Source organism: Paenibacillus amylolyticus (assembly GCF_003719335.1).
In the GTDB taxonomy this organism is placed as follows: Bacteria; Bacillota; Bacilli; order Paenibacillales; family Paenibacillaceae; genus Paenibacillus; species Paenibacillus amylolyticus_D.
Window position 1 is genome coordinate 346,028 of record NZ_RIAS01000002.1, and the last position, 57,671, is coordinate 403,698.

Here is a 57,671-nt window from a genome sequence, read left to right on the forward strand (position 1 = left end):
CAAGAAGTTACATACAGTATATCTCAAGTGTTCTGAAAAAAATAGGTTTTTTTGTGATCATTTGTGAGAAAAATGATGACATTTTGGATTTTATAGCATAAAAAGTTGTAATTTGGGTTCAGACTAAGAAGGAAGAGAATATCGAGACAGGAAAGGTGGATAAACAATGAAAATAAATTGGAAATCTTGGCTGGCAACCAGCGCAGCTGTTATCGTTATCGCTGTTGCACCAAGCCAAATCGCTTTAGCTGATCCCGTTTCTCCTGCTGAGCAGCAAGATAAAAACCTGACTGAATCTGTCGGAGGAAACAAAAAGCCTTGTATGCATGCAGGACATGGTCTGTTTATGATCGGTGAAACATCCGATTTGCTCGGAATTGGACTCCGTGATTTGAAGCAGCAGATGCAGCTTGGCAAGACCTTGGCTCAGATTGCGAAGGAACGCAAAGGACTCAGCGAGGAACAGTTACTGCAAAAACTAAAGCCCACGCTGTCAGAGCGCTTGGATCTGGCTGTGAAAGAAGGCTGTCTAACCAAGGAACAAGCTGCAACAGCGAAAGCCAACATGGATGTGAAGTTAAAAAAGGTAGTGAATACCCCGCTTACCGAATTACGGCGTGAGTTTACGCACCATGGGAATCATTCCATGGTAGATAAAGGAGCGATAGCGAAATTTATCGGGATTTCACCTGAACAATTGCAAGAACAACTGCATGCGGGCAAGTCTTTGGTTGAAATTGCGCAAGCGAAGGGCATAAGTGAAACGCAGTTGGTAAATCAGTTAAAAGAACAATTAACAGGTGATCTGCAAAGGTTTGTTCATCAAAAGCACCATGGTCACTCCGTTCCAGTTCATCCAGGACACGTGCCCGGTCGATCCACCTCAACCGAAGTGAAATGATTTACTTCATAGAACAAGATGACTAGTGTACTGAGCATAATGAGCAAGAATAGAGCGTCCTCCGCAAGGGAGAACGCTCTATTCTTGCTTGCATTACACTTCTGAGGGTCTAAGGCCCTTGAGTTTCAATATCACATCGTAAAACGAGTTCAACGATTGTTGCCATGTTAATTGGTCCGCCTTTTAACTTTTAATTCTTGGAAGCTGATCCAAGGGGCGGATTTTGATTCCGGGTGCGTCTTCCAGAACCCGCTAATGAATTGCTAAAAGAAGTAACTTGCCGAGCCTTGCTGCGTGTTAATCCAACCGAGAGGCGGGAGCCTGGCAGTTTGGATAATGTCCAGCTAATGCCAAGAGCTGTCACAACGGTGACCACGAATGAGATTATCGCTACGGGCAGATGCCACCCGCTAAGGTGTAGCGGTCTGGTGACATATGCAATAGCATAAATCACCAAGGCATGAACGAGATAACCACCGAAGGAATAGCGCCCAATCCAGGCGAGCAGACGCTGAAACCATAGGTTTTTACCATTCAGCAGAACAAGGAAACCGTAGAGCATAAGCATCTGAGCCATAATACTGATGAACGTAGTGGGTTTTAGATACGTAGAGATATTGAGGTTCATCGTATTTTCCGACCCGCGCAGTACATCGTAACCCATCCAGATATACATCGCGACAAAGACCGTAGCCATGCAAGGGAGCGCCTTCAACGTCCAATTTCTCCAGCTTTCCACCGTCCAGGCACATACCGCGCCAAGTAAAAAGTAGAACCAGTACAACAACCATGAATATGAACGATATTCCAGCATGCTAGACCAAGGATCTGGCCACGATTGTGTCCAGTCAGCCATATCATAATAGGACCATTTCATAAGCCAGAGATAGAGTATGGCTGCAACGAGTATGATTGTTAACGTCACCTGTTTCGAGGTAAAACGCTTGAGGTTATCGAGCCGTTTACGAACAGCGTGAGCCCCCGCGAGAAATAAAGGAAACAGAATATAAAACTGGAACACCATCAGCACAAACCAAAGGTGATAACCCGTCTGCGGTATAAATAACTCATGTACAAAGCTCCCCAGATCCGGCATACCGGAAGTCCAGAACGTTGGGGTAAATACACGTACAGCTAACCAGTAGACGAACGTCCATATGAAGAAAGGCATATAAATATCACCAAATCGCTTCCTGATGAAGCGGGGATAATCAGGCTTGATATGGCGGTGATGATAGAATAACAACACACCCGACAGAAATACAAAGGTCGGTGTACCAAACCTTGTCAGATGATAAATCATGGTCAGCATCACCGAATCAGGCTGCTCAATGTCCGGCCGATAGATGTATTCAGCAATGTTATGCTGCATGACGATGGCCAAGAAAGCTAATCCGCGAAGTTCGGTCCATTCGGCTATTTTCGGCTTTTTCATGTACATTCCTCCCTTATGTAGCCAGGGTCATCATATAAGACTACCCTCCAAACATTAAGGGTGCATTAAATGGTGAAAAAAGGAACCGAAAAAAGACGGCTTAAGCCGTCTTTTTACTAATTGATTATGTGATAGTCACTCGTTAGCTTCCCCAGTTACTGAGCCAGCGGAAGAAGACTGCTTATCTTCCTCAAATAACTTTTGAATGTAAGCTTGAAGCTTGGGCACATTCACACCTAATACCTGAGCAGACCCAGCCCGCTCATTGGTAAGCAGCTTGTTCGGCGGAATCTGCTGCTGATCAATCTCGTTCACACGGATATCAAAGCCAAGTGAAGCGAGCTTCAACATCTGGGTTGGGCTCAAATCCGTCTTGATATAAGGAGCAATGGCTTCCAGCATCTCCGGGATTTTAAAGAGCGAAGTGGTGCTCTGCATCTTCTTGGCAAGCTCGGTCATAAAGATGCGCTGCCGCTGTGTGCGCGTGAAGTCGGAGGTCGCATCATGCCGGAAACGAACATACTGGAGGGCGGTCCTGCCATCCATATGTTGCAGCCCTTTTTTCAAATCAATATCATACATGTGTTTATCCGCTTTGCTCGTGTAGTACATATCTTTTTCCACATCAATATCAATGCCATCCAGCGCATCAACGAGAGCCATGAAGCCTGTAAAGTCCGTGTAGACATAATGCTGAATCGGTATACCGAGCAGACTGCTGACCGTCTGTTTGGTTAATTCGGCTCCTCCATAGGAAAAGGCAGCGTTAAGACGGCTTTTGCCATGGCCTGGGATGTCAACGTAGGTGTCGCGAAGTACGGAGAACAGGTGGGCTTTCTTCGAAACAGGATCAATCGAAGCGACCATCACCGAGTCTGAACGTCCTGCGTCGTCCCCTCTCGAGTCACCGCCAATCAATAAGATATTGACTCTCTCCTTGCCGTCCCATTTCGGAATGACTACGTTGGCTGTTTCGGAGCTTTCCGTGTGGTTTGAATCAAGGTTCGAACCGGGTGAATCGCTGGGTGCGGCGGTCGAAATGCTATTAGCAAAATGAACGATTGAATATCCGTAGTAGACAATGACTCCTGTTACAACAAGTGCCAAGGTCAGGGCTGTACCCCATAACCATTTTTTAAACATAATCTCACCTTTCTTATGTAGAACTGATAGATCCCCCAAACTAGTTTAACAAAAAGAAAGTAAAATGTCCTCTTTGATTCCGAATATACGTTTTAAATCAATATTGTTTTACGAATAGTTTGTTAGTTGTGGTTGGGACACTCATTAAGGAGTTTCGTCGCTTTCTTGGAAAATTCGCGGCCTTTCACAATGGTAGATATCTGTTTCTGAGAGTTATATATAAAATTATGTTCTGTCAGATATATGAGGCTCATTGTTAAGAGAAATTTTCTTAAAACTAAGATTTCATATATTCACTCGAAGAATATCTATGTCGATATATTATATAGATGTACTAGTTTATTGGAGGAAGTTGGAGGAGTGGGAACATGGGAAAAGGAAAAATGCGGGGGAACGCATTAGGGAAAGTAAAATTTTCGATTCGTAGTAAATTATTAACTGGCTTCATGATTGTGTTGGCTTTGCTTATCTTTGTTAGCGTGTACACACTAACACAAGTGTTTACAATGGCTGACAAATCAAGACAAATTGATAAGACTTGGATGCCAACTGTAACCTTGCTTGGAATTATGAACGGTGATGTGTCGGATGTGGAGAGATTGGGACTAGCCATCATTGTAGAACAGAATCCAAGTGAAACGGAGAAACTGAATGAAGCTTTAAAAGTATTGCTTGCTAAAATTGAAGACGAGCGCAAACAATTGCTTACTTTAATCAAAGGAAATGCAGAAGCTGAGAAACTGTATGAACAGTTTTCAACGAGTTATGATTCCTATTTGCAAAAAATGCCAGAATTCATTGAGTATGGTCTGAAAAATGATTATGCTACATCCAGCACGCTACATACAGCAGCCTATCCAATGTGGTATACAGCCAACGATCTGATTACTCAGTTAATTAATCTTGGCAATAGCGGAGCAAAAGAAATTTCTGCCGGATCTGTCAAGCTTGCCGAGAATGCGTTTAACATTATTTTAGGTGTAGCAATCGTTGCAACATTGTTATCCTTACTCATTGCGCTATTCATCGCAAGTATGATCTCACGTCCGGTTAAAAAGATGAGTGAAGCCGCAGCAGCGATTGCTGAAGGGGACCTGACGGGTGAGGCGATTACATTGAAGAACCGGGATGAGCTGGGTGTTCTGGCAGCTTCCTTCAATACAATGAGTCAAAATCTGCGTTCGATGATTCAATCCGTATCCGAAACATCCGAGCAAGTCGCGGCTTCATCCGAAGAACTTCTTGCGAGTGCAGAGCAAAACGCAAAAGCTTCGGAGCAAATTACCGAAACGGTGGAAGAATTGTCTGTAGGAACATCAAATCAAGTTGATATCGTGAAGCGTTCTTCGCAGGCGATGAATGAGATGGCATTAGGCTCCGAACAGATTGCCGAACTGGCTCAAAGTGTATCCGTATCTGCTGTGGACGCAGCGAATCAGTCGTCGGAAGGGAACAAAATTATCCAGCAAGCTGTGGATCAGATGGGATCGGTTCGTAACTCCATCGCTTCATTGAGAGAATTGGTCACCGGACTGGGCGAACGTTCTGCCGAGATTGGTACGATCACCGAAGTGATCAATAACATCGCCCGGCAAACCAATTTGCTTGCTTTGAATGCAGCGATTGAAGCCGCAAGAGCAGGGGAGCATGGCAGAGGTTTTGCTGTCGTTGCGGGAGAGGTGCGCAAGCTGGCGGAAGAATCCTCCGCTTCTGCACAGCAGATCACACAGATTGTACAACTGATTCAGCAGGATACGGATCATGCTGTACAGGCTGTGAAAGTAAATAGTAATGAAACAGAAGCCGGCATTGAATTGGTTGCTGCAGCTGGTCAAGCCTTCGAACAAATTTCGGACGCTGCCAACAAAGTAGCTGGTGAAATTCAAGAAGTATCTGCCGGTTCTGAGGAGATGTCAGCTAGTACAAATGAGGTTGTAAGTTACGTGGGTCAAATCTCCAATATTGCTTCGGAAGCTGCGGGTTCTGTACACAACGTATCTGCTGCAACCGAAGAGCAACTGGCTTCCATGGAAGAGATTGCTTCCTCCGCTGGGTTGTTATCCAAAATGGCGGAGGAATTGCAAGGACAAGTGAACAAATTTAAAGTATAGATTGCAAAAGCAGATCGCCAAAAAGCTGTTTCTCCCGGACATATCCGGTGAAGAAACAGCTTTTTTGTCATATCACGCTGCTCAAGTCACAACAATGTTATTTCAGAAGTCACCAATGTTGATATTTCAAGACAAACAAAAGGCTATAATGGTAATTAATGGTGGAAATTGCATTGAGTTACCACCATAGAGAGGAGCGAGGTCACCCAGAATATGTGCAAGTAATCACCTGGAACTTTCGAGAAAAGGAGATGAATAGGATTTATGAAAGGGCGCTGGTGGAGACGCGTTGCGATGGTAACGTTATCGGCAGGACTTCTCGCAGGGAGCTTTTCTATGAATACAGGATTACGTCAGGCGGATGCGGCCGCCGGAGATCATAACTATGCCGAAGCACTACAGAAGGCCATTTACTTCTATGAAGCGCAACGCTCAGGCCCGTTGCCTGCCAACAACCGGGTTGAATGGCGAGGTGACTCGGGAATGCAGGATGGGGCCGATGTCGGTGTGGATCTGACCGGCGGCTGGTATGATGCTGGAGATCATGTGAAATTTGGTTTTCCAATGGCTGCCTCGGCAACCATGCTGGCTTGGTCCGTCGTCGAGTATAGTGATGGCTATGAGCAAGCCGGACAACTGGAGGAAATCAAGGACAATATAAGGTGGGCAACCGACTATTTTATGAAAGCGCATACCAAACCAAACGAATTATGGGGACAAGTCGGAGGTGGCAACACGGATCATGCTTGGTGGGGGCCTGCAGAGGTGATGCAGATGAACCGGCCTTCGTTCAAGATCGATGCTTCCTGTCCGGGAAGTGATCTGGCGGCAGAAACGGCGGCTGCACTGGCAGCGGCGTCCATCGTATTTGCAGATGATGATCCAACCTACTCGGCGAAGATGCTTCAGCATGCGAAAGAACTGTACAACTTTGCAGATACATATCGGGGGAAATACACCGATTGTATTACTGATGCTGCTGCATTTTATAATTCGTGGACGGGATATGAAGATGAGCTTGCATGGGGAGGAGCATGGCTTTATTTAGCTACTAATGATAACGCTTACTTGTCCAAGGCGATGGCAGCTGCAGATCGGTGGTCTACAAGCGGAGGTTCCGCGAACTGGCCCTATACCTGGACACAGGGCTGGGATAGTAAACATTACGGTGCCCAGATTCTGCTTGCCCGAATCACCTCCAGTTTGAACATGCCGGAGGCAACAAAGTTCATCCAATCAACCGAGCGCAATCTTGATTACTGGACGGTTGGCACGAATGGAGGGCGTGTGACTTACACCCCAGGCGGATTGGCGTGGCTGGATCAGTGGGGTTCACTCCGATATACGGCAAATGCAGCATTCATTGCATTCGTGTACTCCGATTGGGTTAGTGACCCTGTGAAAAAATCCAGATATCAAAATTTTGCGACTTCACAGATGAATTACATTTTAGGAGATAATCCTCGTCAGAGCAGTTATGTTGTGGGATATGGAAAAAATCCGCCACAGCATCCGCATCATCGTACCGCTCATAGCTCATGGATGAACAACGAAGATATTCCGGCGAATCACCGTCATATTTTATACGGCGCCATGGTAGGAGGACCAAATGCGTCGGATCAATATACGGACGATATCTCGGACTATGTGAGTAATGAGGTGGCGACGGATTATAATGCTGGCTTCACAGGTGCGCTCGCAAAGATGAATCTGCTGTATGGACAGAATCATCAGCCTCTGGCGAATTTCCCTGCTCCTGAAGTCAAAGGTGAGGAGTACTTTGTAGAAGCTGCTGTGCGGTCATCAGGCTCCAATTATACGGAAATCCGCGCATTGCTTAACAACCGCTCCGGCTGGCCTGCACGAATGGGAGATCAGCTTTCCTTCAAATATTTCCTCGATTTGAGTGAAGTATATGCTGCGGGACGCACCGTATCCGATGTTCAGGTCACAGTATCTTCTAATGAAGGTGCAACCGTTTCTCAACCTGTCGTCGTGGATGCCGCCAAGCGGATCTATGCCATTACAGCAGACTTCAGTAATACCAAAATTTATCCAGGCGGAGAGGGGAATTACCGCAAGGAAGTTCAGTTCCGCATTACAGGACCGCAAGGGGCATGGAATCCAGCGAACGATCCTTCATACCAGAACCTGACGACAGGTACTCCGGTAAAAAGTGTATACATCCCCGTATATGACGCTGGAGTGAAGGTATATGGGCAGGAGCCGGGTGTTACACCTGTGACCGTGCCAGCCGCACCCTCTGGAGTGCAAGCTTTGCCTGGCAACAATCAGGTGACGCTGAACTGGGCTGCCTCTGCCGGGGCTGTATCGTACACGGTGAAGCGTGCCGAGGTTAGCGGAGGCCCGTACACAACCGTTGCAACGGGTGTTAATGGGGTGACTTACACCAACACGGGATTGACGAATGGCAAGACGTATTATTATGTGGTGACCGCTGTTAATGCAGGCGGGGAATCGCCAGCTTCTGTTCAAGTGATGGGAACGCCGCAGGCAGTTTCATCTGTGCCAGGGACGCTTACCTTAAGCGGAACAGCTGGCAATAATCAAAATGTGTTGTCATGGACAGCGGCATCGGGGGCTGCGAGTTACAAGGTACAACGTGCTAATGCGAATGGTACGTATGCGGATGTAGCGACCGGGTTGACGGTGATGACCTACACTGACACGACAGCGCTTAATGGAACTTCGTATAATTACCGGGTTGTTGCCGTAAACGCAAGTGGGCAATCGTTATCTAACGTGGTTGTACTGACACCTTCAGGGCCGCCTGTGTCAACAGGTACGCTGGAAGTGCAGTATCGAAGCGGAGGTTCCGGGAATTCGAGCAATGCGGTAACCCCTCAGTTTAATGTGAAGAACACAGGCACACAGCCTATTGATCTGAGTACGGTAAAAATCCGCTACTACTTTACCAAAGATGGCACAGAAGATCTGACCTTCTGGTGTGATTACGCCGTGGTGGGTACGGCTAACGTACAAGGGAAGTTCGTGACCGTGAATCCGGCAAAAGGAACGGCGGATACGTATCTGGAGATCAGTTTTACCTCTGGAGCGGGAAGTTTGGCAGCCGGAGCAGAAACGGGTGTGATTCAGGGACGTTTTTCAAAAAACAACTGGAGTAACTTCGATCAGAGCAATGATTACTCCTATGACGGTTCCAAGACTGCTTTTGCTGCATGGAACAAAGTGACCGCGTATCAAGGCAGTACCCAGGTATGGGGGCTGGAGCCGTAAATCAAAACTTTGACAGAAGAGGCCAAAGAACAGCATGGGCAGACCAGCAGCATTGATATTGAATTTCCACTATTCCAGGGAGGTATATATTCATGTTGAAAACAGCTGCAAAAAAGAGTTTAACTGCCATGCTGGCAGGAACCGTCATGCTGACGGGATACACGGGACTGTGGGCAGGTCCTGAAACGGCACATGCTGCCGATCAGGCGATTGAAATTCAGGCCGATGGAGTGAATGAAGCTCGCTTCTTGCAATTATATGGTCAATTAAAAGACCCGGCGAACGGATACTTTTCTCCAGAAGGTATTCCTTATCATTCCATTGAAACGTTGCTGAGTGAAGCGCCGGATTATGGACATATGTCTACGTCAGAGGCTTACAGCTACTGGCTGTGGCTGGAGACGATGTACGGTCACTACACGGGAGATTGGAGCAAACTGGAAGCAGCCTGGGATAACATGGAGAAGTACATTATTCCGGTGAATGAAGGGGACGGCAAGGAAGAGCAGCCAACGATGAGCTTCTATAATCCGAACAGTCCTGCAACATATGCAGCCGAAAAACCATTCCCTGACCAGTATCCTTCCAATCTGAATGGTCAGTATGCGGCAGGTAAGGACCCACTGGATGCCGAGCTCAAGGCAACTTATGGCAATAATCAGACGTATCTGATGCACTGGCTAATCGACGTGGATGACTGGTATGGATACGGTAATCTGCTGAATCCTTCTCATACGACAACGTATGTGAATACGTTCCAGCGCGGGGAGCAGGAGTCCGTGTGGGAGGCTGTTCCTCATCCATCCCAGGATGATAAATCATTCGGTAAAGCAGGCGAAGGTTTCATGAGTCTGTTTACGAAGGAAAATCAGGCTCCATCGGCACAGTGGCGTTATACCAATGCAACGGATGCGGATGCGCGTGCAGTACAGGTATTGTATTGGGCGAAAGAAATGGGCTACAACAATACGGAGTATCTCGATAAAGCGAAGAAGATGGGTGACTATCTGCGGTATGGTATGTATGATAAGTATTTCCAGAAAGTTGGAAGTGCGAAGAGCGGTACGCCAACGCCAGGTACAGGCAAAGACTCCAACATGTATCTCATGGCGTGGTATACGTCATGGGGCGGTGGATTGGGCCAAGGCGGTGACTGGGCATGGCGTATTGGGGCAAGTCACACGCACCAGGCCTATCAAAACCCGGTTGCAGCATATGCCCTGTCTGATCCGGCAGGCGGCTTGATTCCAGAATCCCCTACAGCCAAAGCGGACTGGAACGCGACGTTAAAACGTCAGCTCGAATTCTACACCTGGCTGCAATCCCATGAAGGAGCAGTCGGCGGCGGGGCAACGAACAGTATCGGTGGTTCGTATGCGGCTTATCCGGCAGGTGTCAGCACGTTCTATGATATGGCTTATCAGGAAGCGCCAGTATATCGTGACCCGGATTCCAACACATGGTTCGGATTCCAGGCATGGCCGCTGGAGCGTGTGGCGGAGATGTACTATATCCTGGCAGAGAGCGGTGACCTAACTTCTGAGAACTTCCAAATGGCTAAGAAGGTCATTACGAAATGGGTAGACTGGACCAAAGATTATGTGTTTGCTGGCGAGCGCCCTGTAACGGATGCTCAAGGCTACTATTTGAATGCTGCCGGACAGCGCATTCTCGGTGGAACTAATGTTCAGGTAGCAACTACTCCGGCTCCAGGCGAGTTCTGGATTCCAGGTGGTCAGGAGTGGCAAGGACAACCGGATAAATGGAATGGATTCAGCACCTATACGAATAATCCAAACTTCCATGCCATTACCAAAGATCCAGTACAGGATACAGGGGTACTGGGAAGTTATATCAAGGCGCTAACGTTCTTCGCGGCTGGAACGGAGGCAGAGAACGGTACGCTGAGTGTGAAAGGTCAGGAAGCCAAAGAATTGGCTCAGACGTTGCTCGATACAGCTTGGGATTACAATGACGGTGTAGGTATCGTGACAGAGGAAGAGCGTAAAGATTACTTCCGTTACTTCGCGAAAGAGATTTATATCCCGGCGAACTGGTCTGGTACGTTCGGTCAAGGTAATACCATCCCAGGCACAGCAGGTGTACCTTCCGATCCGGCAAAAGGCGGAAATGGCGTGTACATCGGATACTCCGATCTGCGTCCTGCGATCAAGCAAGATCCGGCTTGGGCTTATCTGGATAACAAGTACAAAACATCATACAACCCGACCACGAAGCAGTGGGAAAATGGTGCACCGACCTTTACGTACCACCGTTTCTGGTCACAGGTTGATATGGCTACCGCTTATGGAGAGTTCGACCGTCTCCTTGGTGACAGCGAAACACCAGGCGTGGAAGCACCTGCCGCTCCTGCAGGTGTAACAGCTGCCGGCGGTGACAAAAAAGTGGTCTTGAGCTGGAATGCTGCGGCGAGAGCAACTTCCTACACGGTAAAACGTGCCGAAGTGAACGGTGGCCCGTATACTTCTGTAGCAACTGGCGTTAGCGGTTCTACATTTACAGACACTGGACTGACGAATGGAAAAGCATACTATTATGTCATTACCGCTGTAAATAGTGCTGGTGAGTCTGCAGCATCTGCACAGGTTACGGCAACACCGCAAGCCGGAGTCGCTATACCAGGAGCCTTTACCCTGAGTGGAACAGCAGGGGATGCAAAAGCTGTGCTGAACTGGACGGCTTCAACCGGAGCAGCAACCTATACCGTACAACGTTCAACGGGTACGGGTGCTTATGCCAATCTTGCGACTGGTTTGACGGCACTGACGTATACCGATGCAACAGCAGTGAATGGTACGGCCTATAACTACAGAGTGGTTGCCATCAATGCCGATGGGCAGACGAACTCAAATGTGGTTGTGCTGACACCAGTGGCTGCTCCAATTTCGACTGGAACACTCGAAGTGCAGTATCGTAATGGAGGCTCGGGTGCTTCAGGCAACTCTCTTACACCGCAATTCAATGTGAAAAATACAGGTACAACGGCCATCGATCTGAGCAAAGTGAAGCTTCGTTATTACTTTACGAAAGACAGTGCCGCTGATCTGAGCTTCTGGTGTGACTATGCGCAGGTTGGCAGTGCCAATGTGCAAGGCAAATTTGTAGCTGTGGAGCCGGCAAAAGGTACCGCAGATACGTATCTGGAGATCAGCTTTACTGCCGGTGCAGGTAGTCTGGCGGCTGGCGCTGAGACAGGAATCATTCAAACACGTTCCTCCAAAAACAACTGGACGAATTTTGATCAATCGAATGATTACTCCTTTGCCGCCACCCAAACCGCATTCGGTTCATGGACGAAAGTAACAGCGTACCAGGATGGCGTGAAGGTATGGGGAATGGAGCCATAATTGAATCAGCAAGCAGAGCTTGGAATGAAGGGGAAGGGTTAGTTTCAGGAATTGGGGCCGGGAACGGAACGCCTGATCTTTTATTCAAACCTGCGGTTGATTTATACTTCCGATGAAAGGCCGGGGAGAAATCCCCGGTTTTTTCTTGTGTTCAACTATTTAAATCCATATATTTTCATTTGTGAAAGAGGGATTCCAGATTGAAGCGAGTTGAAACATAGTAATGTTTTCCAGTTAGGTGTGGAGAAATATTAAAATCTAGTGCATAGGTTGCATGCGCGTGCAGCGAAGGTCTGTCTGACCAAAACGTGGAAATCTAAGGTATATCAATTAGTTACAAAAAATTAACCGTTATTTCCGTGTAGGGTATGCTCTATTTTTCCAGTCAAAGAACGTTTTCCCTGATCCTTAGTGCTCACACCTGTCTAAACCCTTGCAGGACTTTGGGCTGATGAACGTTAGAGAATGCCCGTTTACAATAAGGCGAGCCAGGAAGATGGCTTCTTGGTTAAAATTTTGTAATATCCGGAGGGACACGACATCATGAACTGGAAGAATACCATTGTTACGGCAAGTGTAACAGCAGCAATGCTGATGGGAAGTCTCACAACGGCAGCGCTCACAGGACAGGTATCCGCAGCAGCGGCAGATCAATCGAAAGTAGAAGTCATCTGGGGAGTAAACCTTCGAACCTCACCAACGTCATCTGGTAAAGTCATTCGTATGGTTTCCAAAGGAGAAACATTAACTGTGCTGGAGCAATCCGGATCGGATTGGTATAAAATCAAAGATGCTTCTAATCGGACAGGTTATATCTCGTCATCATCCAAATACACACAAGCGATAAGCGGTGGATCAACAACAGGCAATACGGGCACGACTAACGGTTCAAGCGGCTCGGGCTCTAGTCAGGGTTCGACAAGTCAGGGAAGTGTTGCGGTAGAGAAGGTAATTGCGGCCGGAATGAAATACATGGGGACACCTTATAAATATGCATCGGATCGCGACAGTACGGCAACGTTTGACTGCTCCAGCTTTGTAAGGCGAGCTTTTATTGACGGACTCGGCATTACACTTCCGGCAGACTCACGCCAACAAGGAGACTATGTGAAGAAGAAAGGTACGGTCACAACGAATTGGAAAAACCTGAAACGTGGTGATTTAATGTACTTTATGTCTTACAAAGGCACTTCTGCATCAGCCTACAGTGGCGTGAACAAATCTCGGGCGACGATTACACATACGGGTATTTATTTGGGTAATGGTAAAATACTGCATACATACTCCAACGCTGGCGGCGGTGTGACGGTTAGTGATATTGCCGGCAAGCACTGGGAATCCCGCTTCCTGTTCGGCGGCAGTGCGTTGTAGGACAAGCTCGAACTCGAATATGATATGTGCAATAGCCAGGCTACGTAAGCTTATTCAAGCGACATAAAATTAAAACACCTTTCATTTGACCGTTATTTTGGCAAATGAAAGGTGTTTTTTGTGCTTTATTTTACAAAGGTGCTATTCCATCATGATAGAACAATCGGAACAAAATGTCTTGATTGTAGTTACCAAATCCTTCACCATACAGCGTCATTCCGCCGACGTGACGTGCATCTTCCTCCACAGAAAGGCGCAAGGTCCACTGATTACGCTCCACTGGAATGTCTGAGAGCGTGACACTGGACAAATGCTGACCATCGATGAACGTTCCGTCATTCGTTATACGCAGCACTTTGAGCATGCCATACTGATTGACGATATCACTCCACCAGTCAGGCGTAAATATGCCGCGACCATTGCCGGAGTCACCCGGGCTGGTCCATTCCCCTAATCGAATGCCGTTCAGGGTGAACGTAATATCAGAAGGCCAGTTTGGATTCACAGAAGGGGCTTCTGATCCAATCTCCAGTGACAACTCAATGGCGTCAATCTGCTGCCCGGTCAACATGTAGTTTGGGATTTTATACTCAACAAATCCGCGTCCCATCCACAAGATGTGGGCATGCATCCGGTCCGGGTCCAAAAAATAACGAGGATCATCATACTGCCCAATGACATGATCGGATGTGGCTAAACCGCAGGTAGGATATACGTCAAAATGAGTGTAGTGACCGACAGGAATGGAAACCTCGTGAAACTTGCGGGATGCTCCCGTCTCTTGAGGCATGGAGATGCCGATCCAGTCGACGGCCAGGCTGTTCATTTTATGCGTGCCGCCATCCTTACGAATCATTTTGGACTGAATGATGCCGACATCTTGAAGCTTGCGGACATGCATGGTGACGATCGCGCTACTAAGGCCAAGCGAAGCAGCAATGTCTTTCACATTCATTGGTGTTTCGGCCACAAGGCGGATAATTTGCAGACGGACTTCACTTGCAAGTGCTTCGTATAAAGGGAGCCATTCGGCATCGGTATTTGCTCTGATCACAGGTGTTCCTCCAATTTCATGTATAGAATTAAGTTAAACATAAATTCATGGAAAAGAATAATGTTTTTCAAATTTCGGGTTGAAATATGTGTTGTTATCGATTTTAATATAAATATGAACGTTGATCCATAGAATATCAATTAATTTTTACATTAATCTTAGGGAGATGAGATCATTCATGGAAAAAGCGAAAATGACGGTAGATAAAGATTTTACGATTGGTGAAGTGGATAAGCGTTTGTATGGATCATTTATTGAGCATCTGGGACGTGCCGTATATGGTGGAATTTATGAGCCAGGGCATGCTTCAGCCAATGAGCAGGGGTTCCGCACAGATGTGCTGGAGATGGTGAAGGAGTTGCACGTGCCGATTGTACGTTATCCAGGTGGTAATTTTGTATCCGGTTACAATTGGGAGGATAGTGTGGGGCCGGTATCTGAACGTAAGCGCAGGCTGGATCTGGCATGGAGAACAATTGAAACCAATGAATTTGGTTTTAACGAATTTGTGGATTGGGCTAAACAGGCCAACTCCGAAGTGATGATGGCGGTTAACCTTGGAACACGCGGTGCGGATGCTGCCCGTAATATCGTGGAGTACAGCAACCATCCGGAAGGTTCGTATTACAGCGATCTTCGGATTAAACATGGATACAAGCAGCCGCACGGGATCAAAACATGGTGTCTGGGCAACGAAATGGACGGACCTTGGCAGATTGGGCATAAGACCGCCGAAGAATATGGACGTACAGCCGTGGAGGCAGCCAAAGTTATGAAATGGACAGACCCAACGATTGAACTCGTTGCTTGCGGAAGCTCGAACCTGGGCATGCCTTCTTTCCCGGACTGGGAAGCAACAGTACTGGATCATACGTATGATCATGTAGAGTATCTGTCTCTGCACCAGTATTATGGTAATCCGGAGAATGATACGCCAACCTTCCTTGCACGCTCGTTGGAGATGGATCGGTTCATTGATACGGTGAAAGCGACATGTGATTATATCAAAGCGAAGAAACGCAGCACAAAGACGATGTTTCTGTCTTTTGATGAGTGGAACGTCTGGTATCACTCCCATGAGAATGACTCCAAAATGGACCCGTGGCAGATTGCTCCGCCACAGTTAGAGGATATTTATAACCATGAGGATGCACTCTTGGTGGGCTGTATGCTGATTAGCATGCTGAAACATGCGGATCGGGTGAAAATGGCGTGCCTGGCTCAACTCGTCAACGTAATTGCTCCGATTATGACGGAAACAGGCGGAGCATCATGGAGACAGACGATCTTCTATCCATTCATGCATGCATCTGTATATGGCCGTGGCACGGCACTTGTGCCTTTGATTCAGTCACCGAAATATGATACAAAAGAAATTACGGATGTTCCTTATTTGGAAGGGATTGCGGTGCATAACGAAGAGCAAGGAGAAGTAACTGTGTTTGCGGTTAATCGTCACTTGCAAGAGTCGTTGCCGCTTGAAGTGGATCTGCGCAGTTTTGGCAAATGCAGCCTGATCGAGCACATCGTTCTGGAAGCAGATGACCTCAAAGCGGTCAATACCGCTGCACAGCCTAATAATGTTGTTCCACATAACCGCGGAGGAGCATTAGTATCCGATACGCTGATCACGGCAAGTCTGGCGAAAGCATCCTGGAACGTGATTCGTTTGAAGGTGCAATAAGAGGCTGGCATTGGTTTTGAGAGGTCATGCAAACCACTGCAGCGCTTCGAGATCGTAAGATCTTGGTGAGATAAGGTTGGAGTAATACGAGTGTTTAAGTAGGCTCAACCTGAAATAGGGTGAGTTTGAAGTGGGTAAGTAAGGCCAACGTGCAGTAAAAAACGGTATGCGAATATTCGCATACCGTTTTTTGCTCCCCAGTAGAGTTCCCCAGTAGAGTTCCCCAGTAGAGTTCCCCAGTAGAGTTCCCCAGTAGAGTTCCCCAGTAGAGTTCCAGTAGAGTGCCTTTTTGCTGTCCAATTGCGCTAACGATCACAGGAAAGCTTATTTCGGCATTTAACGCCACATTTTAATTCTAACGATCATGAGAGAGGTTATTTCAGTAAAAAAGGGTGGAATTCCATGGGAAAGTGGACATTTTACATAAATAGGGTCCGCTGTGATCGTTAGAATTTCAAAGTGGCAAAAACAGCCCAAATAGCGTCTGCTGTGATCGTTAGAAAGGCCCGCGAGCAAGTTACATCATACGAATGACGATTGCAGGGAATCAGGTCTGTCTAATGTAATGTAGAAAATGAAATTTTTAGCGAATAAAGTCGAAAAATATCAACTTATATTATATTTTCTATGATAGTATAGCAGTATATTCCAGACGTAATCGGCAATACGGGGGTGTTCCGCGTTAAACGGTCCAGGAGTATACACAGGTGAAAAGGGAGAGCGATGCTATGGAGCGAAGGTTGGTTTTGAGGGTTACAGCAATCTGCATGATTGTGAGTTTGGTTCTGACGATGTGGGGGAGAGTGCCCGTGGTGCTCGCTGCTCCAGCTGCGCCAATGGTTGCCTCCAAGCAGGAAAGCATTGAGGTTACCGGCTTTGAAGCCGGTGCTGTACTGAAGCTCTACCGGGTCAATGGCGGAGGACTGGTAGCTACGTCTCCACCCGTTACAGGCACATATTTGTTTGAGCAAGTCGTCCCTGATCATGAGCAGTACTATGTAACTCAAACAGTGGGCGGTGCAGTAAGTGATGGTTCAGTTTTTGTTAATGCCAGTCTCCGTATCCCTCAAGCGGAAGGGGATGTGGAGCAAGTCAAGGTTACCAATGTTTATCCTGGAGCGGAAGTGAAACTGTATGAATCCAACGGGACACCTGTTGGCATCACCGCTGAATTACAATCCCCTAACACGGTGCTGTTCAAAAACGTGACAGCAGGAACAGGTTACTATGTTAATCAGAAATTTAATGAAGTCGTTAGTACAGGCTCCAACCAAGTCACTGTAACTCCAGAAAGGCCTACAGCCCAAGCCGGACTGGGACCGGAACTGGAACCCGAACAGATTGTTGTCAGCGACTTTCATGCGGGTGCCATTCTAAAGCTGTATCAGGTGAGTAATGGTGAATTGAAAGCGACTTCACCTTCCGTGACGGATGTTACGTACTATACGTTTAATTCTGTAGTGCCTCAAAAGGAAGGCTATTATGTAACCCAAACATTAAACAATGTCCAAAGTACGAATTCTGATTTTACGAATTCCATTTTGCGAAAACCGCAAGCCAGTGTGGATGCTAATTCAATCAAAGTCAGCAACATTTATCCAGGGGCAGCCGTTACGTTGCACAATCAGGATGGAACTTTGGTTTCCGGCTCACCTGATGTGCAACAGGATGGAACGGTCATTTTTCCTAATCTGAACAGTCGTTCCTACTACTTTGCGAAGCAAACCATCAATGAAGTTGTCAGGGATTCTGATACCGTTTACGTATCACCAAACATTCCGGGGCAACCTGTAGCTGAAGGCAAGGAGGAAAGCATTGAGGTCAGCGGTTTTACATCCGGAGCGATCCTGAAACTGTACCGCGCATCGAATGGCTCCCATGTAGCCACGTCGCCTCCTGTAACACAGAGCCCATACCTGTTTCAATTCGTTGAGCCTCAATCCGGGGGAGGATACTACATTACTCAGACGGTTAACGGAGAGGCAAGTACGAATTCTGAATTCGTAAATTCCACTTTGCGAAAACCTCAAGCCAGCGCTGATTCCAGTTCGGTCACGGTCAGCAATGTATATCCAGGTGCAACCGTTTCTTTATACAGAGGGAATGGGGAACTGGTCTCATCAGACATGCCGAACATGCAACAGCCAGATAAAGTCATCTTTACAGGGTTGGAGAAACGAACCGAATATTATGCTGTACAGCAGATCAACGGTGTAGTAAGTGAATCCACCAGCAACGTCGAACTTTCCATTTCGAAGCCTGGCAGTCCGACAGTAGTAACAGGAACAGAATATATTGACGTAAGCGGATTCACCACTGGAGCTGTATTGAAGCTCTATCTGGTAGAGGGCAACGGCATATTGAAAGCTACCTCCGAACCAGTTACAGGAAGCACATATCGTTTTGAAAATGTAATACCTGATAATAGAGAGTACTATGTAACACAAACCATAGACGGTGAAGAAAGTGATAATTCCGTTTTTGTCGGCGTTCATTTGCGGAACCCTGTGGGGAGTGTGGGTATCGGGTATCTGGATGTTGATCGAGTCTATCCAGGAGCAACCGTCAGCTTATATCTAACGGACGGCACCCTGGTTTCCAGTGCGCCTGAACTGCAATCCGACGGCAAAATGCGATTTGACAATCTGCCAGCAGGCGGCGAGTATTACGTAGTGCAGCGTATAAACGGTGTGGTTAGTGAAGCGACACCTTGGTTGAACATTCCTACCGTTCCTCATGCGCCAAGGAATGTAAGAGCAATTGCAGGCAATGGTCAGGCGACGATCACCTTTGATGTTCCACGTGAGGATGGAGGCAGCCCGATCACTGAATATGAAGTGACAGCTTCCCCAGGCAATATCCAGGTAAAAGGAACTTCAAGCCCAATGACCATAACGGGTCTGACCAATGGCGTAAGTTATACGTTTGCGGTTAAAGCGATTAATGTAGTAGGTAGCAGTCTCGCATCTACTCCTTCAAATACCGTTATTCCTGCGTTGCCTTCAAGCGGAGGTGGTTCAGACAACAGCTCTGGTTCAGGTGGGGTAACGACCGGAGGTACAACATCGACAACACAGCCAGGCATGAATCAAGGCATTAACGTTTTGGTTAATGGTGTATCCGAACAGATTGGCTTCTTAACTCAAACGACCAAAAATGGTCAAATTGTAAGCAAGGTTGGCATTGATCCGGAAAAATTAAAACAGAAGTTGGCTACCGAGGGCTCAGGTGCTGTGGTTACCATTCTGGTGCCTTCTGGGGCAGACGTTTTGGTTGGTGAACTGGACAGCTCCATGATTCAAGAGATGCAAGCATCCCGCGCGGTTCTGAAGTTACAGACGGATTTTGCAACGTACAGCCTTCCTGTCAGCCAGATTTCACTTGATTCACTTGCGAAAGGTTTTGGCGGGGGAACTGCCTTGCAGAACATAAAGGTACAAGTGGAGATGGGCAAACCTACTCAGGCAGCAAATGATGCTGTAAATCGCGCTGTTCAACAAAATCAATTTACACTTGAGGGTGCACCCGTTGAATTTGCAGTGAGGGGTGTGTACGAAAATCAATCCGTAGATATCCATCAATTTAACACGTATGTCGAGCGAACAATCACGCTTGAAAATGGTAAAACCAATTCCGGTATTACTACAGGTGTCGTTGTTAACCCGGACGGAACCGTACGGCATGTACCTACTCGTATTTCGCTCAGAGATGGACGCTATGTAGCGGTAATCAACAGTCTGAGCAACAGCACGTATGCCCTGATTCTGAATCCCGTTCAATTTAAGGACGTGGTTGGGCATTGGGCACAGAACACCGTAAATGATATGGGCTCCAGAATGATCATTGAGGGAACAGGAAATGGAAATTATAGTCCGGATCAGCAGATGACCCGCGCCGAGTTTGCCACAATCATTACACGAGCGCTGGGAATTGCGCCGAGAGCCGTGAACAATATGTTCTCTGATGTACCACAGACAGCGTGGTATTCAGCATCGGTTGGCAGCGCCCATGAGTATAATCTGGTTAACGGTTATGCAGATGGAAGCTTCAAACCTGACCGTAATATGACCCGGGAAGAAGCTATGGTTTTATTAGCCAGAGCATTGGAACTGGCAACATCATCCGCCACCATATCAGAGACTCAGGCTCAGCAGATTCTTGCGGATCATGGGCTTGAAAAAGATATATCCACCTGGGCTGTCAAGAGTGCTGCGCAGATGATTGAAGCAGGTGTTATCACTGGTCGAGGCAACTCTGATTTGGCGCCTGATGCATTCGTTACCCGCGCCGAGGTGGCTCAGATGGTAGCACGTTTGCTTGCCAAGGCTAATTTGATCTGAGTAGCATGCAAACTAAACTAAACTAAACTTAATTAACACTAAGTATCCGTAAAAGACCGCATCCCTCTAAAGAAAAGGGATGCGGTCTTTTACTTAAACATCCTTAAAGAAATGCCCCTTCGCTTACGCCGGTGATTCAAAACTCGAAGCTTTCGCCATCCATTGGAATGAGTACTTTATCCTCCGGCTGTTCTTTTGCCAGATACGCAGCTAGATCAGCGCGTGTCGTCATGCAGTGGTTGATTGCATCCATGTGTACAGCGATGAGGTGAGCGGAAGGTGCAGCGTGTTTTACGGCGGCAACGTCGGGTCCGTCCATAGTGATGGGATCGCCCTGCAAGAAGCGTGCACCCCCGGCATTGACGACAATGACCTCTGGTTTATATTGCTTGATTGCTGCCGCAGGTTCATCACACCAGATCGTATCTCCGGCAATGTAGGTGACCGGTTCTCCATCCGCTTCAAGCACAAAACCGGATACCTTACCCATACGTTTGCCAATCTCTCCTGTACCGTGCTGACCAGAAGTACGCGAGAATTGCACCGAATGATGCTCATGCTTCACATCGACAGGCGTTACATCCGTAAATCCCGCTTTTATGAAAATAGGCTCGTCCCCCGGCTGACAAAGCAAGGGGATACCCTTTTGCAATTGGCTCGCGGCAGCTTCATCCCAATGGTCGGGATGGGTATGCGTTACAATCAGCAGATCTGGCTTGAGGTAATCCGTTTCGGTTTCGGGGAGATCGACTCTAGGGTTACGCAGTTCATTCGGTGTATTTGGAAAGGCGGGCATGCTCTCGGCATCCATCAGCATCGGATCAACCAGAATATTTAAACCACCGTATTCCAGCCACAGTGTGGCGTTACGTATCAATTGAATTTTCATTTTGTTTGCACTCCTTTGGGTTCTCTCTTAGTATTATCCTATATGTTATACAACCCGATTCAGGTCGTACATAACCTGCTGAATGCATATAGTCCCGACTATTTTCAAGGTGAAAGGAATGCTCAATACCCATGAACGAAACGATAGACGCCACAGATGTACGCATTTTACAGATTCTGATTCGGGATGCCAAGCGTTCGAACAAGGAGATTGGAGAGGAAGTGCATCTGACCGGACAAGCGGTTGGCGCGAGAGTACGCAAGCTGCAGGATCTAGGAGTTATTGAAGGGTATACGGTAAAATGGAACCCGGACCGCCTAGGCCTTGGCTTGAAGGCATTTGTCACGGTATTTCTGAACTCTGGCGATAAACATGCTGCCTTTCGTACGTTTATTGCAGAGCGCGAGGACGTTGTCGAAGTCCACCGGGTCAGTGGAGAGGGCTGTTATCTGATGCAGGTGCAAACAGGAACAACAGAGCAGCTCGGTGAACTGCTGGAGGCTCTGCTGCCGCTGGGTAATTATAGGTTGAGTTTATCCATTGGGGTGGAGAAATCACAATACTAAAGGTGTAGAGTGTATTCATAAGAATTAAAGTGGAGGGACACTGCTTTTTCGGCGAGTTGGATACGGGCTTGAAAGGTAGAATACAACTCACCTAGAATTCAACTTTCATCTATACCCATCATACAAAAACAAGACCTGGACTGATCAGTCCAGGTCTTGTCTTTGATGTTCCCGTAACGTCTTTTGGAGAGTAGACAAGGAGGATTGCAACTCTTTTTTTCCGAATAGATGATCCGTATGAATATGAACGCGTGTTGCGTCTTTCAAATACAAGGCGTACATGGGTGAGGGAGAAAGTTGCCATTTGCTTCTGGCAGGAGTGGCAACTTCGATTTTGCGAATCTGGTTCCACGGAATGGAGCGATGACCTGCATGAAGAGATGCTTTATCCCAGGATACAATTACGGTTGATTTCGAAATGGACCGGGAAAGAAACATAAAGAAAAATGGCCCGACCATCCACATGCCAAGTACAGCAGCCATCGGATAATAGATTTTTTCCACACTCTCGGTCTTTCCGGCTATGATGACCCATAATAACAGGAGACATAAGACAAGGAACAGTAGGCAGAGGCATCCTTTCCAGATGGCTGTGACGCGATGATAGCGAATCTCCCCCTGCTGATGTTCGGATGTTATGGACAACATAATTTTTTTCTCCTTTCTATCCATCTTCATATGTAAAAGTGCCGCCTGCATCAGCAGACGGCCTGTTTGACGTGTCAGCCTATATTTAAGTTTACGAGATCGGATGGGATTTAGGTGCAAATACATGTGAACAATGATTTAATCTTAGCAATCTTAGCAGTTCCAGTTCTAATTGTCCTGTCCGATGAATGTTGTGATTCAAACTAACGTGAAAAATATTATCCCAGCTTGCTGGGCTGCTGTCCGGCTTCCCGTGCGTGCTGGTACAAATCCGCATAAACTCCTTGGCTCGCAACCAGCTCCTGATGCGATCCTTCCTCGACAATAGCGCCTTGTTCCATGACCAGAATTCGGTCAGCATGCATGACTGTAGACAGGCGATGTGCAATCACAATGGTTGTTCTGCCTTGGGATACGGATTCGAGCGCATGTTGTACAAGTTGTTCAGTGTGCGAGTCCAGATTGGCAGTGGCTTCATCCAGAATAAGAATCCGTGGCTGAAATACAACGATTCGTGCAAACGAGATCAGCTGTCGTTCCCCGGCGGATAACCCGCTCCCGCGCTCGGACAGACGGGTGTCATAGCCTTGCGGCAAACGACTTATCATCACATCTGCCCCAACAAATCGGCATGCTTCCATTGCTTGCTCACGCGTAATATCTTCCCTGAACATTCTTACGTTATCAATAATGGTACCCGAGAACAGGAAAGGCTCCTGTTGAATCAGACCCACAATCCGGTGAAGTGAAGCTTGCGGAATGTGGCAAATGTCGGTGCCATCGATTTGGATGCAGCCCTGATTAACGTCATAGAACCGATTGAGCAGAGAGATCAGTGTGCTTTTGCCCGCTCCGGTTGTACCCACAATACCGACCATCTCCCCGGGATACAAGTGTAGATTCATATGTTGAATAATAGGACGATCCGCCTTGTAACCGAAGGATACATCATTAAAATCAATCTGCCCCATCACATGCTGTGATTCCAGCGGAAAAGCTTGATCCGGGGACGGATCATGTACTTCAGGCTTTGTGTTCAAAATGTTCCAGATCCGATCCATCGAAACGGTGGTGGACTGAAAGGTGTTCCACTGCATCGTAATCTGATTGATCGGTTGAAAAAACTGACGAATGTAGCTGATAAATGCATACAGCACCCCGACTTGTAAAGACTCACCGAGCACGGCGCGACCGCCAAGCCACACCATCATCACCAATGCCGCATTGCCCAGGATATCAAACGTCCGGTTAAATATGACATTCGAGCGAGCCTGTGTAATGTTCGCCTCCAGATGAAGGGCATTCTGTTCTTTGAACCGTTTCCTCTGCTCTTCCTCTTGATGGAATGCTTGAATCAGAAACATGCCAGACAAATTCTCCGCAGTAAACGCAATGAGTCGGGAGAGACGCGTGCGTGCATTCTGATAGGCACTTCGCAGTCTGCGGCGGAACAGGGCAGCCACAACGGCGATGACCGGAAGTACGATGAGGGAATAACTGGCGAGCATGGGATCAAGCTGAAACATGAAAAAGATAATGAGCACCAGCATCATGCCATCCCGGATCAGACTAAGCAGTACCTGGGTGAAGAAACTGCTGATCGTTTCTGTATCACTGGATACATTGGTTACGAGACTGCCGATATGAAAGCGGTCGAAGAAGGACATGGACATTTTCGAAATATGTCTGAACAAATCTTTGCGAATGCGGGAGACGATGCTCTGACCGACATGTTGCAACAGATTATTTTGAATATAGGTAAAAATAAAACTGATTACAGCCAGCCCCAGAAAAACGGCGGCGAGTTTAACGAGAAACAAGGTACTGGTTTGGCCAACAGCCAGATGGTCATCGATCGCAATCTTCACCAGATAAGGCTGTAGCAAATCAGCTGAAATGCCGAGCAGGGAGCAAAAGAAAATACCGGCAAATGCCCAACGATGCGGTTTGGCATAGCCCATCATTTCTTTAAATGAAGCACGTTTACTGTGATGATCTTTGGTGGAGGTCTCCGATTTTACCGCATCAGACATGATGTAACCCCTCCTCCTGCAAGCGATAGGTCGCTGCATACAGCCCTTTGGTAGCCATCAACTCCGTATGCGTTCCTTGTTCAACAATCTGTCCTTCATCCAGTACAAGGATGACATCCGCATGACGAACGGCACTGATACGGTGAGAGATGATCAAGGTGGTTTTGCCTTTGCCGATCTTACGCAGACTGCGGAGAATCCCTGTTTCGGTAACAGCATCTACAGCACTCATACTGTCATCCAAAATTAGGATTTGAGCCTGCTTAATCAATCCGCGAGCGAGACTGGTACGTTGCCGTTGTCCACCAGACAGCGTAAGTCCACGTTCACCCAGCAGCGTATCGAAACGATCAGGGAAACGCACAATATTTTCATAAATCATCGCTTGTTTGGCGCTGTCTTCTATGTCACCCATAGGTGCTTCGCGGTCGCTGAATGCAATGTTGTCCCGTATGGTGGTGCTGAATAGAAAGCCGTCCTGAGGTACATAAGCGATTTGAGACCTGAGACTGTCCAGTGATAGTTCCCGAATGTCTGTGCCATTGATGAAAATGCTGCCTTCCGGCGGTTCGTATGTACGGAGCAGCAGCTTGACCAGTGTGCTTTTGCCTGAACCTGTTTTACCGACAATTCCAACTGTACGCCCCGCATGGATCTGGAGTTGGATATTTTTTAGCGCAGGCGAGGAGCTGCCTGGATAACGGAACGTCAAATCGTTGATCTTAATTTCCTGCATGTTTTGCAGTGTCTCCGCTTCAGGGATTTCCTGTACATCGGGCTCTTCACTGAGAAGATCATTTACTCTTTCGAGTGAGGCTCCCGAGCGCTGCATCGTATTAATCACATTACCAATCTGCTGAAGTGGTCCCATAATGATTCGCAGATACAAGGTCAGGGCGACAAAGCTGCCTAGCGTAATGGAGTTTTGCATCGTTAGCATGCCGCCAATCAGCAGCGAAATCACGAGAGACGTTGCACCGAGCAAAGGAAGTGTCGCCTGGAAAAGGGAGGAAAGACGAACTAACCGCAGCTGTTTATTTTTGATATCATCGACGGTTGCGCCAAAACGTGAACGAGCGTTATCTTCAATGGCAAATGTTTTGATTACGCGGATACCGCCAAGCTGCTCCTCGGCAGATTCCGTCATTGTGGCGAGCGCCTCTTGCACATCACGGGAGCGCTTTCGAATCCGTGGGCCGAAGAAAACAACCAGGAATGGAATGGCGAGCAGCGGTACAATGCTGATTAAGATCAGTGTCAGCGGAATGCCACTAAGCAGCATCATCACTACACAGGACAATAATAGAAAGGCCGCATTGGTCATCATGGTAACCCCGTTGGATATGGCTTCCCGGACGGACGTGACATCGTTCATAAAATAGCTGAGCAGCTTGCCGTTGCCCTGTTTGGAAAAATAGTGCTCGCTAAGCTCGGAAAACTTGCGGAATATCCGCTCGCGTGTCATAAATTCAAATCGCCGGCCCAGCTTCATAATCATGAACTGGCCGGTACCAAACAGCAGGTTATATGCAATTGCAATCGCAAGCAGCGATAAGCTGTAACGGATCACCGTTTGCATCTGGAGTGTGTTTTGTAGGAGTTGATCCGTAAAGTTGCCTAGAATACGGGGCAGGGAGGCCTGACCGACATTGGACGCAATGATCAAAAGAACAGCCAGGAGATAGATAGGCCAGTTGGACAACACATAACCGCGCAGCAAACCTTTTTTGGACATAGGTGTGGGTTCTCCTTTGTTACGAAGTCAAGAAAAGGGCAGACACCTGATCGTAGCGTGTCATGCCCTCTTACTTTATGCGAACTTGTTTGTTATTTATCCGTCAACCGATAAATCTTTCTATTTATATTTTCGCGCTAATATGAGTTGTTGTCAATGTACTCTGCCTGGAATGAAGAGAGGGAAGTAAACCCTTGATGTTTAACGTATTCCTTCTGTCAGAACCATGTAAATGAGGTTTTTCATGGTGATATGACAGCATAAAATGCGTTGCCGTTACACCGCAAATCATATGCATGGTTATGAAGTTGTATTCACCAAATGCGAAAAGAACTGAAACATTTTACGAAGATGTCCCGTCTGTAGGGATGAAAAGATGAAAAACAGGTTTTACTAATCATAATGGAGGTGCCAGGAAATGAAACATAAAAAAGGATTGGCTGCAACACTTGCGCTATGCGTTTCTTTGACAGCAGGAGGTGCTTCAGTATTTGCATTTTCCGACATTAAGGATGAAGGCCAGAAGACGGTTGTGGATACCTTGAAATCGAAGGGGATCGTAAATGGAGTAACGGCGGATCTGTTCAGACCTGATGTTGCTTTGTCCGAACCGCAGGGGATTCAATTGATTGTTAAAGCATTTGGATTACAAAATGCATATGCAGAAGCTTCCGCGCAGAATAAGATTAGTCCAGATACCTGGTATGCAGATGCTGTGCAAGCGGCAACTCAGAATGGCCTGTCCATTCCGGTAGAGGTGAATCCGCAAGGCAAGATGACGCGCGAACAATTTGTTATTTTGCTGCATGAGGGAATTAACACGACTGGTAATTATCCGGTAATCATGAAGTATAATGAAGTGAAGGATGAAAAAAAATTAAGTAAGGACGCCATGTCTGCGGTCCAGAACTTGCTGAATATGAACATCATTGAACTGGACAAGGATGGAAATTTCCGCCCAGATCAGTCGCTTACTCGTATGGAGGCAGCCAGTATGATTTTCAATGCGCTTGAGTTTGTGGATCAGCACAGTGATGACGGTTCAACTGAACCAGCTCCAACGAATCCCGGTGAAGGACAGCAAGCGATCGTACCAGCGGTAACAATCAGCAAGGTAGATGACAAAACAAGCAAAGTGACCCTGACGGCTGAAATGCCGCATCCGGGATACGGGTTGAAAATTGATGAGGTCAAACTGGAGAAGGATAAACACGCTATTGTCAAATACTCCATCGTGCAGCCTGATCCGGATAAGATGTATCCAATGGTGATTACCAAAGTAACGGCAGAAGCCGAAATTCCAACAGGGTACACCGCTGAAGCTCAGCCTTCTGGTAAGTAAATTAGTGTAGTAAAATTTGCTCGTCTCACCTGTCAGCTGCTAGGGATAATTGAACCGACTTGAAGAAAACAGAAAACCATCTAACTGATCGTATGCTCTATGAAAGGGTGCCAGCCAGTTACCAGTAAAGTGATCTGGATAGTATCCAACCACGGGGAAAGTTTGGGCAGGGCTGATGGGTTTCGTAAGATCAGGTTAGCCAGTAATTACTGGCTGGCCTTTTTTTGTGTGTGGAGAGCCTGCGTGATGAGTGAGCTTAAAGCGCTAACGATCACCATAGAGCTTATTTTGGTGAAAATAGGGTGTTTTCAAATTTAACGATCCTCAGAGACGCTTTTTCAGTAAATTAGGCTAATTTCGCCTCGAAAATAGCTAACAATCGGAGAATAAGGTTTCTGGTGATCGTTAGAATTTCAGTCAAGCGAAAAACGGCTAAATAGCGTCTCCTGTGATCGTTAGAAACTCGGCAACAGGGTGAATGATGAACAGAAGCAGGGCGGTGCGTGTTATACAAACAGCATTGTGCGCAGTATTATTCAAGTTCTGTTCTGAGCCAAAATCAACCGGTTGGGTTCTGGGTCAACATTCAACCGGCTGGTCGGCCGAACTAATACACACATGCTTTAATCATGCAACAACCTTCCGTTATCATGCCACTGACCATACAGTTGATTTGCCTTCGTATGTTGGATGAACTTATCAAGTCGGCTTTGAAAGAGATCTGGCTGCCGTTTAACGCTCTGGATCGTGTCGATGCGTACCCGTTGATAGAGGTGAGGAAAAGCTGCGAAATGATCATACACTTGTCTGTCCGTAGTTAACCTTTTCTTAATCTCGGCATCTACAACAAAAGCTTCAGGGTTCATGTCAGGCAGAACCTTTCTACCCGCATCCTGCATAAGGCCTAGCCTTTCTAAGCGGCGCACACGTTCCTTATTAAGCTCTGTCCATGAGCTCTTGCGGCTGCGGGGAGATAAGCGTTGTAATAACAGGCCATCGGAAGTTTTCTTTTTGACTCCATCAATCCAGCCAAAGCATAACGCTTCTTCAACAGCATCCAGATATAAAAGGGTATCCGGGCGCGGCTTCAAACTCACAGGAACCCAGCAGCAGGACTCTGTAGTCCCGTGCTCCTGTAACCATTGTCTTAACTCTTCTCTGGAGGTAAAGGTGAGTATCTTTTCAAGTGGAGCAGATGGCATCATATCCAAGACCTTTCATCAGGCATAATGGACTTCAAGCATTAGAGAATTACTCCGCAGTATTGGGATTTTCATACCAGAATCTGAAATAGTCGTTCATGACAGAGGCATGCCCCAACTGGCGTAACATGGTGGATATATTCCCCCGGTGATAGGTTCCGTGATTCACCAGATGTAGGACCATTTCTGCGAAACTGGTTTGACGTACGCCTGCAAAGGGATTGTCTAGAAGAAACGTCTGCTCCAAATCCGTCTGTTGACTGAACCAATTCAGGTATTGATTGGATAGTTCGGCATTACGCTCGAAATATTTTTCTATTGTGGCAAACGTTTCTCCGTTACGCGTCATGCAGATTTGTAAGGCTTCTGGCATGCTGGTGCCGGTTAGCACGAGGTACCACATCTGATCTACAGCATACATATGACTGAGCGCATGCGCGAGAGTAGGGAAGGAACTGTTCACTTCCTGATGCAGCACAGTAGCCGGCAACTCCTGAATGCGTTGCATAATGATCTGTGAAGCCCAAACATGATAGTGATACATTTGTTCTGGGTGATTCATGGAATATCGTCTCCTTTATTTTGGCGAATGATGGGATGTTCATAGTACCTTCCTTGTTGCTGAAATAAGTATAAAAAAAGAAGTATGACAACAGCGTGTCATACTTCTTCTCTCACATCACAATACTTCGCAAGGCACCCAAAGCACAAGACTTCACAAGACATCTACATCACAAGAAATCCAATGCTTCACAAGGCTCCACTAAATTTCAAAAACATTATATCCACCGAGTTATACCGTAACATACGCGTTGAGCGAATCTCTCTAGTTTGGTTATTCATCCGGCCATTATGCCGAATAATACATTACCCGAACATGTACCTCCACTTTAACTACTAGTGTGGCTTCAATGATTGTGTTTGTCATAGCGTTTGAGTGCATTTCGTAGTTGCGTCTCCAGAACATCCCTCAGTGCTGCAGGTTCTAAAACCTCTGCACCACTTCCCAAACTCAGCAAGAACGACCATAACCACGGAGCCTGGAGCGGCTCATGAACCCGGATGCGCATCGTCATGGTGCCGTCCTCATGAAATTGTTTATCTGCCTGCTGAAAATGATCCAGCGCCTCCGCGAGTGCATCCGGATATACGCGAAATACCACATCTGTCATGATATCCTGTGCGACAGGCGGAGGGAGGGACGGCTCTTCTGAGGGGAGAGCGTGCGGTTCGAAATAACGGTTGGTCAGATGCACGTTTAACATCCGTGACAGCCGGAATTCCCGGTAATCCTGCCGGCTGCGACAATATCCATAAACGTACCAGCTACGATATTTAAATTGCAACAGAACAGGTTCGATTTCTCGGGTCGTGCGCTCATTTTTGGAATTAATGTAATCAAACTGAACGACATGATGTTGCATGATTCCTGCACGAAGATGCGAAAGCGAGTCGGGCTCAGTTCGATACGTATTCAGGTCTACAGTTAAGTTCGGTCTCTCATGCTGTTCTCCAATCGTCTGCAAACGTTCGATTGTACCCTGTGCACGCACATCATTAAATACGGTAGAGAGGCTGGTCAGCACTGTAATCAATGCATCCACATCATAGGAGCCGAGCAAGCTTTTATCCATTTTATATCCGTTCATAATGCCATACCCGCCATTCATTCCCTGATGCGAAACAACAGGAAACCCGGCCGCACAGATTACATCAATATCCCGATAGATCGTTCTGGGCGATACTTGATATTCCTCGGCAAGGGTTGATGCAGACAACACCTCGTGATTGAGTAACTTGTATATGATCGAGACTAACCGTTCCAGTTTCAATAGAACCCCACCCGTCATCACTTTTCCAATACAGGCCATAAGTATATCATTAAAAAAAGAGTGCATATTCGCACTCTTCTACAATAAGGAGCATTCTTCAGCCAAACTTTCCAAGCATACCCTTTCTAGTCCTCCTGCACGTTATAAAGCACCCGCGCAAGCAGTCCCTGACCGTAGTTGCCGAAGTTTTTTCCGAAAATAGTCAGGCCGCGTTTGTTGACAGGGCCGTCGGTAACCGCGATGCGGAAGTGGATATCACTTTTGTAATCCAGCGCGATATCATCCAGTGTGACGTCGGAAATCCGGCATCCGTCGATATAGCTGCCTTCCTTCGTAATACGAATCAGCTTCAACATGCCGTACTGATTCAGGTGCGGAGGCCACCAGTCCGGATTAAAAGTGCCGCGTGTATCGCCGAAATCTCCGGGACTCGTCCAGAGGCCGATCTTTTTGCCATTGACGTAAAAATAAATATCCGACGGATAGTTGTCACAGAATCCAGGGGCTTCTGAACCGAGTTCCATGGAGAGTTGAATCTCGCTAAACGTCTGGTTGGGCTTCAGGTAGTTGGGTATTCGGTATTCCAGATATCCTTCGGCCAGCCAAATCATCTCTGCATCGATCCGAAGCGGATCGGCAAAATAGCGGGGATCATCAAACTCCCCAATAATGCTGTCTTTCGTAGCAATCCCGCATGTGGGTGCCGCCTGATAATCACTGTAATGCCCAACCTGAATCTCTACCTCGTACCGGTTATGGATCTCCTGCGAACGCAGATCAACCATCAATTTTTCCTCGTTAAGATAACAGATCTTCTGAATTCCATGTTTGCCGACAGCCGTGTTAATCTCAATTAATCCGCTTTCCTCCAGCTTTTTGATATGCATTGTGATCGCGCCGTTACTAAGTCCGAGCTTGGTCGCGAGGTCATTGAGATTAAGACTTTGGTTTCTGGCAAGCAACTCAATAATCTGAATGCGAATCTCGGAGCTGAGTGCTTTGAAAATGTTCACACCTGACATCAGATCTTTAATATAAATCATAGGTGGATGTCCTTTCCCCGTTCTGAACAAAGCCTATTTACGCAGACTTTTGCACATTTGACTGTTTTATTTCAGATAATTATAAATCATTACATGCTCGAAAGAAAGAGCGGAGAAAAGCGAGGTATACCCTATGTATACAATGAAATTTTTAAAGCTTATACGAGATTTTATCCCCACATACTTAAAATAAAACCTTAAATTAATTCATATATATTTGAAATATACCATTGAATTGTCATGTAACCGCTTTTATAATCCTATTATACTTAAATTGATTTAATACTTCATGAACCAAAGCAACCATTTAATCAGGAGAGGCGGCGTTCCGGTATGGAAAAGTTCAGTTCATGGAAGAAGTTGAGGAGTTTAGAGTGGAAGAAGTTGAAGCGGCTGGAGTGGAAGGCATGGAGGGGTTCCAGGTGGCAGACATGGAAGGATTCTAAAACGGTGAAAGTGGAATCAGGCTCAGGCGAGTTAAGGGATTCAGATCATTCGCATGGCTCGAACAGTTCGAAGTTTTCATCCAAAAGGCGTTGGGTTTTACCTGCATTTTTGGTGATGGTGCTAGTGCTTGCAGGACAGTCTCGGGCTTTAGCCGCGTTTTGGAATCTATCGGGAGATATCGCCGTTCATGATCCGACTATCATCAAAGAGGGCAATTCCTGGTACACCTTTTCAACGGGGCCAGGAATTCAGGTGTTGAAATCAGATAACGGAACGTCGTGGTATCGTGTGCCGCAGATTTTTCTAAGTGAACCCTCCTGGTGGAATTCGGCTGTCCCCGCACAGAAAGACCTGGATGTGTGGGCACCGGACGTACAACGGTATAACGGCAAAGTTTGGCTCTATTATTCCATCTCCACCTTTGGCTCCAATAGATCTGCGATTGGTTTGGCGTCCGCAAACAGCGTTGGCGCAGGGCAATGGAAAGATGAGGGGCTTGTACTGCAATCTAATACATCGAATAATTACAACGCTATTGATCCGGAACTGGTTATTGATGCTTCAGGCAATCCATGGCTGGCCTTTGGATCGTTCTGGAGCGGTCTGAAGATTGTGAAGTTGGACAAAAACACGATGAAACCGACAGGTAACATCTTCTCGATTGCAGCACGTCCGAATAACGGGGGCGCGATTGAAGCACCAAGTATCACGTATCGCAACGGATATTATTACTTGTTTGCTTCAATTGATTCCTGCTGTAAAGGTGTGAACAGTACTTACAAAATGGTCTACGGTCGATCCACCAGCATTACGGGCCCTTACGTTGACAAAAACGGAGTGAATATGATGAACGGTGGCGGCACGATTTTGGACTCAGGTAATGTGAGATGGAAAGGCCCGGGTGGGCAGGACGTGGTTAACGGCAATCTAATCGTACGGCATGCTTATGATGCAACGGATAATGGCAATCCGAAATTACTCATTAGCGATTTGTTATGGGACGGAAACGGCTGGCCGACGTATTAGTATGATATTTATTTTATAAAAGTATAAAATGTTTTAACAAAGTATTGACTAAAAGGATCTGGATTTGATAAATTTAACAACAGAAATGCTGATTCATGGTATTGAATACGTTTACAAGTCCAGATCAGGAGGGGTTCATATGGTCGAGAGAAAGAGTTGGGTCACGTTTATGCTGCTAATGCTGGTCAGTGCACTGGTGCTTGCAGGTTGTGGAGGGGGAAGCGGGAGTTCAAGCGGGGATAAAGAACTGACGTTTATGTTCCGCGGCGGCACGGATGAGCAGAAAGCCTATCAGGCTGTCGTGAAAAAGTTTGAAGAAGAGCATCCGGGCGTCAAAGTCAAAATTATCGTAACCGCTGCGGATCAATACGCAACCAAGCTCCGTGCAGCGATCACGGGTAACAGCATGCCTGACGTATTTTATTTTGCTCCAGGTGATATGAAGGCCTATGTCAACAGCAAGGTGCTAATGAACCTGACACCGTATATTGAGAAAAACAAAGATATCAATCTGGACAATATATGGAAGTACGGCGTTGATTTGTATCGTTATGATGGCAAGATGGCAGGACAAGGCGACCTTTACGGTATGCCTAAGGATGTGGGGCCGTTTGCGCTGGGTTATAACAAGACCCTTTTTGAAAAAGAAGGTATTCCACTCCCTGACAAAGACAAGCCGTATACGTGGGAAGAGTTCATCAAGGTGAATCAGCAAGCCACGAAAGATACCAATGGGGATGGTAAACCGGACGTATTCGGCACAGGTTTTAACGTACAGTGGGCACTGCAGTCTTTTGTATGGAGCAACGGGGCTGACTGGCTGGACGAGAGCAAAACGAAAGTCACGATTGATGATCCAAAATTCGCGGAAGCGTTGCAATTCTTCGCGGATATGCAGAACAAGTATAAGATCACCCCTTCCATTGAGGAAGCACAAACGCTGGATACGTATCAGCGCTGGATGAAAGGCGAGATGGCGTTTTTCCCTGTGGGTCCGTGGGATATGAGTACATTTGAAAAGCTTCCATTCGATTATGATCTGCTGCCTTTCCCGGCGGGATCAACAGGCAAATCAGCCACATGGATCGGTTCCCTCGGGATCGGTGTATCTGCCAAAACGAAACATCCAGAAGAAGCTGCTGCATTGGTGAATTACCTCACGGCTTCAAAGGAAGGCATGAAACAACTCGTAGACGCGAAGGTTCAAATTCCGAACTTGCTTGATATGGCCGATGAGTGGGCGAAGGATACTTCCACCAAACCGGAAAACAAACAGGAATTCATCGATATCGTAAAAGATTACGGACGTGCGTTGCCAGGCAACTATACGTACAACGCGGAGTGGTACGACATGTTCTTCACCGACATTCAGCCGGTACTCGATGGCAAGATGACTGCCGCTGACTATGTGAAGCAACAACAGCCCAAAATGCAGAAGCTGCTGGACAAAGCAGTGGAGCAGGAGAAGAAATCTCAGAATAAATAGATAGACAAGGGATGCCAGCAGCCTGAACCGATGCTGCTGGCATTTGTTTGTTAGATGATTTAAGATGAGCTATTTTTTACACGTTGTAACGGAATGAACGATGTAAACGTTTAGTTTAATTTTATTTTCCAGATTCCATACGAGCATGTGGCATGTATTGACCGGAACAGAGCAGAAGCCAGGATTCAAAAAGGCCAATCGATGTATGCCACATGCTGATCTTAGAAACAGGGGTGAACACGTGAATACGAAATCGAGTTTGTATCGCAAAGAGATGATGTATGGATACTTGTTTATTTTGCCCCCCGTTTTGGGGCTTGTGATCTTTGTATTATTCCCGTTCCTCTATTCCCTCTATGGTTCGTTTACCGATTGGGACGGACTGGGGCAGATGAACTTTATCGGGCTTGCCAATTTCAAAGACTTGTTGACCGATGATCTTTTTTACAAGGCCATGTTTAATACGTTTTACCTGATGCTCGGTATTCCGATTGGTCTGTTGCTGGCGCTATTACTTGCAATGGGGCTGAATCGTAAAATTCCGGGTACGACTACATTTCGTGTGATCTACTACATACCGGTTATCTCTTCCTTGGCGGCGGTATCCATCATGTGGAACTGGGCGTACAACGGAGACTACGGTCTGGTGAATCAGTTCCTCGATCTGTTTGGTATCAAAGGCCCCAACTGGCTGGCGAACAAAGATACAGTAAAACCCGCGCTGATCATCATGACCGTCTGGAAAGGTCTGGGTTATACAATGCTGTTATATCTTGCGGCACTGCAAAGTGTATCCCGTACCTATTACGAGGCTGCCGAGCTGGACGGCGCGAATGGATTTCAGATTTTCCGCAATATCACCTGGCCGATGGTGAAGCCCGTAACTTTTTTCCTGGTAGTGACGAATATCATCGGGGGTTCTCAAATCTTTACCGAGATGAACATTATGACACCGACAGGCGGGCCGGAATATGCATCCGCTTCGATCGTCTTTTATATCTGGCAAAAGGCCTTTAGCAACCTGCAGATGGGTTACGCTTCAGCGATGGCCATGATTCTGGGCATCTTCATCTTTGTGATTACGCTTATACAATTCAAACTTAACGAAAGATCAGCCTACGACGGGGATTAATGGGCGAGGAAAGGAGTGGAACGGAAGATGTCTTATAGTCAAAGAAGGAAAGTAACAAACTCCATTATATTTATCGTTCTGTCCATCGGTGCGATTGCGATGATTGCGCCTTTGCTCTGGATGCTTTCCACCTCGCTCAAGGAGAAACAGGATGTATTCGCACTGCCGCCGGTCTGGATTCCGGAAGTGTTTCGGTTCGATAAATATAAAGAGATTTGGGAAGCGGGCCCGCTGCTCAGCGGGATCAAGAACAGTCTTATTGTAGCACTCAGTGTGACGGTGGTAGGTACGTTTACGTCGAGTCTTGCAGCATTTGCTTTTGCCAAGTTAAGATTTCCACATAAAAACAAACTGTTTCTTGCCCTGCTGGCCTCGATGATGATTCCGTATCCGACGGTCATGATTCCGCAATTTATTATGTTTTCCAAGCTGGGCTGGGTAGACACCTTACTGCCACTCATTGTTCCGGGGTTGTTCGGAAACGTGATCATGATCTTTTTCCTGCGGCAATATCTGCTTAGTGTCCCTGATGCGATTATTGAAGCGGCGAAGATCGACGGAAGCTCTTACTTCCGGTTGTATTCCAGCATTACATTTCCACTGATTAAACCTGCGGTAGCTGCACAGCTGATTCTCTGGTTTATGGGCATCTGGAATGATTATCTGGCACCGATTATTTATCTGAATTCACCTGAGAAACAAACGTTGCAGCTTGTTATTGCGAACTTTAACGCGACCTATGCGATTCAAACGGATTATCCGCTGATCATGGCGGCATCGATTGTGGCACTGTTACCTGTTCTAATCATCTTCCTGATCTTCCAGAAGCAGATTATCGAGTCGGTTGCGATTTCAGGGGTCAAGGGGTGAAAGGCATGAGGGATTGGAGAGCATGGAAAGAACCGGAGAGACGAGAAGAGTGGAATGAATCGAAAGAGCGAGAAGGGCGAAAAGAGCGGAAACTTGATAAATATTGGACAGGACCAAAGGGGCGGCATAGGGCAAGGAAGGGAGTTGCGGTATTAATGTTACTGATGTTTCTAGGTACGGTAGGCTGTGCAGATGGCGGGGACACGGCGAAACCTCCGGTTTTTCCGGAAGCTCCGCAGGAACCAAAAATGTATGATCTCTCGATTCTGGATGATGAGTCGAAGTGGACGATTAACAATGCACACGATCCTGCGATTATCAAAACAGACCAGGGCTACTACGTCTATTCCACAGATGTTCGAGTAGCAGGGGAACCGAAACCAGGCGTAATGGTGCGAAAATCAGATGATTTGATCAACTGGAAATGGGTGGGGCAGGCTTTGCCAGGTATCCCCAAGGAAGCATTGGACTGGACGGGAGCAACGAACCTGTGGGCACCGGATATTATTAAAGCGGGGGATACGTACCGATTGTATTATTCGGCTTCTAGCTTTGGCAGCACTCAGTCTGCCATCGGGTTGCAAACCTCCAAGTCTCCTGAGGGGCCATGGAAGGATGAAGGACTGGTTGTGAAGACCGCTGGTCAGGAAAAGGACGGACTGAATGCCATCGATGCCAATCCGGTACTCGATGCCTTAGGCAACCCGTGGATGGTATATGGTTCATTTTTCGACGGGATCTACATTGCACCGCTTGACCCGGATACGGGCAAGTTCAAGGAAAAGGGGTATGGTACGCGTATCGCAGCAAGAGACCGTGCAACCGAAGAAGGCGCAGTCGAGGGACCCTATATTGTGTATAATCCCGAGTTTCAAAAATATTACCTGTTCGTGTCTTATGATTCTCTGTTCGAAGACTATAACGTGCGGGTAGCTCGTGCCGACTCCATCACAGGGCCTTATACGGATATGAACGGCAATGAAATGTTGGATACGGAGCACCTGCCGCAGTATGAGATTGGCACCAAAATTCTGGGCGGATACCGCTTCACCGAGGGTGAGGGCTGGGTTGCCCCAGGGCACAACTCCGTGCTGAAGGATGGCGACGATTATTACATCGTGCATCATGCACGAGGCGAGACCGATAAAAACTGGCCGTATCTGCATGTACGCAAAATGTTGTGGACGAAGGACGGCTGGCCTGTCGTGTCGCCAGAGCGCTATGCCGGAGAGACCGTACAAGACATTCCGAAATCGATGATTGCCGGAACGTGGGAGGGCATGGCGCTTGATCCGTCTGTGAACGGGCAGGTGCAAGCAGTGCCATATACACTGACGAGCAAAGGCAAAATCGAAAGCGAGAACGGTTCGGGAACCTGGACGTTTGATGGCCAACAAACGATAACGCTGACGTGGAAGGAAAGCCCATGGGGCGGTGCTTCCACGGAAGAACTGAAGCTGCTCCCATCCTGGGATTGGGAGCGAGGCCAGCCTGCGCTGGTGATGACTGGTCTGAGCGACCACGGCATCGCGGTCTGGAGCAAACAGATCAGCGCAGCTGAGAAGTAAACCGCTGACCTTGAAGGGTGGTCAGCGAGGGGCGCAGACATGATGCAGTCCGTGCCTAGACTCAGGCATCGTGCGCTGGCGACAACATCGCATGTGGCGCAAGCAGTGAGACGGTGAGCCAGCCTAATGGCTCGAAGCAGGATGGGTGCCAGCTAGCGAGTGTACTGCACGAGCGCTTGGCGCCGGGGCACAAGCAGTGAGAGGGAGAAAGGAGCCGCGAGTGCGAGTTTGACATCCGATTTCCACCGCCGGGAGCGGTGAAGGAAGAAATCGGAGGGCAAGGAGAGCGCCAAGGCCCTGTCGCCCGCGAACGTCCGCTGTGCCCCTCCAACCCTGCTCTATATGTTTTCGCAAGCACACCGAGCACATCATAGATTCAAGCCATAAACACACATATGAAAGGGGTTCATTCCCATGACCAATTCCATTACATTTACCAATCCCATGCTAGAGCAGCGCGCTGATCCTTGGGTGTACCGCCATACGGACGGGTACTACTATTTTTCTGCTTCCGTACCAGCCTTTGACCGGATTGAAATTCGGCGAGCAACGACGCTGGAGGCCTTGAGAGATGCCGAACCCGTAACCGCTTGGGCGAAGCGTGAGACTGGGCCAATGAGTGCAAACATCTGGGCACCAGAGATTCATTTTATTGATGGCAAATGGTACATATACTATGCAGCGGCACATACGAGTGAAACGAACGAGGGTTTATTCGATCACCGCATGTATGTACTTGAGAATGATTCCGCTAATCCGCTTGAAGGAACGTGGGAGGAGAAAGGGCAAATTCGAACCCAATGGGAGAGTTTTGCGCTAGATGCCACGACCTTTGAACACAGAGGCATTCGTTATCTGGTCTGGGCCCAGAAAGATCCGAGCATTGACGGCAATTCGAACCTCTATATTTGTGAAATGGAAAACCCATGGACACTGCGTGGTGAGCAGGTCATGATTACGACACCTGAATACGATTGGGAGATCATCGGATTTAAAGTCAATGAAGGCGCAGCCGTACTCCATCGGAACGGTCGTCTGTTTATCAGTTACTCAGCCAGTGCGACGGATCATCACTATTGCATGGGGCTACTTACGGCAGATGAAGATGCCGATCTGCTTGATCCGGCAAGCTGGGTGAAATCACCGAAACCAGTATTCCAGACTTGTGAAGAGAATGGACAATATGGACCGGGACATAACAGCTTTACCGTTTCACCAGATGGCAAAACCGATATTCTGATCTATCATGCGCGCAACTACAAAGAGATTGAGGGAGATCCGCTGTACGATCCGAACCGCCATGCTCGTGCGCAGGTAATTCATTGGAATGAAGATGGAACACCGAATTTTGGAATTCCGGTTCCCGATGGGCAAGGTGTGGCAGAGGTGAAGTAGTATTTTTTTGGATAAAGTATAAGAGATAAGAGCCTTTGGTGAGCAGATCATGCTGACGAAGGGCTCTTTTTGATATGTATGATCCAATAAAGGTTATCTATACAGTGTGGAGCTTAGAAGTCTGAATTAAGAAAGTTTAGATCGTGAAAGCAACCGAGGAGAGGCAGAGACGTATACCATTACATCGAAAAATTCAAAACAATTTAAACTGAAGGACTTATTACTTTTAGTTTTAAGGTCTTGAACTCGGTGTGCAGAATTCTAACGATCACCAGCAACGCTATTTTGACGATATTGTACAGATTTATTTTCTAACGATCTCAGGAGAGCTTATTTGGAGAATTTGATGTAAAAAAGGACATTTATCATGCGTTTTCAGCGAAATAAGGTTTGTGGTGATCGTTAGAATTGGAGAAAGCTCGATATCGATTAAATAAGCTCATCTGAGATCGTTAGACTAAACAGGGTGTGGGCGAAACGCTTAAAACCAAAACCAAAACCAAAACCAAAACCAAAACCAAAACCAAAACCAAAACCAAAACTCCTCAGTTTAAACTGTTTTCTACATATTTCCGGTGTTTCGTTATGATGTGTTAAGCTGAGAATGAGCTAGGTCAGATTCAGAATTTTTGGAGCACACTACCACCTTAAGGAGGATTACATATGGAATCACGCGAGATATTAGATGGGGAGCTTGAGCAGATTTTAAAATGGGAGAAGGAACAGAAGGATTTGTTCATATGGGACAAGATTGGGCGGTTGCCATTTGCCATGTTGGATAAAGTGATGCCGAAGGCGATCAAACAGAAGATAGGCGACGCCCTGAACGAAGTGGGCCAGTATCTACAGACGGGTGGCAAGTTTCTTGTTCAGAAGAAAAAAGTAGCCAAGCTCCTGCGAGAGGAAGCCGAGCGCTCGGGTTACCCCATAACAACGGATTATATCTACCAATTAGAGCAGGATACGGATATGGAGAACACTGCCCAAATTCAGAGTGTGGAAAAACTACCGCTTGAGGTGCTGGACCGTGTGGCGGATAGCATCACCGAAAGTCGAAGCAAATTTGCTGCGGCACAAGGAGCCGCGACAGGATTTGGAGGCATCGTAACGATCGCAGCGGACATTCCACTGGTAATGGGACTTTCATTAAAAGTACTTCAAGAGATGGCGCTGTGTTACGGGTATGATCCCGATGATCCGCTGGAGCGTATCTTTATCGTGAAGTGTCTGCAATTCTCTTCCGCCGATATTGTGGGCAAGAAAGCCATCATTGATGAGCTGGCTGACTACGATAATCCAGACAAGCAAGTTGAAGTGGTGTCTCAGATGCAAGGATGGCGTGAAGTGTTTAACTCGTACAGTGAGTCTTTTGGCTGGAAAAAGTTATTCCAGTTAATACCCGTTGCGGGGATGATCTTCGGCTCCGTCAGCAACAAAAATACAATTCAGGACGTCGCTGAGGCAGGTAAAATGCTGTACAAAAAACGGCTGATTTTGCAACGCTTGAAATAGACAAATCCGCCTCAGGCTGTTAGTTGTAGGTTGAGATTACTCTAGATGACTAGGGAAGCGAGTCTTAAGATAGGACGATATGATGAAAAAAGGCTCCTGCCGATCTGGATGAATTCAGATACGGACGGGAACCTTTTTATTTGTGTTTGATAAGCAGGAGCGGAAGCGAATTTTTGGAAATTTAACGATCTCGAGAGAAACTATTTCATCACTCTTACATTACCCCATATCAAAACCAGGATGTAGCCGAAAGAACTTACTCCTCACTACCGTTTTCCTGTGCCCAACGATTGAGCAACTTGTCAGATGGCAGCAGGAACGTAAAGATACCAATGAGCGGCAAAAAGCTGCATATTTGCATGACGGGTGAAACGCCGAAGACGTCGATCCAGTTCCCGAGCACGAGTGCCCCAAGACCGCCCATCCCAAAGGCAAGACCAGTAATCAGACCGGAAACCGTTCCGATTTTGCCCGGAATGAGCATTTGAGCGTATACCACAGTAACGGAGAAGCTGGATAACATGATAAAGCCAATAATCGTCAGCAGTACGCCCGTCCAGAACAAATTGGCGTAAGGTAACAACAGCGCGAGCGGTGCAGCTCCGGCCATGGATAGAAAGATCATGTTACGTTTACCGAATCGGTCTGCGAGCGGGCCACCAAAGAAGGTACCCAGTGCACCGGCAGCCAGGAAGAGAAAAATATAAATTTGCGCGTCTTCCGTAGATAAAGCAAATGTATCTTTCAGATTAAAGGCGTAAAAGCTGCCGATCGAAGCTACGTACCACGAACGGACAAATACGAGCAGAATCAGGATCGTAATCGCGGCAGCAATCTTTTGACGCAATGCTGGATTGGGAGCGCGACGGGCAGCCGCTTGTTTACGCAAATAGGAACCGGATTGCAACATCTGACCATACCAACGTGCGACGTAGAGCTGTACGGCAATTCCCATTGCGGCAATACCCGTAAAGCCAATGGCACCAAACAGCCCAAACGGGATGAAAATCCAGCGTGTAAGCAGCGGTGCAAGGGATTGTCCAGCATTACCGCCTACCTGAAAAATAGACTGTGCCAGTCCGCGGCGCTGGCCCGCGGCCATGTGGGATACCCGAGAGCCTTCCGGATGGAAAGCCGCGGAGCCGAGTCCAACAAAAATGACGGAGATGAGCACCATCACATAACTGTCCGCAAAGGCGAGCAACAACATGCCCGTAAATGTGAAACCCATCCCGATCGGCAGGATCGACGGAGTAGGTTTTTTATCAGCAAACCAGCCGACAACAGGCTGCATAATCGATGAGGTAAAGTTGATCGCAAAAGCGATCCAGCCAATCTGAGTGTACGTTAGATGCATGGAGTCTTTTAAGATAGGAAATATTGCCGGAATGACAGACTGGATGGAATCGTTGAACAGATGCACCAGACTGATGGCAATAAGTATCCGGTATACGGTGCTTTGAGCATCCAATCCGGGTGGGGCTTTCGAACGCGCTGCGGCGTCCTTGGCTAATGTGGTTTGTGTAGACATGTTCAGTTCTCCTTTGGTCGCGGTCACGAGGGATCAGCGCCTAATGTTAGATTATATGCAATTAAGCATATTGTTACATAATAGGATAGATTGCAAGAAGCGACAAGGGGAACAAAGAAGGAAGTTACAACAACAGAATGGCTTGAATGGGTGGTCGGCTAGGGCGTGTCTGAAAACGCTGAAGGAAGCAGATTTTGCTGAATTTTCGTTCCAAGCAAGGAAGTTTTCCGCAGGCGTGCCGGGGCACGTCAAGGGAAAGTGACGCAGGAGGGGGCGAAAAGGCAGTAAAAGATGCACTTCAGTAGGTTTCAAGACACGTCCTAGGTCTCCTGTGTAAGGAGGTGATGCCTGTGGAGATAAAAGATGTACTGACGCTGATGATCAGTTTTGCAGGGTTTACAGTAACCTTGATTAGACTGATTGTAACGATCGTCATTGCATTGAATAATCAAAACAAAAAGAAATAGACCGCCCCGACTAAGGTAATGGTCTATTTCAGTTACCGGTTACAGCCACCGCCCTTGAAGCGGCTGTTGTAAAAGAGTGAGGATGTTGACGCATCCTTACTCTTTTTTATAATCCTTATTGATTACAGTTTATCACAACATTCCCAAAACTCCACATGTACCATACTGACATTTTATCCGTTTCGTACTCATTCCTTCAAGGCTGAAGGTTAAAATCATTGCCAATAAGTCGGGATTCATCGTTTCAAACCGTGAAATCAGGACTGTTTCAGCCTTGAAGAGTCCCGCTAATAATAGTATCTACAGACTCAAATTAACGATTATCAATCGTCTCCGGATTCATGTCATGGTTCATCATGCGGTGTTCAGCCATTTGCTCGTATTTCGTTCCAGGTTTGCCGTAGTTGGTGTACGGGTCGATGGAGATGCCGCCGCGCGGAGTGAATTTGCCCCAGACTTCAATGAAGCGCGGGTCCATCAGCTTGATCAAATCGTTCATAATAATATTCACACAGTCTTCGTGGAAATCACCATGGTTGCGGAAGCTGAACAGGTATAGTTTGAGCGATTTGCTCTCAACCATTTTGATATCGGGAATATAGCTGATATAGATCGTCGCAAAGTCCGGTTGACCCGTAATCGGGCACAGACTGGTGAATTCCGGGCAGTTGAATTTTACAAAATAATCACGGTACGGATGCTTGTTATCAAAGCTCTCCAGAATACCAGGATCATACTCAAACGTATATTTCAGATTCTGGTTGCCCAGCAATGTTACATCTTGCATCTCGTCAGGTTGTCTCATTAAAATAAACTCCTCGTATTCAATTGAAGCCGTAGGCCTCGTATTATAATCTCGTATATAGTTAAACCCCGCGTTTATTCCCCCATACCAGCGTATGAAGCTGCGGAAGAACGCGCACGTTGTTCAGATCGTCCGAGGCACTTACCTGATCAATCAGCCATTCGTAACGCTCCAGCAACGAAGCCGCAAGATCCGGCGTATCCGCCGAAGAAACATCGGGGTTCCCCGTTTGTAAAAATAAAGCTGTGCCCGGATACCGTGCATGCACACGGCGGGCATAGTCCAGGTCTGTCTGATCGAAGATCACGATCTTCAGACTATGGCTTCGATCGGCCGGGCCAGCAGCCAGACGGCTGATCACATCGTCCAGAACAGCCCAGTCGGTGTCCATGCCTGAGCTGGGTGGCTTGGGCGAGACGGTGACTTCGTCAATGTCCGCCAGCCATGACTGCCAGCGTGAGCCCTGCGTCTCAACCGCGGTGCGGACGCCGTGCTCACGCAGCAGGGCAACCAGCCCGCCCAGCGAAGCGAGCAGGGCGGGGTTGCCGCCGGAGAGGGTTACATGGGAGAAACGCGTGCCGCCCAGGCGGCGCAGTTCATCCCATACCGCCTCCGGCGTCAGCATGCGAATCTGGTCCTTGCCACTGCCGTCCCAGGTAAAGGCCGAGTCGCACCAGGAGCAGCGATAATCGCAGCCCGCGGTGCGCACAAACATCGTTTTTTGCCCGATGACCATGCCTTCGCCTTGAACCGTCGGACCAAAAACCTCCATAACAGGGATCCGTGCTTCCTTACTCATCGATCATCCACTCCCGTCTTGCTTCAGCATAACTGGTCGGAGTCTCGAAGAGTCGCACGAATTCCGTGCGGGCTCCGTCTGTGAGCCCGGCATAAGGCTCCGTTTGTAGAGCATGTTCCATCTGCTCGAATAGCCAGACCACCATATTTTCAGCCGTCGTATTCATGAGAGGCAATGTTTCATTCAAATATTGATGATCCAGGTAACCTTCAATCCGGCTTTTCCAGATGTCCTTGATATGTCCAAAATCAACCGTCAGCCCGGTTTCACCCGGATAACCGCTGATGCCAAAAACCACTTTATACGTATGCCCGTGCAGATTTTTGCACTTGCCTTCATAGCAGTGCAGATGATGTGCTGCATCAAAAGTAAATTCTTTGCTGACCAGCACACGTTTGCGGTGATATCTCAGCTGTGTGGGTAGAATATCCTGATCAATTCGCTGCAAGCGTTCAACGATGCGAAACGTTCCGGGTTCTCTCATCATGCATCCACTCCAGCGGAATGTGCAGTAGTACAAGTGGCTGCACGTTCCTCTGCATAACGATCCAATCCGGCTTTGCGTAGCTTGCAAGCCGGGCATTCACCGCACCCGTCACCGATGACGCCGTTATAACAAGTCAGAGTACGTTCGCGCACATAATCGAAAGCACCCAGTTCATCGGCCATCTTCCATGTTGCAGCTTTGTCCAGCCACATCAATGGCGTATGAATAACAAATGGGTAGTCCATCGACAGATTAAGAGTTACATTCATCGACTTTACAAATGAATCCCGGCAATCGGGATACCCGCTGAAGTCTGTCTCGCAAACACCTGTTACCAAGTGGCGAGCGCCTTTTTGTTTTGCCAAAATGGCGGCAAAGCTGAGGAACAGTAAGTTCCTTCCGTCAACAAATGTGCTGGGTAGTTCGCCTTCTTCATGCGCAATTTCCACATCGGAACGTGTGAGAGCGTTTGGTGCGAGCTGGTTAAGCAAGCTCATATCCAGTACGGTTTGCTGCACACCCAAATCTTTGGCAATCGCTGCTGCACACTCAATCTCCAGCTTATGGCGCTGCCCGTAATCAAACGTAACCGCTTCAACTTCGGCAAATTGTTTTTTTGCCCAGAACAGACACGTTGTGCTGTCCTGGCCGCCGCTGAATACAACGACCGCTTTTTCTTTGTTCAACATAAAAAAACCTCTCCATCTTCTTGAGATCACCCCTGCATATAAGCAAGAAATGTCGGAAGAACAGAGAAGTTCATGAACTGGCATCCATCAAAAAACACACCTTCTTAATAACCGCTTTAAAAAAAGCTGCTATAAGCAAGTGTCCTTAGTTTTTTACGCACACCGCGTCAGCCCGTATCCTTTTACAACTTAAGCTTTAAGCCTAAAGCATGTAAAAGCTACGTTTAATCACGGAAATCAGTACGCAAGACTGTAGCGACCATACACAGGTCAAGTCTTGTAGAGGGAGTTCGCGAACCTCTCCCATGCCATAGGCATGGATTTTCTTCTTTAATTGTCCGGGTTCAGTATACCATATCATTTACCGGATCGGCACATTTTTTAAAATCCATATTTACTTAATAATGACGTTACCAAAAGGAATGACTTCTTTTAATATACGTTTGAATAAACCTTCGTCATTGATGTCCTGTTGCAGTCTGTAGTTTTCCCGTCCCGCTTGAAAAAGCACCGGGCCTTGTCCTGTCATTTTCCAATGATAGTTCATATGCTGGCTGGCCAGGTTGTTTCCGTATACGGTTAATTCCAGATGAGCATTCTCGGGGTAGGCGATGACGCTCCCAGCATCTACATAAAGCGGGGCAGTGGGATGCAGTTCTTGCTGACATACCTGACCTTGTGTGAGCAATCCAATGGTTCCTTTGCCTGCAAACTTCATCTTCACTGCATCCCGGGTAATCAGCATATTTTTGATCTTTTGAATTTTGGTCTGCATGGTGACACCATCAGAATAGAAGAACAAATGGCGAAAATCATAAAGCAGATCACTGTGTTCTGTAAGCTGCACTTCTTTCATAGTGAATCCCGGAGGAAGGGCAGCTACAAATTGACATGGGCCGGTAATTTCTGATTTAATCAGCTTTTTTTTGCGATACATACCCGAAATATTCATGAATTTATCTTGTCTGCTGTTGCTGGGCCCGCGAAAAGCAACGATTTGCTGCGGATGCAGAATATGGAGGCGGTCATCCTGGATCAGTGAAAATGTAACCACTTGTCCGGCTCCGCCAGCTTCAGCATGGTTCAGATGTATATGCATGCAGTAACTCCTGTTCTTTTATAGTCGGCCAGATCGGCGACGCATTCCCCAGCGCATCACGCGAATCAGAAGGAAGTAACCCAATATGAGAGCAACAATGGTGATCACCATGGTTTGAATTCGCTGTGCGGTGGCTGTTCTGGCATCCTGTTCAGTTTGAAGTTTGCTGACCATTTCGGTCAGCTTCTGGTTCTGAGCCAGGAGTTGATCATTTTGTGCTTTGAATGCTTCCACATTCGCCTGGGCTTGTCCGAGCTGGGCGGAGGTTTGGTTTAGTTGCTCCAGTGTTTGCTTGTAACTCTCCTGTAATGCGTTCACTTCCCCGGGTAGTTCCGACACACGCTCCCAACCGTTATAAATATCCGAGAATATATTCGCACTCGCTGCATTTGCAGTAGAACCGAGTATGACTGTAAATAGAATGCATGTGGAGACAAACACCCGAATGAAATATCCCTGAATGGATTTTGGCATGAATGACACCTCTCTCTTCGGTAAGATCGATTCAGAGCTGATTTCGTCGTCATTTGTTGAATCCTCGCTCTTTCATTATACGTCAAAAACCTGGTGTTGGGTTCAAGAGGATTACGTTTTATTACCCGAATGTCTCGCGAAGAATTGGTAAAAGCAAATGTTTTAATTTAAAAATCAGCGGGTAATACAAGAATAGCAGTACCCCGGACAGAGCAAACACAAAGATTTACTCCCGTTCCGGGTATATCCTGTTCACAAATATGCAATGTAATGCTTAAAATTAATATATTTCGATTTTGAATAAGATCGCAAATAATGAAGGAGTAGAATAATATGTACGTATCAAACCAGAGCACGTCAACGAAAACGATCATGATTACTTTAAATGGTGAGCCAGTCGGACGCAAACTGATTATTGACAGTGTAACTTATGCACCGGTTGCTGAAACGGATAATGCGCAGTATATGCACAAAATGGAGCATAATCATCCAGCTGTTTAAGTTGGGACTTGTCATAGAGAAAGGTGTGAAAAGCTTGGCTATTAGCCAAGCTTTTTCGTCGTTTATTGTCGCTTCTAGGCGGATCAAGGGGAATAAAACTAATATAATGGAAAAAAGTAATGGGAACATATGTTCCGTGACAATATAGTGTCCATTCACCCTGCTAACTTAGAAGATAATACACATAAATCGGGGGAGAGACTACCAGTGAACTCAGTCTTTGAAGTATCTTATTCGTGGAATAAAGAGGCCATACCGACAGGGGGAGCCGATCCCGTATATATGATGGTAGAGTGGCGTTACGGAGCCCCTGCCAAAAGACTTAGGAAAATAGCACCCAAAATTATGTCGAGAGATTTAGAGCTTTTGCTCAAACCGGAATTTGGTGTCCAGCTTAAAGGCATCTATGGATGCCGATCCAAAGAAACGGATATTGGCTGGGTACTGCGACTTGGCGATGTACTCAAGGGAGAAAGCAAACAGATTCTGCTGGAATTTGCCGTAGGACCGCATCTCTCAGGAAAAGCAGCGATATGTTCTGCCTATTGGAGTACTCGGAAGTTAAAGCAAAGTCAGCGTGTGCTTCTACGTCGGGAGCAACTCTATATTCAGTATACAAGTCACCTGGGGATGCTAAGGCAGCCTGAAGACCCGAAAGTAGAGAAAACGATTAAATTGAATGAAACCGTACCATTACTCAAGCAGGCTCTACGTGCTTACGAACGAGGCCGCATCGAGGAAGGGAGCGAGATGCTGCGCCGTCATGCCGATGCACTGCTTATCGAAGCTGCACGCAAACAGGACATGGATTATTTTACAGAAGCCGAGATTGTCGAGAAGCTTCGTTATCATTATGGAATCACGTTTACAACAGGTCACCATAATCCTCAAAGAGCAATGTTAGGTGAATGATAACGTAATCAAGTGGTAACCGTACAGAGAGAACCAGTTTACATAAGTTTTGAAGGTGAAGTTAAACAACAAGTCGAATGTATATATCCATACTATATCGGTTGAGGATGGAGCTGTATCACACTATTTGAAACAACATCATGGAGGGCCTGGCCAAATGACAGACCGACTAATCCGATTAATGCGCATTATCACGCTGGTACAAGCCAAGCCAGGTATTCTGGCTCGGGAGCTTGCGGAGCGGTGCGAGACAACGGAAAGGACGATATACCGTGACATGGAGGCCCTCAGTGCAATGCATATTCCGATTGCCAATATGGGACACGGAAGAGGGTACATGTTTATCAGCCATTTTGCCATGTATCCGCTTAATTGGTCTGACGAGGAAGCTCAGGCTTTCATACAGCTTGCAGACGTTATGGAAGATATTCGTCCGCTGCTAAAGCCTGCCTTTGAGAGTGCCTACGAAAAAGTGGTAGCTTCAAGTCAGAAGAATAAAACCGAGCGAGTGGAATGGGCTGAGCAGATCAGAGGAATGTTCAAAGAGGGAGGAATCGTCTGGCAAAACAATGACGGAGATGAACCGAGTGATTCGCTCCTTTTGTTGCTTCAAGCAGGGATTTCACAAAACAGCATGGAAGGGAAGTATCAGTCTCAGGGAGAAATGGAGATGATTCGCTTTGATCCATATTGCCTGATTCCTCGGGAATATCAATTTGATCTGTTAGCTTATTGCCATCTCTCCGAGAGCATGAGAACGTTTCAGGTTAACCGGTTGCACGATTTACGAATCATTCCACGTACCTTCCGCAAAAATGATTATTTAATCCAGTCTTATTTCCGTACTGCCTGGATCTCGAGAGGAAGTACAGAAGAGACCGTGGTTAAAATCCGATTTTCTTCCCTAGTTGTGGACCGCGTGATGCAGGAACGCTTTTTTGTACGCCCCGTTCTGACCAGAGAACCTGAAGGTACCCTATTGTTTGAAACTGTAGTGAGTGATGCTGAGGGATTTTTCGTGTGGATATCCAGATACGGACCAGAGGCTGAAATCTTGGAACCGGAACATTGTCGTACGCTGATGCAAGAACATTTGGAGCGCTGGCGGCAAGTGTACAATTCAAAATAAACTTCAGATTACAGGTTTAACGTCTGGAAGTCGTCTTACTCCTTGGCTTTAAAGAGATTGGCAAGATTGCCAAACGGTGATTCCTTTTCCTCATCATCCACAGCACTGGAGTAAACCACTTTGGAAGCAACGCCTTCATCATCCGCTGCGCAGTTACTTTCCAGTTTGAACTTGTCGAACTGGTGCATAAACACTTTAGCAGTATTAATGGCATCATCCAAAGCACGGTGCTGTGTACCGTCAAACTCAATTCCGCAAAGTTCAAGAGCCTGGGCAAGCCCGAGTTGCCGGAACTTTCCTTCTTTGTGCATGGCCCGCGACCATTGCTGCTGTAAATCATTATGATTAGTAATCCAGGCCACGTCCAGCTGATGTGTTCGGCAATGGGAGATGAGTTTGTTGCGGTCATCTGGTCCCCAAGAGCACATATAATAAGGCTCATTGCCCATCCAATCGATGAACTGACTCAGTGCTGCCGGGAAAAGCGGGGCTGCATCGATATCCTTCTGTGTGATTCCTGTGAACTGAACGGTGTCGGTGGACAAGACGGATTTGTTAGATGGACGAACATACGTATGAAAGGTGTCGGTGACTGTAAGACCTGTATCCGGGTTCTGGCTCACTTTGACGGCACCGATATCAATAATTTCAGAGGAGTAGCGTGTATTGCGGCTTACTGTAAATTCAAGATCATATATAATATAGGGCATAAGATAAACTCCTTTATGAAGGATACAAATTTCCATTCATGGATCTGTATGTTAGATCCGTGAAATGTTAATCTCTATTCTACAGTGAACCTGGGGCCGTGTCAGCCATTGTTATGAATTTCGCCTGAAGGATCTTGGCATAATGGTTTCGAGTGACCCATTCGTTTAATTGTATTTATTGACAAGTTCGTGTAAATGTTCTAATGTGATCAAAAATGAAAAATAGCGTTTATCGAGGACATAATTACGTAGGCTCGCTTCAACAGAGAGGGAATGGATTGCTGTAACATTCCTGTTGCTGCTGCGCAATTCCTACCTCGTTAGCTGCAAAGGGGAATGTCTGTCTCATAACAGGCTGCAACCTTTGCCGGAAGGGTCCGTTACGCCCCAAAGGACTGTATGTTAGCAGCAAGAGACATGAAACGACTGAATACAGTTAAATAAGGGTGGTACCACGACGCATTCGTCCCTGACGAATGCGTCTTTTTGCTGTTCAAGACTTCATGTGCGTAGTGCTTACCCATCTGATAAACAAGGAGTGTATTCAAGATGCGTCAAAGTGAAATGCTTGTTCCAACATTACGTGAAGCACCAGCGGAAGCTGATGCAACAGGGCACCGCCTGCTACTGCGCTCGGGTATGATTCGTCAAGTGGCCGCGGGAATATACAGTTATTTACCACTCGGGCGACGTGTGCTTCTGAACGTCGAGCAAATCGTCCGGGAAGAGATGGATCGTGCCGGGTGCCAGGAAGTACTGTTGCCAATTATGCAACCAGCAGAGTTGTGGGAAGAATCCGGCAGATACACGCAATATGGTCCAGAGTTAATGCGTCTGAAGGACCGGCACATGAGAGAGTTTGCGCTTGGACCGACTCATGAGGAGGTCGTTACAGCATTAGCTCGTGACGAAGTCAACTCTTACCGTAAGCTGCCCTTTACCTTGTATCAGATCGGAACCAAGTTCCGGGATGAGCGCCGTCCGCGTTTTGGCTTGTTGCGTGGCCGAGAATTTATCATGAAGGATGCCTATTCATTTGCATCGGATTGGGAGGAACTGGATCGAACCTATCAGGTAATGAATACAGCATATTGCCGTATTCTGGAACGCTGTGGTTTGGATTTCCTTCGGGTTGAGGCAGATGCGGGAACTATTGGTGGACAAGGCGAAACACATGAGTTCATGGCTTTGGCTGATGTAGGAGAGGATACCATTGTGACGTGTAAAACATGTGGTTATGCTGCAAATCTGGAGAAGGCGGCGTTTCAATCCGCAGCACCTGCTATCCTTACTAATAAACCAAAAGTTAATGAGCACACAGAAGTGTTACGGGTTGAGACACCAGGTGTTCGTACGATCGCAGAATTATGCTCTTTCCTTGGCAAGAATGCAGAAGAGATGGTCAAAACATTGCTTTATCTGGCGGATGGTCAGCTTGTCGCTGCAATTGTCCGTGGAGATCATGAACTCAACGATATTGCCTTGAAACAGGTGCTTGGCTGCGAGGAACTGGAGCTGGCTGACGATGCAACTATCGCCGCGCATTCTAATCTCACCGTCGGTTATCTTGGACCTGTAGGGCTTGGACTGCGTATGGTGGTAGACGCTGATGTGGCCACCATGAAACATGCAGTGACCGGAGCAAATGAGGCTGGCATGCATCTATCAGGTGTTCGTCCAGGCGTGGATTTTCCGCTGGATCAAGTTGAGCGTATCCGCTTTGCCGCTGAAGGGGATTGTTGCGTATCATGTGGCGAACCACTTGTGTTCACCAAAGGTATTGAAGTAGGGCATATATTCAAGCTGGGTACAAAGTACAGCGATGCCATGGGAGCTTCTTTCCTGGATCGTAATGGCCGCCAATGTGCACCTGTAATGGGATGTTACGGTATCGGGGTATCTCGTTTAATGGCAGCTATTGCTGAACAGTACGCGACGGAAGAGGGTATCCAGTGGCCTGTATCTGTAGCGCCTTATGATGTGCATCTCATCCCGGTAAGCTGGAAAGACGAGCATCAACAGAAGCTAACGCTTGAGTTGGAGCAACAGCTAATGGATTGTGGATTTCGTGTGCTCGTCGATGATCGGGATGAACGCCCGGGTGTAAAATTCAAGGATGCCGAGTTAATCGGACTGCCTGTACACATTGTTGTAGGCAGAGGAGCAGCCGAAGCACAAGTGGAACTGGGTGCCCATATGCTTGCTGTTTCAGGCGAAACGAAACGAATCAGTATGAAGGCACAGGAAGCTGTAAATTACGTGAAGGAGCAAATTCGCCGAGATTAAGCGAGGGTGTAGCATAAGAAGCGAAGAAAACACAGTAGTTTATGATAGATAACATTTGCCTATATAATAGGACTGAATATTATGTCGATCTTTATTTTTAGCTGAATAAGCCAGAGGTTCCTTGGAAAACGGGACTCTAGAAGTAGAAAGAAAGTCTAATTACAGAAAATAATCATACCAAGTGACTACAGCTGGAAAATAAAGATTAGGTTAATTTCGCTTTTGCTCATAAAGCTGCGGTAAGCTTGGCTAATCGCAGTGATACGGGTATAAGTGTGCAAAACTAACGTAAGCGTGATTGTACTTCAACCATGCTGTAAATCGCATAAGTACGGATGTTACAGGCAAATATGTTCTAGTTCAGCAGGGGGTAGACATCGACTTTGAAGTCGAAAGTGGCATGCAAGGGATTTATTTTTGAAAAAGAAAACGAAAAGGAGTCCTTAGCCTGTGATCTGGGCAAGGGCTCCCTTTTGTCGTTTATTTGAAATGGCTGCAGATTAAGAGGCAGCAGGCAATTTCAGTGTTTGACCTGGATAAATCCAGTGTGGTTTTTTAATTTTGTTGAGTTTTTGCAGGGTCTGCCATGTTGTATCGTATTGTTTGGAGATCGAGTACAGAGACTCGCCTGATTTTACAATATGCAATTTAGCAGGGGCTGGAGCTGGTTTCCCTGGTGCTGGTTTGACCGGTTTCTCCGGTTGAGGCTTGGTTGGTGTTGGTGCTGGCACAGGGGCCGGAGCCTCAGTACCCGGTGCTTCTGGTTCTACAGCAGCTTTCTTGCCTTCGCTGATACGGCCGTCGGTTTTAATATCGACTGCGCCGAGCTTTTGCATGTAGTTGATCAACGCCTCATCCAGTGCACCGTACATACCGGTTGTTGGATACTTGGCGAACATCGTGTACTCATCACCGCCGACTGCTGTGAAGTCATTGGTTGCAAGTGTGTAGGTCGCTGCTGGATCAAGAGCTTTATCGCCGACCATTACGGAATGAACACGGCTGCCTTTTGCAGCAGCGGCATCGATTTTGAATGTGATCCCAGATACTTGCGGGAATCCACCGCTTGGTTCCGGGTAGGAGCCTACACCGTTCTCCAGGGCTGCGAGTACATCAGAGCCTTTTACATTAAGGGTCACAACTTGGTTGCCAAAGGGAAGAACGGTAATGACATCGCCTTTAGTTACGATGCCTTTTTCGATAGAAGAACGAATGCCTCCGCCGTTAGTCAATGCGATATCGGCTTTGCTGACATCACGGATTGCATCAGCCAGCAGGTCACCCAGATTGGTCTCGCCAGTGCGTACTTGCTCACGTTTGCCGTCGAGCAGAACGGCAGTATTTGCTACTTCTTCTTTCAGAATCGGTTCTTGTTTTTTCTGAATGGAACTTACGAGCGCGGCAACGTTCTCGTTTGGTTTAATGTCTTTGGCCCCGGTTTCATCCATTAATGTTGCTGTTTTCTTCGAAACTTTGCCGCCGTCTACCCACAGGTCAATGACACCTACATAATTCGTATATTCACCTGCACTTGCAATCAAAGTTCCATGATCAGATACAAGTCCGTTTTTCAATACGGTATGGCTATGTCCATCGATGAACACATCAATGCCTGGCACCTCTTTAACGACTTTGAAGCTTGTATCGGTACTGGAAACATCTTGTCCAAGGTGTCCAAGAACAACGACAACATCGACTTTGCTACGAATTTCATTCACGAGAACTTTAGCTTCGGCAGAAGGGTCTGTGATTTGCAGACCTTCTACGTTTTTCGGGTTCGTTTTGTACATGGTTTCTGGTGTAGTCAAGGCGATAATCCCGATCTTCACACCATCAACTTCTTTGATAAGGTAAGGTTCGAAGATACGAGTTCCGTCTTTTTTCTTTACGTTTGCACTGAGCATAGGGAATTTCATCATCTTCGCCAGCTCCATCAGACGTTCCGAGCCATAGTTAAATTCATGGTTACCAGGTACCATCGCCTGATAGCCTATTTCGTTCATGACCTGGGCAATGCTCTCGCCTCTGACAAGCGTAGCAAATGTGGTACCGTGTACCGCATCGCCTGCATCCAGCAAGAGGGTGTTTGGATTTTCGCTGCGATATTTGTCAACGATGCCTGCGACTTTTGCAAATCCCATAGCAGGTGACTGTTCAACTGCACGGGCATGCATGTCATTGGTATGTAGGATAGTGATGTGCTTACCTGTGCCTGGAGCAGAATCCGTTGCTGCCGCCGCAATGCCTACACTGCCAAACAGTAAACAAACCGTTAGCAGAAGTGAAACAACGTTTTTCCAGTTTTTCATGAATCCGAAACCTCCCAAAATAGTAATCTATTAGAGCGTTTATACAGCTCATGTAGTATTTTAACAGACTATGATGAGTAAATCTCGTGATTTGCGTAAAAATAAGTAACCTGAAAGTTACATCTGATTTTGCCTGTAAAGCAGGTTCAACACTACACTTAAAAGAACATATGTTCTTAAATGCTGTAAAAAAAATGCTGCGCTTCACGCGGCAGTCCGGTACGTAAGCAAAATTTCTCAAGAGATTCATCCGGTTCCGGTGTGATTCCGGCCGTCAATAGTTGAATGGCAAAAAGATTGGCTTGTCTCTCCAGTTTGCCTGGAGCGAAATAGGAATGCTCCTCCAGGAAGAAACGATTAATTCCTTTGTGCAGTCTGTCATGCCCCAATTCATGCGCGCATACAAAGCGCTGCCATTCGGGGGGCAAGTCGTTGTGTATCACAATAAATCTGCGACGAAGTTTGCGGAAATACAGCCCTTTCGTGGATTTGCCCAGATTCGTAAAACGAATCTGTATTCCTACAGCACGGGCAATGCTGAACGGACAGTTGGTTCGGTGTTTGCGAATCAGCTCGGTTACGATGTCATCCATATGATCTCACCTGCAGTTTCAATAAGTTTGAACTCGTGTCCTGTTCTCATGGGCGTTGATCCGATTCGCCTGACTTTTTCCGTTTATTCATCTGTTTGGCTTCCCAGAACAAACCGGTCAGCACGTCTTTGATCCGTTTCTTGTCCTCTTCATCCAGCGGAATACCGTCGAACATCAAATCGTCGTCATCCTCCAGCATCTTTTTAAAGTCCCGGCGATCCTTGTAAGTTGCCCATTCCGGCACTTCCTGATGGTTTGCCTCAAGTCCTGTTTCAATATAACCTGCCTGTTTCATCATGTCTGAGTAAGGTACGGCGAGTGCGTTGGCAATCTTTCGGATGGTTGCTGGTTTAGGCACCCCGCGTACACCATTTTCAATCCGTGAAATCTGTGAATTGCTTATTCCAGCCGCTTCAGCGAGCTGATTGATGCTGAATCCCTGTTGCTCTCGCAACTGTTTCATATAAGGACCAAAAGCGTGCTCCACAACTCATGCATCTCCTTCGACTCGTCATAAGTGTTTGTGATTATAAAGAAGTCCGTTCGTTCTGCTCATGTGACGTTCTGCAAACTTGCCCGTTCCGGATGCGGATCATTCTTTCGATCGCTGTTATCCCCGGATTTTCTGTCATGTTCTCCTTTAAAGGGAGAAATCCGGTGATAAAGGCGAACGCTCCGCTTCTCCAGAATTGATTCCGCCTCCTGCACTACGTCTGTGCGCCTGCTAACGTGGAGTCATTCCCAGAGCCATGGACTTCTTTATAAAAAACAAATGACTTATACGAGTTCAGTAATTATCTGTACTATATCGTATATATACCATTAGGTAAAGAGATATGAAACAATTATGCCAAAAGGTATAGAAAATGAGAGCGAAGGTTTTATTTTATCGTCTAAATGACCCGAAATGAAGGTTTACTCCATTCTCCAGAAAGTGGTATCCTCTAATAGAAATACGAACAAAATGCGAACATGGTGTAAACAGGAACTCGTTTCCAAAAGGCAACGTAAGAAAAAAATCAAAAAACGTTACGTTTTGAAGAATCGGAACAACTCTATATGAGAGACTGTCTTCGCTAGAAGATGGGGATGAGGATTAGTCTAAGTATCAGTATGGGTTGTCAAAATGGAATGAAATATAGAGGGAATCAACTTGAGGAGGAGAATGACTATGGCAACGATGGCAAATATGGAATTGATGTTACCGGAATTGGATCGTCGTAAAACGCAGGCAGCTGTGGAGGCTGTATTGGAGAAGTATCGGATTTATAAAACGATTGCTTTTGAAGAACGTGAGGTGCAAGTGACCGCAAGTTATACGGAACGTTTGCATGGAGCTACCAATGTCACGGGGGATTCTACCGCAAGAACAGCGATCTATAATGTGGATGTCCAGCGTGCGCGTCAGGCTTACTGCGATACCATCGATCATATCGTATCTCGGCTTAGCGAGAAGGAACGAGTATTGGTACAGGAGCGATATATGAAG

The 57,671-nt window shown here is 47.0% G+C and carries 44 protein-coding genes (1 of these 44 cut by a window edge); 22 read left to right on the forward strand and 22 right to left on the reverse strand.

The genetic code is table 11. The features are described from left to right. Window positions 1-166: 166 nt before the first annotated feature. Entirely contained in the window at window positions 167-901 is a 735-nt protein-coding gene (locus EC604_RS05295) for a hypothetical protein (RefSeq protein WP_123063140.1), read from the forward strand. Window positions 902-1,091: 190 nt separating this feature from the next. On the opposite strand, the gene EC604_RS05300 is transcribed toward EC604_RS05295, so the two are convergent. Both EC604_RS05300 and EC604_RS05305 read right to left on the reverse strand, forming a co-directional pair. Beyond that, entirely contained in the window at window positions 1,092-2,336 is a 1,245-nt protein-coding gene (locus tag EC604_RS05300; protein ID WP_123063141.1) for an acyltransferase, read from the reverse strand. A gap of 135 nt (window positions 2,337-2,471) precedes the next feature. Then, window positions 2,472-3,479 (reverse strand): LCP family protein, encoded by a 1,008-nt coding sequence (locus tag EC604_RS05305; protein ID WP_123063409.1) that lies wholly within the window; start codon window positions 3,477-3,479, stop codon window positions 2,472-2,474. A 368-nt stretch (window positions 3,480-3,847) separates the two neighbouring features. On the opposite strand from EC604_RS05305, the gene EC604_RS05310 reads away from it, so the two are divergent. The 4 genes from EC604_RS05310 to EC604_RS05330 all read left to right on the forward strand — a co-directional run bounded on the left by EC604_RS05310 (window position 3,848) and on the right by EC604_RS05330 (window position 13,587). Continuing rightward, complete coding sequence (locus EC604_RS05310) at window positions 3,848-5,590, forward strand: methyl-accepting chemotaxis protein (RefSeq protein WP_240036668.1); 1,743 nt, start codon at window positions 3,848-3,850, stop codon at window positions 5,588-5,590. 336 nt (window positions 5,591-5,926) lie between these two features. Further along, a complete protein-coding gene (locus EC604_RS05320; protein WP_240036691.1) occupies window positions 5,927-8,848 on the forward strand; it encodes a glycoside hydrolase family 9 protein in 2,922 nt (973 codons plus the stop codon). Window positions 8,849-8,940: 92 nt separating this feature from the next. After that, window positions 8,941-12,216, forward strand: coding sequence for a glycoside hydrolase family 48 protein (locus tag EC604_RS05325; RefSeq protein WP_123063143.1), 3,276 nt, complete (start codon window positions 8,941-8,943; stop codon window positions 12,214-12,216). Between the two features lie 543 nt (window positions 12,217-12,759). Beyond that, window positions 12,760-13,587: a C40 family peptidase gene (locus tag EC604_RS05330; protein ID WP_123063144.1), complete on the forward strand. Its 828-nt coding sequence runs from the start codon at window positions 12,760-12,762 to the stop codon at window positions 13,585-13,587. A gap of 130 nt (window positions 13,588-13,717) precedes the next feature. Here the strand turns inward: EC604_RS05330 and EC604_RS05335 are convergent, their stop codons facing one another. Continuing rightward, a complete protein-coding gene (locus tag EC604_RS05335; protein WP_429350994.1) occupies window positions 13,718-14,638 on the reverse strand; it encodes an ArsR/SmtB family transcription factor in 921 nt (306 codons plus the stop codon). 181 nt (window positions 14,639-14,819) lie between these two features. On the opposite strand from EC604_RS05335, the gene EC604_RS05340 reads away from it, so the two are divergent. Next, window positions 14,820-16,325: an alpha-N-arabinofuranosidase gene (locus EC604_RS05340; RefSeq protein ID WP_123063146.1), complete on the forward strand. Its 1,506-nt coding sequence runs from the start codon at window positions 14,820-14,822 to the stop codon at window positions 16,323-16,325. Between the two features lie 767 nt (window positions 16,326-17,092). Further along, entirely contained in the window at window positions 17,093-20,665 is a 3,573-nt protein-coding gene (locus EC604_RS05345) for an S-layer homology domain-containing protein (RefSeq protein WP_205127913.1), read from the forward strand. A gap of 136 nt (window positions 20,666-20,801) precedes the next feature. Here the strand turns inward: EC604_RS05345 and EC604_RS05350 are convergent, their stop codons facing one another. Further along, a complete protein-coding gene (locus tag EC604_RS05350) occupies window positions 20,802-21,554 on the reverse strand; it encodes an MBL fold metallo-hydrolase (protein WP_123063148.1) in 753 nt (250 codons plus the stop codon). 131 nt (window positions 21,555-21,685) lie between these two features. On the opposite strand from EC604_RS05350, the gene EC604_RS05355 reads away from it, so the two are divergent. Further along, the gene (locus tag EC604_RS05355) at window positions 21,686-22,120 is read left to right on the forward strand and encodes an Lrp/AsnC family transcriptional regulator (protein WP_123063149.1); all 435 of its coding nucleotides are present in this window, start codon (window positions 21,686-21,688) and stop codon (window positions 22,118-22,120) included. Between the two features lie 144 nt (window positions 22,121-22,264). On the opposite strand, the gene EC604_RS05360 is transcribed toward EC604_RS05355, so the two are convergent. From EC604_RS05360 to EC604_RS05370, 3 genes are all read right to left on the reverse strand, one after another. After that, window positions 22,265-22,768, reverse strand: coding sequence for a hypothetical protein (locus tag EC604_RS05360; protein WP_123063150.1), 504 nt, complete (start codon window positions 22,766-22,768; stop codon window positions 22,265-22,267). A 218-nt stretch (window positions 22,769-22,986) separates the two neighbouring features. Beyond that, the gene (locus tag EC604_RS05365) at window positions 22,987-24,801 is read right to left on the reverse strand and encodes an ABC transporter ATP-binding protein (protein ID WP_123063151.1); all 1,815 of its coding nucleotides are present in this window, start codon (window positions 24,799-24,801) and stop codon (window positions 22,987-22,989) included. Next, window positions 24,794-26,536, reverse strand: coding sequence for an ABC transporter ATP-binding protein (locus EC604_RS05370; RefSeq protein ID WP_123063152.1), 1,743 nt, complete (start codon window positions 26,534-26,536; stop codon window positions 24,794-24,796). The genes EC604_RS05365 and EC604_RS05370 overlap by 8 nt, the downstream gene beginning before the upstream one ends. A gap of 418 nt (window positions 26,537-26,954) precedes the next feature. Here EC604_RS05370 and EC604_RS05375 point away from each other — a divergent pair, with 418 nt between their 5' ends. Next, window positions 26,955-27,878 (forward strand): S-layer homology domain-containing protein, encoded by a 924-nt coding sequence (locus EC604_RS05375; protein ID WP_123063153.1) that lies wholly within the window; start codon window positions 26,955-26,957, stop codon window positions 27,876-27,878. Between the two features lie 623 nt (window positions 27,879-28,501). Here the strand turns inward: EC604_RS05375 and EC604_RS05380 are convergent. From EC604_RS05380 to EC604_RS05395, 4 genes are all read right to left on the reverse strand, one after another. After that, entirely contained in the window at window positions 28,502-29,083 is a 582-nt protein-coding gene (locus tag EC604_RS05380) for a YdeI/OmpD-associated family protein (protein WP_240036692.1), read from the reverse strand. Between the two features lie 46 nt (window positions 29,084-29,129). Then, window positions 29,130-29,642, reverse strand: coding sequence for a DinB family protein (locus EC604_RS05385; RefSeq protein WP_123063154.1), 513 nt, complete (start codon window positions 29,640-29,642; stop codon window positions 29,130-29,132). A gap of 346 nt (window positions 29,643-29,988) precedes the next feature. Further along, entirely contained in the window at window positions 29,989-30,912 is a 924-nt protein-coding gene (locus EC604_RS05390; protein ID WP_123063413.1) for a helix-turn-helix transcriptional regulator, read from the reverse strand. A 125-nt stretch (window positions 30,913-31,037) separates the two neighbouring features. Continuing rightward, window positions 31,038-31,955, reverse strand: coding sequence for an ArsR/SmtB family transcription factor (locus tag EC604_RS05395; RefSeq protein WP_123063155.1), 918 nt, complete (start codon window positions 31,953-31,955; stop codon window positions 31,038-31,040). A 561-nt stretch (window positions 31,956-32,516) separates the two neighbouring features. Between EC604_RS05395 and EC604_RS05400 the strand changes: the two genes are divergently transcribed. The 7 genes from EC604_RS05400 to EC604_RS05430 all read left to right on the forward strand — a co-directional run bounded on the left by EC604_RS05400 (window position 32,517) and on the right by EC604_RS05430 (window position 41,391). After that, complete coding sequence (locus tag EC604_RS05400; protein ID WP_123063414.1) at window positions 32,517-33,428, forward strand: glycoside hydrolase family 43 protein; 912 nt, start codon at window positions 32,517-32,519, stop codon at window positions 33,426-33,428. Between the two features lie 139 nt (window positions 33,429-33,567). After that, the gene (locus EC604_RS05405) at window positions 33,568-34,914 is read left to right on the forward strand and encodes an ABC transporter substrate-binding protein (protein ID WP_123063156.1); all 1,347 of its coding nucleotides are present in this window, start codon (window positions 33,568-33,570) and stop codon (window positions 34,912-34,914) included. Window positions 34,915-35,155: 241 nt separating this feature from the next. After that, the gene (locus tag EC604_RS05410) at window positions 35,156-36,046 is read left to right on the forward strand and encodes a carbohydrate ABC transporter permease (protein WP_090918396.1); all 891 of its coding nucleotides are present in this window, start codon (window positions 35,156-35,158) and stop codon (window positions 36,044-36,046) included. Between the two features lie 27 nt (window positions 36,047-36,073). Next, entirely contained in the window at window positions 36,074-36,916 is an 843-nt protein-coding gene (locus EC604_RS05415; RefSeq protein WP_090918394.1) for a carbohydrate ABC transporter permease, read from the forward strand. A 155-nt stretch (window positions 36,917-37,071) separates the two neighbouring features. Further along, window positions 37,072-38,484, forward strand: coding sequence for an arabinan endo-1,5-alpha-L-arabinosidase (locus EC604_RS05420; RefSeq protein WP_123063415.1), 1,413 nt, complete (start codon window positions 37,072-37,074; stop codon window positions 38,482-38,484). Between the two features lie 414 nt (window positions 38,485-38,898). Further along, window positions 38,899-39,879 (forward strand): glycoside hydrolase family 43 protein, encoded by a 981-nt coding sequence (locus EC604_RS05425; protein WP_123063157.1) that lies wholly within the window; start codon window positions 38,899-38,901, stop codon window positions 39,877-39,879. A 663-nt stretch (window positions 39,880-40,542) separates the two neighbouring features. Then, a complete protein-coding gene (locus EC604_RS05430; protein WP_123063158.1) occupies window positions 40,543-41,391 on the forward strand; it encodes an EcsC family protein in 849 nt (282 codons plus the stop codon). 256 nt (window positions 41,392-41,647) lie between these two features. Here EC604_RS05430 and EC604_RS05435 read toward each other — a convergent pair whose 3' ends face one another. Beyond that, window positions 41,648-42,922, reverse strand: coding sequence for an MFS transporter (locus EC604_RS05435; RefSeq protein WP_123063159.1), 1,275 nt, complete (start codon window positions 42,920-42,922; stop codon window positions 41,648-41,650). Window positions 42,923-43,272: 350 nt separating this feature from the next. Between EC604_RS05435 and EC604_RS30390 the strand changes: the two genes are divergently transcribed. Further along, entirely contained in the window at window positions 43,273-43,389 is a 117-nt protein-coding gene (locus EC604_RS30390) for a putative holin-like toxin (RefSeq protein WP_240036669.1), read from the forward strand. 313 nt (window positions 43,390-43,702) lie between these two features. Here EC604_RS30390 and queF read toward each other — a convergent pair whose 3' ends face one another. The 6 genes from queF to EC604_RS05470 form a co-directional block, all read right to left on the reverse strand. After that, window positions 43,703-44,194 (reverse strand): preQ(1) synthase, encoded by a 492-nt coding sequence (gene queF, locus EC604_RS05445; RefSeq protein ID WP_430538739.1) that lies wholly within the window; start codon window positions 44,192-44,194, stop codon window positions 43,703-43,705. Between the two features lie 61 nt (window positions 44,195-44,255). Next, window positions 44,256-44,993 carry a 7-carboxy-7-deazaguanine synthase QueE gene (queE, locus tag EC604_RS05450; RefSeq protein ID WP_123063162.1) on the reverse strand — a complete coding sequence of 246 codons (738 nt, stop codon included), beginning with the start codon at window positions 44,991-44,993 and terminating at the stop codon, window positions 44,256-44,258. Next, on the reverse strand, window positions 44,986-45,477 hold the full coding sequence (gene queD, locus EC604_RS05455) for a 6-carboxytetrahydropterin synthase QueD (protein WP_090918382.1): 492 nt from the start codon (window positions 45,475-45,477) through the stop codon (window positions 44,986-44,988). The genes queE and queD overlap by 8 nt, the downstream gene beginning before the upstream one ends. Then, window positions 45,477-46,166: a 7-cyano-7-deazaguanine synthase QueC gene (gene queC / locus EC604_RS05460; protein ID WP_123063416.1), complete on the reverse strand. Its 690-nt coding sequence runs from the start codon at window positions 46,164-46,166 to the stop codon at window positions 45,477-45,479. The genes queD and queC overlap by 1 nt, the downstream gene beginning before the upstream one ends. Before the next feature lie 397 nt (window positions 46,167-46,563). Further along, window positions 46,564-47,268: an AIM24 family protein gene (locus EC604_RS05465; RefSeq protein WP_123063163.1), complete on the reverse strand. Its 705-nt coding sequence runs from the start codon at window positions 47,266-47,268 to the stop codon at window positions 46,564-46,566. 18 nt (window positions 47,269-47,286) lie between these two features. Beyond that, entirely contained in the window at window positions 47,287-47,742 is a 456-nt protein-coding gene (locus tag EC604_RS05470; RefSeq protein ID WP_123063164.1) for a hypothetical protein, read from the reverse strand. Between the two features lie 333 nt (window positions 47,743-48,075). Here EC604_RS05470 and EC604_RS30115 point away from each other — a divergent pair, with 333 nt between their 5' ends. The 3 genes from EC604_RS30115 to EC604_RS05480 all read left to right on the forward strand — a co-directional run bounded on the left by EC604_RS30115 (window position 48,076) and on the right by EC604_RS05480 (window position 50,284). Then, window positions 48,076-48,243: a hypothetical protein gene (locus EC604_RS30115; RefSeq protein ID WP_192895061.1), complete on the forward strand. Its 168-nt coding sequence runs from the start codon at window positions 48,076-48,078 to the stop codon at window positions 48,241-48,243. Between the two features lie 207 nt (window positions 48,244-48,450). Continuing rightward, window positions 48,451-49,155: a hypothetical protein gene (locus EC604_RS05475; protein ID WP_123063165.1), complete on the forward strand. Its 705-nt coding sequence runs from the start codon at window positions 48,451-48,453 to the stop codon at window positions 49,153-49,155. A 157-nt stretch (window positions 49,156-49,312) separates the two neighbouring features. Then, entirely contained in the window at window positions 49,313-50,284 is a 972-nt protein-coding gene (locus EC604_RS05480; RefSeq protein WP_123063166.1) for a helix-turn-helix transcriptional regulator, read from the forward strand. 35 nt (window positions 50,285-50,319) lie between these two features. Here EC604_RS05480 and EC604_RS05485 read toward each other — a convergent pair whose 3' ends face one another. Beyond that, window positions 50,320-50,994 carry a 3'-5' exonuclease gene (locus tag EC604_RS05485; RefSeq protein WP_123063167.1) on the reverse strand — a complete coding sequence of 225 codons (675 nt, stop codon included), beginning with the start codon at window positions 50,992-50,994 and terminating at the stop codon, window positions 50,320-50,322. Window positions 50,995-51,543: 549 nt separating this feature from the next. On the opposite strand from EC604_RS05485, the gene EC604_RS05490 reads away from it, so the two are divergent. Then, the gene (locus EC604_RS05490) at window positions 51,544-53,280 is read left to right on the forward strand and encodes a proline--tRNA ligase (protein WP_123063168.1); all 1,737 of its coding nucleotides are present in this window, start codon (window positions 51,544-51,546) and stop codon (window positions 53,278-53,280) included. Window positions 53,281-53,780: 500 nt separating this feature from the next. Here EC604_RS05490 and EC604_RS05495 read toward each other — a convergent pair whose 3' ends face one another. The 3 genes from EC604_RS05495 to EC604_RS05505 form a co-directional block, all read right to left on the reverse strand. Continuing rightward, the gene (locus tag EC604_RS05495; RefSeq protein ID WP_123063169.1) at window positions 53,781-55,589 is read right to left on the reverse strand and encodes a 5'-nucleotidase C-terminal domain-containing protein; all 1,809 of its coding nucleotides are present in this window, start codon (window positions 55,587-55,589) and stop codon (window positions 53,781-53,783) included. A gap of 176 nt (window positions 55,590-55,765) precedes the next feature. Further along, window positions 55,766-56,182: an ImmA/IrrE family metallo-endopeptidase gene (locus tag EC604_RS05500; protein WP_123063170.1), complete on the reverse strand. Its 417-nt coding sequence runs from the start codon at window positions 56,180-56,182 to the stop codon at window positions 55,766-55,768. Window positions 56,183-56,228: 46 nt separating this feature from the next. Then, entirely contained in the window at window positions 56,229-56,669 is a 441-nt protein-coding gene (locus EC604_RS05505; protein ID WP_275670028.1) for a helix-turn-helix domain-containing protein, read from the reverse strand. Between the two features lie 702 nt (window positions 56,670-57,371). Here EC604_RS05505 and EC604_RS05510 point away from each other — a divergent pair. Then, window positions 57,372-57,671, forward strand: partial view of an ArpU family phage packaging/lysis transcriptional regulator gene (locus tag EC604_RS05510; RefSeq protein ID WP_123063418.1) — the 5' portion only. Its footprint extends 183 nt past the window's final position; only the first 300 of its 483 coding nucleotides appear in the window; its start codon is at window positions 57,372-57,374; the stop codon falls past the right edge of the window.

What these genes read in the sequence shown, in the direction of transcription:
- EC604_RS05365 (WP_123063151.1), bottom strand. Translation starts at nt 24,801, where the DNA reads ATGTCTGATGCGGTAAAATCGGAGACCTCCACCAAAGATCATCACAGT.
- EC604_RS05355 (WP_123063149.1), top strand. Translation starts at nt 21,686, where the DNA reads ATGAACGAAACGATAGACGCCACAGATGTACGCATTTTACAGATTCTG.
- queE (WP_123063162.1), bottom strand. Translation starts at nt 44,993, where the DNA reads ATGAGTAAGGAAGCACGGATCCCTGTTATGGAGGTTTTTGGTCCGACG.
- EC604_RS05400 (WP_123063414.1), top strand. Translation starts at nt 32,517, where the DNA reads ATGGTGCTAGTGCTTGCAGGACAGTCTCGGGCTTTAGCCGCGTTTTGG.
- EC604_RS05375 (WP_123063153.1), top strand. Translation starts at nt 26,955, where the DNA reads ATGAAACATAAAAAAGGATTGGCTGCAACACTTGCGCTATGCGTTTCT.
- EC604_RS05350 (WP_123063148.1), bottom strand. Translation starts at nt 21,554, where the DNA reads ATGAAAATTCAATTGATACGTAACGCCACACTGTGGCTGGAATACGGT.
- EC604_RS05360 (WP_123063150.1), bottom strand. Translation starts at nt 22,768, where the DNA reads ATGTTGTCCATAACATCCGAACATCAGCAGGGGGAGATTCGCTATCAT.
- EC604_RS05310 (WP_240036668.1), top strand. Translation starts at nt 3,848, where the DNA reads ATGGGAAAAGGAAAAATGCGGGGGAACGCATTAGGGAAAGTAAAATTT.
- EC604_RS05305 (WP_123063409.1), bottom strand. Translation starts at nt 3,479, where the DNA reads ATGTTTAAAAAATGGTTATGGGGTACAGCCCTGACCTTGGCACTTGTT.
- queD (WP_090918382.1), bottom strand. Translation starts at nt 45,477, where the DNA reads ATGAGAGAACCCGGAACGTTTCGCATCGTTGAACGCTTGCAGCGAATT.
- EC604_RS05325 (WP_123063143.1), top strand. Translation starts at nt 8,941, where the DNA reads ATGTTGAAAACAGCTGCAAAAAAGAGTTTAACTGCCATGCTGGCAGGA.
- EC604_RS05300 (WP_123063141.1), bottom strand. Translation starts at nt 2,336, where the DNA reads ATGAAAAAGCCGAAAATAGCCGAATGGACCGAACTTCGCGGATTAGCT.
- EC604_RS05380 (WP_240036692.1), bottom strand. Translation starts at nt 29,083, where the DNA reads ATGATGCCATCTGCTCCACTTGAAAAGATACTCACCTTTACCTCCAGA.
- EC604_RS05470 (WP_123063164.1), bottom strand. Translation starts at nt 47,742, where the DNA reads ATGCCAAAATCCATTCAGGGATATTTCATTCGGGTGTTTGTCTCCACA.
- EC604_RS05395 (WP_123063155.1), bottom strand. Translation starts at nt 31,955, where the DNA reads ATGATTTATATTAAAGATCTGATGTCAGGTGTGAACATTTTCAAAGCA.
- EC604_RS05345 (WP_205127913.1), top strand. Translation starts at nt 17,093, where the DNA reads ATGATTGTGAGTTTGGTTCTGACGATGTGGGGGAGAGTGCCCGTGGTG.
- EC604_RS05435 (WP_123063159.1), bottom strand. Translation starts at nt 42,922, where the DNA reads ATGTCTACACAAACCACATTAGCCAAGGACGCCGCAGCGCGTTCGAAA.
- EC604_RS05320 (WP_240036691.1), top strand. Translation starts at nt 5,927, where the DNA reads ATGAATACAGGATTACGTCAGGCGGATGCGGCCGCCGGAGATCATAAC.
- EC604_RS05405 (WP_123063156.1), top strand. Translation starts at nt 33,568, where the DNA reads ATGGTCGAGAGAAAGAGTTGGGTCACGTTTATGCTGCTAATGCTGGTC.
- EC604_RS05490 (WP_123063168.1), top strand. Translation starts at nt 51,544, where the DNA reads ATGCGTCAAAGTGAAATGCTTGTTCCAACATTACGTGAAGCACCAGCG.
- EC604_RS30115 (WP_192895061.1), top strand. Translation starts at nt 48,076, where the DNA reads ATGTACGTATCAAACCAGAGCACGTCAACGAAAACGATCATGATTACT.
- EC604_RS05385 (WP_123063154.1), bottom strand. Translation starts at nt 29,642, where the DNA reads ATGAATCACCCAGAACAAATGTATCACTATCATGTTTGGGCTTCACAG.
- EC604_RS05330 (WP_123063144.1), top strand. Translation starts at nt 12,760, where the DNA reads ATGAACTGGAAGAATACCATTGTTACGGCAAGTGTAACAGCAGCAATG.
- EC604_RS05465 (WP_123063163.1), bottom strand. Translation starts at nt 47,268, where the DNA reads ATGCATATACATCTGAACCATGCTGAAGCTGGCGGAGCCGGACAAGTG.
- EC604_RS05500 (WP_123063170.1), bottom strand. Translation starts at nt 56,182, where the DNA reads ATGGATGACATCGTAACCGAGCTGATTCGCAAACACCGAACCAACTGT.
- EC604_RS05370 (WP_123063152.1), bottom strand. Translation starts at nt 26,536, where the DNA reads ATGTCCAAAAAAGGTTTGCTGCGCGGTTATGTGTTGTCCAACTGGCCT.
- EC604_RS05420 (WP_123063415.1), top strand. Translation starts at nt 37,072, where the DNA reads ATGTTACTGATGTTTCTAGGTACGGTAGGCTGTGCAGATGGCGGGGAC.
- EC604_RS05295 (WP_123063140.1), top strand. Translation starts at nt 167, where the DNA reads ATGAAAATAAATTGGAAATCTTGGCTGGCAACCAGCGCAGCTGTTATC.
- EC604_RS05425 (WP_123063157.1), top strand. Translation starts at nt 38,899, where the DNA reads ATGACCAATTCCATTACATTTACCAATCCCATGCTAGAGCAGCGCGCT.
- EC604_RS05485 (WP_123063167.1), bottom strand. Translation starts at nt 50,994, where the DNA reads ATGCCCTATATTATATATGATCTTGAATTTACAGTAAGCCGCAATACA.
- queF (WP_430538739.1), bottom strand. Translation starts at nt 44,194, where the DNA reads ATGAGACAACCTGACGAGATGCAAGATGTAACATTGCTGGGCAACCAG.
- EC604_RS05430 (WP_123063158.1), top strand. Translation starts at nt 40,543, where the DNA reads ATGGAATCACGCGAGATATTAGATGGGGAGCTTGAGCAGATTTTAAAA.
- EC604_RS05480 (WP_123063166.1), top strand. Translation starts at nt 49,313, where the DNA reads ATGACAGACCGACTAATCCGATTAATGCGCATTATCACGCTGGTACAA.
- EC604_RS05340 (WP_123063146.1), top strand. Translation starts at nt 14,820, where the DNA reads ATGGAAAAAGCGAAAATGACGGTAGATAAAGATTTTACGATTGGTGAA.
- EC604_RS05415 (WP_090918394.1), top strand. Translation starts at nt 36,074, where the DNA reads ATGTCTTATAGTCAAAGAAGGAAAGTAACAAACTCCATTATATTTATC.
- EC604_RS05495 (WP_123063169.1), bottom strand. Translation starts at nt 55,589, where the DNA reads ATGAAAAACTGGAAAAACGTTGTTTCACTTCTGCTAACGGTTTGTTTA.